57 protein-coding genes and 1 pseudogene (1 of these 58 running past the window's edge) are annotated in these 57,671 nt (G+C 40.9%); 3 read left to right on the plus strand and 55 right to left on the minus strand.

Features of this window, described 5'->3' with window-relative positions; genetic code table 11:
- Positions 1-138 precede the first annotated feature (138 nt).
- The 26 genes from WJP93_RS08920 to WJP93_RS09045 form a co-directional block, all read right to left on the minus strand.
- A complete protein-coding gene (locus WJP93_RS08920; protein WP_337547846.1) occupies positions 139-321 on the minus strand; it encodes a hypothetical protein in 183 nt (60 codons plus the stop codon).
- A gap of 66 nt (positions 322-387) precedes the next feature.
- Entirely contained in the window at positions 388-915 is a 528-nt protein-coding gene (locus tag WJP93_RS08925; protein WP_337547847.1) for a flavodoxin family protein, read from the minus strand.
- Positions 916-982: 67 nt separating this feature from the next.
- Complete coding sequence (locus tag WJP93_RS08930) at positions 983-1,399, minus strand: YjdF family protein (RefSeq protein WP_337547848.1); 417 nt, start codon at positions 1,397-1,399, stop codon at positions 983-985.
- A gap of 190 nt (positions 1,400-1,589) precedes the next feature.
- Positions 1,590-1,985 (minus strand): TIGR04076 family protein, encoded by a 396-nt coding sequence (locus WJP93_RS08935; RefSeq protein WP_337547849.1) that lies wholly within the window; start codon positions 1,983-1,985, stop codon positions 1,590-1,592.
- 195 nt (positions 1,986-2,180) lie between these two features.
- Positions 2,181-3,248 (minus strand): 5-methylcytosine-specific restriction endonuclease system specificity protein McrC, encoded by a 1,068-nt coding sequence (gene mcrC / locus WJP93_RS08940; protein WP_337547850.1) that lies wholly within the window; start codon positions 3,246-3,248, stop codon positions 2,181-2,183.
- A complete protein-coding gene (locus tag WJP93_RS08945) occupies positions 3,245-6,079 on the minus strand; it encodes an AAA family ATPase (RefSeq protein WP_337547851.1) in 2,835 nt (944 codons plus the stop codon). The genes mcrC and WJP93_RS08945 overlap by 4 nt, the downstream gene beginning before the upstream one ends.
- 14 nt (positions 6,080-6,093) lie before the next feature.
- Positions 6,094-9,162: a DEAD/DEAH box helicase family protein gene (locus WJP93_RS08950; protein ID WP_337547852.1), complete on the minus strand. Its 3,069-nt coding sequence runs from the start codon at positions 9,160-9,162 to the stop codon at positions 6,094-6,096.
- Between the two features lie 5 nt (positions 9,163-9,167).
- Positions 9,168-9,596 carry a hypothetical protein gene (locus WJP93_RS08955; RefSeq protein ID WP_066559009.1) on the minus strand — a complete coding sequence of 143 codons (429 nt, stop codon included), beginning with the start codon at positions 9,594-9,596 and terminating at the stop codon, positions 9,168-9,170.
- On the minus strand, positions 9,593-10,846 hold the full coding sequence (locus WJP93_RS08960) for a restriction endonuclease subunit S (protein WP_066559006.1): 1,254 nt from the start codon (positions 10,844-10,846) through the stop codon (positions 9,593-9,595). Before WJP93_RS08960 ends, WJP93_RS08955 begins: the two co-directional genes overlap by 4 nt.
- A gap of 12 nt (positions 10,847-10,858) precedes the next feature.
- The gene (locus WJP93_RS08965; RefSeq protein ID WP_337547855.1) at positions 10,859-12,949 is read right to left on the minus strand and encodes a class I SAM-dependent DNA methyltransferase; all 2,091 of its coding nucleotides are present in this window, start codon (positions 12,947-12,949) and stop codon (positions 10,859-10,861) included.
- Between the two features lie 298 nt (positions 12,950-13,247).
- Positions 13,248-14,552, minus strand: coding sequence for a reverse transcriptase domain-containing protein (locus WJP93_RS08970; protein ID WP_066559003.1), 1,305 nt, complete (start codon positions 14,550-14,552; stop codon positions 13,248-13,250).
- Between the two features lie 365 nt (positions 14,553-14,917).
- Positions 14,918-15,490: a SprT family zinc-dependent metalloprotease gene (locus WJP93_RS08975; RefSeq protein ID WP_066559001.1), complete on the minus strand. Its 573-nt coding sequence runs from the start codon at positions 15,488-15,490 to the stop codon at positions 14,918-14,920.
- A gap of 133 nt (positions 15,491-15,623) precedes the next feature.
- The gene (locus WJP93_RS08980) at positions 15,624-16,280 is read right to left on the minus strand and encodes a hypothetical protein (protein ID WP_337547857.1); all 657 of its coding nucleotides are present in this window, start codon (positions 16,278-16,280) and stop codon (positions 15,624-15,626) included.
- Positions 16,281-16,446: 166 nt separating this feature from the next.
- Positions 16,447-17,448 (minus strand): O-acetyl-ADP-ribose deacetylase, encoded by a 1,002-nt coding sequence (locus tag WJP93_RS08985; RefSeq protein WP_337547858.1) that lies wholly within the window; start codon positions 17,446-17,448, stop codon positions 16,447-16,449.
- A 47-nt stretch (positions 17,449-17,495) separates the two neighbouring features.
- Entirely contained in the window at positions 17,496-18,365 is an 870-nt protein-coding gene (locus WJP93_RS08990; RefSeq protein ID WP_337547860.1) for a hypothetical protein, read from the minus strand.
- 128 nt (positions 18,366-18,493) lie between these two features.
- Complete coding sequence (hisI, locus tag WJP93_RS08995; protein ID WP_337547861.1) at positions 18,494-18,871, minus strand: phosphoribosyl-AMP cyclohydrolase; 378 nt, start codon at positions 18,869-18,871, stop codon at positions 18,494-18,496.
- Positions 18,872-18,889: 18 nt separating this feature from the next.
- Positions 18,890-19,480, minus strand: a complete 591-nt coding sequence (gene hisB, locus WJP93_RS09000; protein ID WP_066558988.1) for an imidazoleglycerol-phosphate dehydratase HisB — start codon at positions 19,478-19,480, stop codon at positions 18,890-18,892.
- A 25-nt stretch (positions 19,481-19,505) separates the two neighbouring features.
- Positions 19,506-20,807, minus strand: coding sequence for a histidinol dehydrogenase (gene hisD, locus WJP93_RS09005; RefSeq protein ID WP_262535754.1), 1,302 nt, complete (start codon positions 20,805-20,807; stop codon positions 19,506-19,508).
- Between the two features lie 23 nt (positions 20,808-20,830).
- A complete protein-coding gene (gene hisG, locus WJP93_RS09010; RefSeq protein WP_227099817.1) occupies positions 20,831-21,478 on the minus strand; it encodes an ATP phosphoribosyltransferase in 648 nt (215 codons plus the stop codon).
- A 17-nt stretch (positions 21,479-21,495) separates the two neighbouring features.
- Positions 21,496-22,764 carry an ATP phosphoribosyltransferase regulatory subunit gene (hisZ, locus tag WJP93_RS09015; RefSeq protein WP_337547863.1) on the minus strand — a complete coding sequence of 423 codons (1,269 nt, stop codon included), beginning with the start codon at positions 22,762-22,764 and terminating at the stop codon, positions 21,496-21,498.
- Positions 22,765-22,866: 102 nt separating this feature from the next.
- The gene (locus tag WJP93_RS09020; RefSeq protein WP_118612942.1) at positions 22,867-23,424 is read right to left on the minus strand and encodes a Holliday junction resolvase RecU; all 558 of its coding nucleotides are present in this window, start codon (positions 23,422-23,424) and stop codon (positions 22,867-22,869) included.
- 5 nt (positions 23,425-23,429) lie between these two features.
- Entirely contained in the window at positions 23,430-24,464 is a 1,035-nt protein-coding gene (locus WJP93_RS09025) for an RluA family pseudouridine synthase (protein WP_227099820.1), read from the minus strand.
- On the minus strand, positions 24,461-25,030 hold the full coding sequence (locus WJP93_RS09030; protein WP_118612940.1) for a hypothetical protein: 570 nt from the start codon (positions 25,028-25,030) through the stop codon (positions 24,461-24,463). The genes WJP93_RS09025 and WJP93_RS09030 overlap by 4 nt, the downstream gene beginning before the upstream one ends.
- A gap of 19 nt (positions 25,031-25,049) precedes the next feature.
- A complete protein-coding gene (locus tag WJP93_RS09035) occupies positions 25,050-25,712 on the minus strand; it encodes an HAD family phosphatase (RefSeq protein ID WP_337547867.1) in 663 nt (220 codons plus the stop codon).
- Positions 25,694-26,392 carry a pseudouridine synthase gene (locus WJP93_RS09040; protein ID WP_118612939.1) on the minus strand — a complete coding sequence of 233 codons (699 nt, stop codon included), beginning with the start codon at positions 26,390-26,392 and terminating at the stop codon, positions 25,694-25,696. The genes WJP93_RS09035 and WJP93_RS09040 overlap by 19 nt, the downstream gene beginning before the upstream one ends.
- On the minus strand, positions 26,392-27,759 hold the full coding sequence (locus tag WJP93_RS09045) for an RsmB/NOP family class I SAM-dependent RNA methyltransferase (protein WP_337547869.1): 1,368 nt from the start codon (positions 27,757-27,759) through the stop codon (positions 26,392-26,394). Before WJP93_RS09045 ends, WJP93_RS09040 begins: the two co-directional genes overlap by 1 nt.
- 63 nt (positions 27,760-27,822) lie before the next feature.
- Here WJP93_RS09045 and WJP93_RS09050 point away from each other — a divergent pair, with 63 nt between their 5' ends.
- Positions 27,823-28,722: a hypothetical protein gene (locus WJP93_RS09050; RefSeq protein WP_337547871.1), complete on the plus strand. Its 900-nt coding sequence runs from the start codon at positions 27,823-27,825 to the stop codon at positions 28,720-28,722.
- Positions 28,723-28,784: 62 nt separating this feature from the next.
- Here the strand turns inward: WJP93_RS09050 and WJP93_RS09055 are convergent, their stop codons facing one another.
- The 7 genes from WJP93_RS09055 to WJP93_RS09085 all read right to left on the minus strand — a co-directional run bounded on the left by WJP93_RS09055 (position 28,785) and on the right by WJP93_RS09085 (position 35,166).
- The gene (locus WJP93_RS09055) at positions 28,785-29,384 is read right to left on the minus strand and encodes a vacuolar family H+-ATPase subunit H (protein ID WP_308731429.1); all 600 of its coding nucleotides are present in this window, start codon (positions 29,382-29,384) and stop codon (positions 28,785-28,787) included.
- Between the two features lie 53 nt (positions 29,385-29,437).
- Entirely contained in the window at positions 29,438-29,938 is a 501-nt protein-coding gene (gene coaD / locus WJP93_RS09060; protein ID WP_337547874.1) for a pantetheine-phosphate adenylyltransferase, read from the minus strand.
- A 6-nt stretch (positions 29,939-29,944) separates the two neighbouring features.
- Positions 29,945-30,598 (minus strand): 16S rRNA (guanine(966)-N(2))-methyltransferase RsmD, encoded by a 654-nt coding sequence (rsmD, locus tag WJP93_RS09065; protein ID WP_337547875.1) that lies wholly within the window; start codon positions 30,596-30,598, stop codon positions 29,945-29,947.
- A gap of 93 nt (positions 30,599-30,691) precedes the next feature.
- Positions 30,692-30,901, minus strand: coding sequence for an alpha/beta-type small acid-soluble spore protein (locus WJP93_RS09070; RefSeq protein WP_066558953.1), 210 nt, complete (start codon positions 30,899-30,901; stop codon positions 30,692-30,694).
- A gap of 167 nt (positions 30,902-31,068) precedes the next feature.
- Positions 31,069-33,066 carry an ATP-dependent DNA helicase RecG gene (recG, locus tag WJP93_RS09075; protein ID WP_337547877.1) on the minus strand — a complete coding sequence of 666 codons (1,998 nt, stop codon included), beginning with the start codon at positions 33,064-33,066 and terminating at the stop codon, positions 31,069-31,071.
- A 19-nt stretch (positions 33,067-33,085) separates the two neighbouring features.
- Positions 33,086-34,774, minus strand: a complete 1,689-nt coding sequence (locus WJP93_RS09080; protein WP_337547879.1) for a DAK2 domain-containing protein — start codon at positions 34,772-34,774, stop codon at positions 33,086-33,088.
- A 35-nt stretch (positions 34,775-34,809) separates the two neighbouring features.
- Positions 34,810-35,166 carry an Asp23/Gls24 family envelope stress response protein gene (locus WJP93_RS09085; protein WP_066558948.1) on the minus strand — a complete coding sequence of 119 codons (357 nt, stop codon included), beginning with the start codon at positions 35,164-35,166 and terminating at the stop codon, positions 34,810-34,812.
- Between the two features lie 314 nt (positions 35,167-35,480).
- Here WJP93_RS09085 and rpmB point away from each other — a divergent pair, with 314 nt between their 5' ends.
- A complete protein-coding gene (rpmB, locus tag WJP93_RS09090; protein WP_082868519.1) occupies positions 35,481-35,666 on the plus strand; it encodes a 50S ribosomal protein L28 in 186 nt (61 codons plus the stop codon).
- A gap of 282 nt (positions 35,667-35,948) precedes the next feature.
- Here rpmB and WJP93_RS09095 read toward each other — a convergent pair whose 3' ends face one another.
- The 10 genes from WJP93_RS09095 to WJP93_RS09140 form a co-directional block, all read right to left on the minus strand.
- Entirely contained in the window at positions 35,949-36,347 is a 399-nt protein-coding gene (locus WJP93_RS09095; RefSeq protein ID WP_066558946.1) for a GerW family sporulation protein, read from the minus strand.
- Positions 36,328-37,335 (minus strand): hypothetical protein, encoded by a 1,008-nt coding sequence (locus WJP93_RS09100; protein ID WP_337547881.1) that lies wholly within the window; start codon positions 37,333-37,335, stop codon positions 36,328-36,330. Before WJP93_RS09100 ends, WJP93_RS09095 begins: the two co-directional genes overlap by 20 nt.
- Positions 37,336-37,346: 11 nt before the next feature.
- Positions 37,347-37,652 (minus strand): hypothetical protein, encoded by a 306-nt coding sequence (locus tag WJP93_RS09105; RefSeq protein WP_066558941.1) that lies wholly within the window; start codon positions 37,650-37,652, stop codon positions 37,347-37,349.
- A 59-nt stretch (positions 37,653-37,711) separates the two neighbouring features.
- On the minus strand, positions 37,712-39,079 hold the full coding sequence (locus WJP93_RS09110; protein ID WP_337547883.1) for a hypothetical protein: 1,368 nt from the start codon (positions 39,077-39,079) through the stop codon (positions 37,712-37,714).
- 24 nt (positions 39,080-39,103) lie between these two features.
- Positions 39,104-39,634: a CDP-diacylglycerol--glycerol-3-phosphate 3-phosphatidyltransferase gene (gene pgsA / locus WJP93_RS09115; RefSeq protein ID WP_227099927.1), complete on the minus strand. Its 531-nt coding sequence runs from the start codon at positions 39,632-39,634 to the stop codon at positions 39,104-39,106.
- Positions 39,618-40,970, minus strand: coding sequence for a 30S ribosomal protein S12 methylthiotransferase RimO (gene rimO, locus WJP93_RS09120; RefSeq protein WP_227099831.1), 1,353 nt, complete (start codon positions 40,968-40,970; stop codon positions 39,618-39,620). Before rimO ends, pgsA begins: the two co-directional genes overlap by 17 nt.
- A complete protein-coding gene (rpoZ, locus tag WJP93_RS09125; RefSeq protein ID WP_066558932.1) occupies positions 40,960-41,274 on the minus strand; it encodes a DNA-directed RNA polymerase subunit omega in 315 nt (104 codons plus the stop codon). Before rpoZ ends, rimO begins: the two co-directional genes overlap by 11 nt.
- Before the next feature lie 61 nt (positions 41,275-41,335).
- Positions 41,336-41,953: a guanylate kinase gene (gmk, locus tag WJP93_RS09130; protein ID WP_066558925.1), complete on the minus strand. Its 618-nt coding sequence runs from the start codon at positions 41,951-41,953 to the stop codon at positions 41,336-41,338.
- Positions 41,946-42,218, minus strand: coding sequence for a DUF370 domain-containing protein (locus tag WJP93_RS09135; protein WP_118612930.1), 273 nt, complete (start codon positions 42,216-42,218; stop codon positions 41,946-41,948). Before WJP93_RS09135 ends, gmk begins: the two co-directional genes overlap by 8 nt.
- 22 nt (positions 42,219-42,240) lie before the next feature.
- The gene (locus WJP93_RS09140) at positions 42,241-43,119 is read right to left on the minus strand and encodes a YicC/YloC family endoribonuclease (RefSeq protein WP_227099833.1); all 879 of its coding nucleotides are present in this window, start codon (positions 43,117-43,119) and stop codon (positions 42,241-42,243) included.
- 177 nt (positions 43,120-43,296) lie between these two features.
- Here WJP93_RS09140 and WJP93_RS09145 point away from each other — a divergent pair, with 177 nt between their 5' ends.
- Positions 43,297-45,042: an NFACT RNA binding domain-containing protein gene (locus WJP93_RS09145; protein ID WP_227099834.1), complete on the plus strand. Its 1,746-nt coding sequence runs from the start codon at positions 43,297-43,299 to the stop codon at positions 45,040-45,042.
- Positions 45,043-45,406: 364 nt separating this feature from the next.
- On the opposite strand, the pseudogene glgA reads toward WJP93_RS09145, so the two are convergent.
- From glgA to nusB, 12 genes and pseudogenes are all read right to left on the minus strand, one after another.
- A pseudogene (gene glgA, locus WJP93_RS09150) lies at positions 45,407-46,843 on the minus strand (glycogen synthase GlgA); the annotation flags it as partial.
- 156 nt (positions 46,844-46,999) lie between these two features.
- Positions 47,000-47,815: a sporulation transcription factor Spo0A gene (spo0A, locus tag WJP93_RS09155; protein WP_308731422.1), complete on the minus strand. Its 816-nt coding sequence runs from the start codon at positions 47,813-47,815 to the stop codon at positions 47,000-47,002.
- A 201-nt stretch (positions 47,816-48,016) separates the two neighbouring features.
- Entirely contained in the window at positions 48,017-49,087 is a 1,071-nt protein-coding gene (gene spoIVB, locus WJP93_RS09160; RefSeq protein ID WP_337547884.1) for a SpoIVB peptidase, read from the minus strand.
- A gap of 48 nt (positions 49,088-49,135) precedes the next feature.
- A complete protein-coding gene (gene recN, locus WJP93_RS09165; protein WP_337547886.1) occupies positions 49,136-50,827 on the minus strand; it encodes a DNA repair protein RecN in 1,692 nt (563 codons plus the stop codon).
- 21 nt (positions 50,828-50,848) lie between these two features.
- Positions 50,849-51,301 carry an arginine repressor gene (locus WJP93_RS09170; RefSeq protein WP_118612922.1) on the minus strand — a complete coding sequence of 151 codons (453 nt, stop codon included), beginning with the start codon at positions 51,299-51,301 and terminating at the stop codon, positions 50,849-50,851.
- A 39-nt stretch (positions 51,302-51,340) separates the two neighbouring features.
- Entirely contained in the window at positions 51,341-52,201 is an 861-nt protein-coding gene (locus WJP93_RS09175; RefSeq protein ID WP_118612921.1) for an NAD(+)/NADH kinase, read from the minus strand.
- 18 nt (positions 52,202-52,219) lie between these two features.
- Positions 52,220-53,023, minus strand: a complete 804-nt coding sequence (locus tag WJP93_RS09180) for a TlyA family RNA methyltransferase (RefSeq protein WP_337547888.1) — start codon at positions 53,021-53,023, stop codon at positions 52,220-52,222.
- Positions 53,024-53,053: 30 nt separating this feature from the next.
- Entirely contained in the window at positions 53,054-54,910 is a 1,857-nt protein-coding gene (gene dxs, locus WJP93_RS09185) for a 1-deoxy-D-xylulose-5-phosphate synthase (RefSeq protein WP_337547889.1), read from the minus strand.
- A gap of 40 nt (positions 54,911-54,950) precedes the next feature.
- Positions 54,951-55,838: a polyprenyl synthetase family protein gene (locus WJP93_RS09190; protein WP_337547935.1), complete on the minus strand. Its 888-nt coding sequence runs from the start codon at positions 55,836-55,838 to the stop codon at positions 54,951-54,953.
- Positions 55,838-56,068: an exodeoxyribonuclease VII small subunit gene (gene xseB / locus WJP93_RS09195; RefSeq protein WP_337547890.1), complete on the minus strand. Its 231-nt coding sequence runs from the start codon at positions 56,066-56,068 to the stop codon at positions 55,838-55,840. Before xseB ends, WJP93_RS09190 begins: the two co-directional genes overlap by 1 nt.
- Before the next feature lie 18 nt (positions 56,069-56,086).
- Positions 56,087-57,298, minus strand: a complete 1,212-nt coding sequence (gene xseA, locus WJP93_RS09200; protein WP_262535736.1) for an exodeoxyribonuclease VII large subunit — start codon at positions 57,296-57,298, stop codon at positions 56,087-56,089.
- Positions 57,298-57,671 carry the 3' portion of a transcription antitermination factor NusB gene (nusB, locus tag WJP93_RS09205; RefSeq protein ID WP_066558897.1) on the minus strand. 64 nt of this gene lie beyond the right edge of the window, so the window shows 374 of its 438 coding nt (coding positions 65-438); the start codon falls outside the window, past its right edge; its stop codon occupies positions 57,298-57,300. The genes xseA and nusB overlap by 1 nt, the downstream gene beginning before the upstream one ends.

Raw genomic sequence — 57,671 nt, forward strand, 5'->3', positions numbered from 1 at the left:
GTCAGGATTCCTTGTTTTGGAGCAACAGCTATTTTACTACAATTGCAAACGAAAACAGTTTGCAGCTGATACAAGAGTACATTAACAACCAATAAGTTACAAAAAGGCATTCACCCACACCCATGCGGTGCGTAACTCCTATGGACGTGGTACTCTGCCTACTTTGATAGAAAACATACCGCCAATCTTATACTCTGGATCAAATATAAAATATAGATCATCGACTTTTTTGAATGTATTCTTCTCCGCTATCACAACGCCTATGGACATTACTTCATTGTTCCAGTTTGTCTCAGTATCAATTACAGCAAAATAATCCATTTAATCATCCTTTCTTAACCGTTTTAGAAAGTTCAATAATTGCCATGTGGAATTCAATACTGTTATTCAACACAGATTACTGCCCAGTTCTTTCAATTCAGCAATAGCATCTGTGTTATTACTCAAATCCGCTCTGTCACTTGCGGAGTATGATTTTATAAACAGCATATCCCAAAACAAATAATCTGCCATGCACTGAAACTGCTTATTGATCAGCTCATATTGGATGCTGCCGATCCGAGCAGCTCCGACAACAATGACACCGACCTTCTTGTTTTTTAGATGGAGTCCTTTGCAATAACATTTATCAATAATGAGCTTCAGCTGTGCTGACATACCCCACCAATAAACAGGTGTGGCAAAGACAATCACATCCGCTGCAACGATTTTATCTATTGTCGGATTCGTATCGTCCTGATCGACACAGCCCTTGCTGCATTGACAAACTCCGCAACCTTTGCACGGAGCAATGTTCAGCTTCTCCGGTGCGATGATTTCAATTTCATTTTCTTCTGCAACACCTTCAGCAAATGCCTGGATCGCTGTTAATGTGTTTCCTTTTCTCGCACTTCCGTTTACGATTACTATTTTCATGTGTATCCCCCAACTTCCGATTTTCTTAATTCTACAAACTTGAATTTGAGCAAAAGCTCAAGGGACTTTAATGCCCCTTATGCTTTTCTCTTTTCTTTTGCTGTTTCAACTCAAACATTCGCTGTTCTTCCGCCTCTTTTTTCTTGCGGCTTCTCTCTTTACGCACCTGTTTGTTCTGTTCCTGCTGTAATTTCAATGCCTGCTGTGATTTTGTGCCGATGCCTGTTTCCATCGTCTGCTTTTTCGCTTCTCGCTGCATCCGTTTCGGATTTCTTTTTATATCCTTTACAACAGTTTCAACAGCCGGACTGAATTTCAAACTGAAATAGTATTTTTGAATATATTCCTGCACTTCGTAATCTTTTGGTTCTGCACCAAATGTTACCTTTGCCACAGATAATTTACCATCTTCAATACGCTCAAATACACCTACCCAAAATGGTTCTTCAAAATACACCGTCAGTTTTCCACTTACTTTGTTCATAAAATTCCCTCCTAAAACTTATTGAACAAAGAACGGACAACCCAGAGGGGCAGGTTACTTACCCTATTATAAATAGGACGGCCGGGCTACCTACCGGCTCTAGTACATCAAAGATGCACGTTGCGTTTTTATCTTTGCGTTTATAATCAAGCCATATGGCACGATTAGCTTAATTCGTTAAATTTTTGATTTATCCCGTATAAGCATCCTCCGCAGTGTTCCTGAAATTCTGTTTTTCTAGCCACTGCTTTTCCTCTTCGCTTTCCGGGATGTCAATTCTTTCTATTTTTTTGAATATGACAGGTCTTATCCCATCATTACAGCAGGTGATCATCATGCGCTCATCATTTGTCCAGCCGTGCAAAGCGGTATAGACATATCGGCTCACTGCGTCCCATGCCTCACCGCAAAACTTGCCATTCATCAGATGATAGAAATCGTCCTGCTGCGGCGTTCTCTTTAGCAAAAATGTATCGCCTGCCTTGAAGCAGGGACACGGTCCCGACTTTGGATCAGCCAGATATTTTTCCTGCAGTTCCGGGAATACCTTTGTTTCCAGAACTGTTATTCTGCATTCATGCTGCATATTATAATGTTTCAGCGCAGAAAACCCCGGCCGTTCGCAAGAACGTACGCGGGATGAATGCGCCGATTGTATACAAACCAGACATAATTCCAACAGATTTTTCTTCTGGAATTTGGAACTTCTTTTGGCCTGATGTTCTTCTGAGCGCTGAGATTCAATGTACTGCTTTACTGTTTCAAGAGAAACACTGTAACTTTACGATACCTTCTTAACTCCAAAATGAGCCTCTGCAATATCATCTAACTGCTTGGCAATGTCAGCAAATGGAAGATTCAGATCTAATGTCCTGACTGTAATTTGATTGCCGTGCATCTGATATACATTATCTGGTTGAATTAATTCCTCCGTCTTTGCATAGAGAAGCATTCCAGATACCTTATGTTCCTGCTCTTTGAAAGCGTAATCGCGATTCTTTACATATGTAAATATCTGGTACATATTATTTGAATGCAGAGTATGATTGTCAAATTGTGACTGCGTTGTATGGCTGTAATATTTCGCATCAATAATAAGAACCGTGTTGTCTTTTTGCAAATGAATATCACTTTGCATGACCGGCAACATTGTCCTGAAACCATCCTCTACATCCCAAGGGATCTGTGATGCGTTAACCGACAGCATAGGATAATGTCGAATATAATACTCCAAGATGAATTTTTCATATAATCTGCACATACGCTGCTCATCAACAAATGACGCTAGCCTATATCCACCAGAATCTGTCGTTATAAGCATACCCTCGATTATTAACTGACAAATGCTGACCAGCATTCTATAGGTCTGATTGTTCCGTTGAAATCGAATCGCTGACCACCGAATGGAGGTTGGCTCTAGCATATCCACATTAGAAAAGAACAGCATTTTCTTTTTCAAATCATCTTTATACTCAGCTTTTACCTTTGCATTTTTCAACAGCAACATGACTGTTGTCTTGAGTATTTGGTTCAATAGATTATTCTCAGACAGCTCATCAAAATCACATGTCAGCAATAGCTCATGTGCCAGACGATTTTTAATCGTTCCTGACATGTTGATTTTCCCACGCATAACAGGCAATTCTTCCTGACGATTTATATATTCTCTATAGAAACCTTGCTTCAACTGAATTCCAATACCTTTTGCGAGAATTGCCGCCAACAGATCATACATCTCATCAAAAGATTCAACTGCTAAATCATCATAATTTCCCTGATTCAAAGTTTGGAAGGCATAGGACAGCATATGGTATATGTTGTTTATTAATATACTCTTATCCTTTGTCATTGAAATACACCGTGCAAGATGTTCTCCCACCGCTGCAATTTTGAACTATCGTCAAACCAATATTCACTGAGCATCGGCAAAATATCAAAATCAACAACGTCCTTCATCCATTCTTCTATGCTATCATCCGCATTACAGAAATAACTGTGGCCAATACAAAAACCTTTCCCCAGCGACTTGTCCGCTGCAATTTCCCTATTTAGTTCCTTAATGCGTTCAATAAGTGTATTGAATGTATCATTTGCAAAGCTATTCTGGTAATTGATAAATCCATCTGAATCAAAGCCCGGCTCCATATCAAAGAAACTAAATCTACGTCTCAAAGCGTAATCAATCATAGCCAGACTTCGGTCTGCAGTATTCATCATTCCTATGATATGTACTCTCTTTGGAACTGAAAAACTCAGCCCATTATACGCAAGTGTTACTTTCTTGTCCCGATAATCTGCTTCTATTAGCATCAGCAATTCTCCGAAAATCTTGCTCATATTGCCACGATTGATTTCGTCAATGATGAAAAAATAATCCTTGTCCGGATGGTTGGCTGCTTTCTGACAGAATCTATAAAAAATGCCATACTTTAGCTCGAAGCCTTCTCCCACAGGCTTGTATCCCATCATGAAATCTTCATAAGAATAGTTTTGATGAAACTGAACAAATTCAATTCTGTCGTCATCAACTTCTCCCATGACAGAATAAGCTAACCTTTTAGCCGCAAAGGTCTTTCCAACACCAGGTGCTCCCTGAAGAATGATATTCTTTTTCTTCTCCAATACAGCTTTCAACCGATCATATTTTGCTTCTGTCATATAAACATCTCTCAGGAAATCTGCTTTTGTATATTTCGCATTACCATTATCTGATGGAGTTAGATTTTCTTCTCGAATCATATCGATAATGAAGTCATACTCTCCGCGCGTAAGCTTAAACAAGCTGCCTTGTGTCATAGAGAAATATTCCATTTTCTCAAGTTCTGGGCATTCTTTCAACATTGAAAAATCAATCGGTGAAGACAATCCTTCCACCTTTTCAAAGTAGATTTTCTGTCCATCCTGTTCTGCACTGACACGAAGAATCGCTACAATCTGCTTTACCGGCGTTGATTCATAACCAATTACCATATCCCCAGCCTTTGCATCAAGAAAATTTTGGAATATCCTTCGCTTATTACCGTTATCGTTGTAAAGTGTATAATCCTGTACTTCGCCGATCGGCATGCTTGACATGCTCCAAATCTTAGGATTTGCATTCAAAAACCAATAATGCAATCCCGATGTATCATTTTTCAAAAGATCTTCTTTTGTAATATCAAAATATGGTTTCAAAATATAATCTTCAAATAGCTGTGTTTCACTTATCGGCACAATAATACAAGTAGAATTATCATTAGGAGTCCACCACTTCTTATCTCCAGTATAAGCACTTGTATCACGAGACTTAGCGATAACAGTATAACTTCTCTCACACCAACCATCTTGTTTCTCGGGATTTTCATTAACTTCATCTGAATCAATACGTCCCAAAAGTCTTATGCTATTGCCACGACACAAATAGAAGAAATCACCTTTCTTCATTGTCGCCATGAAATCTTCACCCTGCGACACTTTTGACTTACCCTTTGCAGCTGTATCCCTATGAACAACAATGACCTGTCTCTTCTCAAATGCTTCGGCTTCTGCTTCTGAAATACAATCATTACCATGACTTATCTTCCAAAAATTAGGCTTCAAATTTGCATACAAATTGACTTTTGACAAATCGACTCGTCCAAGAGCTTCTTCCAGCTCATTTCTAAGTTTCCAAACATAGATTCCTTCTTCATCCTTCTTAGCAGCTTTACCAACATAAAGAACTGGCCACCATTTGCTATTATCGTTGTCACGCAACAATATTGGACATCCTGTCTTATTAACAACTCTTCTTGCTAAAGCTGATGAACCTCCATTATAGAAGTTTTTGCTCTCACCATACTTTATGGCAAGCTGCGTACATGTGGCTTGCCCACCATAATCAAGCATACGCTTCATGATTTCAAGACTGCTATCAGTAAATATCTCTGCATCATTTAAAAGTGCCTCCCAGTCATCTGCCGATAATGCTGGTGTATAATCTGTCGGCCACCACTCGCCTGATGACGAATCTGTCTCATCCTTATTCAAATATCTGCTGATAAAAAATCCGACATCCATCGTAAGCGTCCTTAATTCTGGATCAGGGTAACACGTTCCGGTAATCTGCGAAGCCAACATGTTTTTTAGTTCATCATCTTGCTTCAGCTCGTCACAAATTTCATTATAAAAAGCAAGGAAATTACGGATGTTATCTGCATACGCTCCTTTTTTGAATGTATAACTGCTTTCCAATTCATTTGAAACTGCCTTTACTTCCATTAGCTTATAAATATAATATTTGTCTGGATAGCGCAGCCACAGATACGTGCTTATCGCATTCTCATATTGATAATGCTGCGCTGCACCATTGCCGTATCTTTCAAGGAGACTGTTTGATTTCTGCTTAAATGCATCAATACGCTCATATACATCCTTGTCTTCATCAAACAGCTCAATGAACATACCTCTTACTTCTTCCTGAGCAACCTCACCAAACTTGGTAATCATTTTTGCTGGAAAATTATTCACGGAAGCCAGAAGATTGCTTGTCTGCGACAGTGCCTTTGTAAGCATCGCCGCAAAGTCATCAGCATTTACATTCCAGTTCACTTGAAAGCATTTTACAGCTTCCCATTTATATTTTTCATCTGGCCATTGGATCTGTACAAACCGTTTCTTGTATTCAACGAGTGCTGCCTTAAGCCGCATTTTATTGAACATTGAAAATCCCCCCCTTATCTTTCTGAGTTGCGAAGGCTCTTATATATTTCATCTGAAAATATTCCAAGCACCTGTCGCTTCATTTCATCATTTGACAGAAGCATAGAGAAGAAGTCCTGATTCTGCGACAATCCTTCGATCAAAGCATCATCGATATCATCAAAATAGGTGAACTCGAAATCCTGCTGTGTATTGTTGCGAGCACTGGTCTTAAGCTTATCTGACTTCATCAAAATATCCCTGATCTGCAGCATAGCTTTGACCACCACATCGTTGTCATAATTCTTACCAGTGCGGCTGTTAATTTCATCGATGATCTCAGATAGTCTCTTTTCCTTGTCTTCTGTCAGTCCAAAGTGCTCTGCTGTCGGGAGTTTCATAACCGGATCGGCAACGAGATCAGCCGACTTATGTTCTTCGCCCTTCTTCTGTACGAAATTAGTAGCCTTAATCTTTCCATCAAGATTAAAACCACCGCCTGGATGTTTGATATTGATATAAGCCAGCAGATACGACACAAAGTTATATTTCTTATGTAAATCTGTATCTTCAAAACTGGACACCTGCAGCAGAAATTCATAGAAGCGGACAAAACTTCTCATATCAGCTACGCACTGGCGCTGCGTATTGTATTCATAATGTTCAATCAGCTTCTTGCTCTTCTGAAGGAAAAAGGTCAATCTCTGTTTCTGCTTACCATTCACCTTGTCGGCATACAGGATATCGTTAGCTGCTTCGATATCAGCCGGATCTAATATGCCGTAAGCATCAATCTTAGCTTCCAGATCATATACCGCACTCGGTGTTACAGAATTGGCCAGTAATGTCGTTGTATAATATGGTGCGAAAGCAGATTTGATATCTTCATAGCTATTCACAAAATCCAGCACGAACGTCTTTTTATCATAAGGTGCACAGATACGGTTTAACCGGGACAATGTCTGTACCGCATTAACACCTTTCAGCTTTTTCAGAACATACATAGCACAAAGCTTCGGCTGGTCAAATCCGGTCTGATATTTATTTGCTACCAGGAGAACCTGATATTTATCCGTATCAAATTCTTTTGTAAGGCGGTCTTCCGTGAATCCATTCATGAATGCTTCTGTATACTCCTGCTCATCATCTGGTAGCTTCACCTTTCCAGAGAAAGCTACCAATGCATGAATGCCCTCATATCCTTTTTTCGCAATGTAATCCTCAAATGCCTGACGGTACTTTACCGCACTTTGGCGAGAAGCCGTAATTACCATTGCCTTAGCCTGACCACCTAATTCCTGCATAACAGTGGTGCGAAAATGTTCTACAATCACCTCTACACGCTGTGCAATATTGGTATCATGCAATTCTATAAAACGAGCAATCTGACGTTTTGCTTCATTCGTCTTGCAACGCGGATCTTCTTCAATTTCCTTATTAATTTTGTAAAACGTCGAGTATTCCGTATAGTTCTGTAGCACATCCAGGATAAATCCCTCCTCGATAGCCTGCTTCATAGAATACACATGAAAAGCTTCTTTTTGTCCCTTAGTATTCAGTCTTCCAAAGAGTTGAAGTGTAGTTGGCTTCGGTGTTGCTGTAAAAGCAAACATTGATACATTAGCCTGCTTACCATTCCGCTTGATTTCACTAGAAATCATATCTTCCACATCCGCTTCCGTATCTTCTCCGGATCCAAGCGTCATCGTGATAGCAGCCATATCCTTACCGGCTGTCGAAGAATGTGCCTCGTCAATGATGACAGCAAATCGCTTATTCTTAAGATTCGCCACACTGTCCACAATATATGGAAACTTCTGAATCGTCGTAGCAATGATCTTTGTATTGCCATTCAGCGCAATCGCCAGGTCCGCGGACACACACTTGTCATCCATCACACGGATGAGTCCCGCCTTGTGTTCCATGCCCATGATGGCTTTCTGAAGCTGCCTATCTACAACAACTCGGTCTGTAACAATAACAACATTGTCAAAGATAATCTTGTTGTGGGCATCATGCAGTGAAGTTAACCGGTGTGCCAGCCATGCAATAGAGTTAGTCTTTCCGGATCCTGCACTATGCTGAATCAGATAATTCTGTGCTGTACCATTCTCACGCACATCTGCCAGTATCTTACGTATAACATCCAGCTGGTGATAACGTGGAAAAATCAGATTTTCCGAACGTTTTACTTTCCCGTTTTCCTCATCTACCTTTTCCTTCACTTCAACAAAAATAAACTTGCTGATTAAATCCAAAATGGTATCTTTTGTAAGAATATCCTCCCACATATAAGAAACGCTGTACTTATCTTCAAATACTGGATTGCCAGCCCCTGCTGTAACTCCATTACCATTACCCATGTTAAAAGGCAAGAAGAATGTTGCCTGACCATCAAGCTTAGTTGTCATGTATACTTCTTCTAAATCCATAGCAAAATTCACAAGAGTTCCAGCCTTGAATCGAAAAAGTCTTGTCTTCGGATTGCGGTCGGTGCGAAACTGATAAATCGCATCTTGATAAGACTGTCCAGCAGCATTACATTTCAGTTCAAATGCCATGATTGCCAGACCATTCAGGAAAATAACCACATCGATTCTTTCCTTGTCGCTGGCCCAAACTTCCTCCATAACAGAGAAAATATTCTGCCCATATTTCTTTGTCAACTCTGGATTAAAAGTAGTCGCAGGCTTGGTATACATAAGCTCAATCTTCTGATTAGATAGTTCGATACCATGCTTTAGCACTTCAATCAGACTGCCACGAGTCTTAGTGGTCTCTGCATTGATGAAGCTAACAATCGTCTCCTCCAGATCGTCTTTGTAAATTTTACGCAGATAATCCATTGTATCAGGCTGTGTATCGTTCAAGAATTTAAAGAGCATCTCACGATCCACGGCATAATAGCGGTCAAAATTTGTAGCCTTACGGACTACAAAATCGTTGTCTTTTTCCAAACGTTCTATCAAGAACTTCTGATATTCCTTCTCAGAAACAATGGATGTCTGATGGATCAGGCGCTTATGATATTCTGTGGCTCTTTTCGCAATACCGTCCGTATCCTGCTGTTCCATGTCAAGCTCACGTATATTATTATCATCCATTCGCTTTAAGCCTCCTCTCTGATCCATCTGCCAGTTTTTAAATCAATAAACTCATTCAGTTTGATCTTTCCTTCAAAATCAGCTCCATATTCACCGGCACGAGTCTGGTCATCAAACTTGAAACTGTTGTTATAGTATCTGCCTGTCTTGGTTTTCCGAATCAGATCATTGTCCATCATAAACTGAATCACACGCTTATGATTCTCAATATCATCACCATTCAAGTAAAAACAAATCACTCCCGTCAGAGCCAGCTGCACTTCCATGTCGGTACACTTGCACTCATAGCATACGTGCTCCGCAATGGCCTTCTCGCATATTTGCTGTGCAAATGACTGATCTTCAAAAAAATACATCCACTTGCCGCATTTGTGCCTTTCGAGCTTGGCCTCTTCGCCGGAAAGATACCAATACCACCCACCTTGTCTGATCATATAGCTGGCACCTCTTTCTTTCCTGTGACGTATTCGTAAATCAGAGATTTCTTATATTCATCCAGCGTTTCTATCTGAGATTTCTTTTCAGTAATTACAGCATCCGTTTTTTCTAAAGTTGCGTCTATGTACTCAACAATGACAGTCTGTTCTTCTATGTTTGGAACTGGATAGGGCAAATCAGCAAGCTTATTCCACCTGAGATCACATGAACGTACACGAATGCCTGTGGCCAATGCGACAAAAACATCGCTATAAGCCATGCTACGAAGGTAATACATGATATATCTCTTGTTTTGTTTCGTATCCATCACATTAAGAACTGGTGATGCCTTCCCTCTGGAATCTGATATACCGATAGCACCTGCAAAACCATCCATACCATGCACTACAAGATCACCTACATCAATACCCTGATAGCCAATTTCTTTATCAGACATCGTAAACCCATCCTCGCGACGATTACTTCTTAAAGTAACTTCGCCATCCCTAAAGCAGGTAATAACACCATCATCTTCTTTAACTGGTTTCTGCAAATATTTAAGAAGATATTTTCCTCTAATAATGTTCCATGTCGCTGGAATCTCGCCAATCCACTCAATTCCACTGTCCTTCATCTCCGCGTCTGGATTCAGCCCCTTGGTTACGGCTTCCGTAATGACGGAACGCTTATATTGTTCCAAAGTGTCAATCTGAGTTTGAATATACGCTGTGAGAGCATCAATCTCGGCACACTTAACATCAAGAAACGCCGCAATACTTTTCTGCTCCTTCATTGGCGGTATTATTACTGCCGTATTATCTAACGCAACTGACGGTAAATCCCATTGCCCAACACGAATTCCACCTGATAAACGCATAAACTCATCTTTATAGCAACTCCTAAGTAGGTAATGAAAGTATCTGCGATAAAAAGCATCATCCGTGAACTTGTATATAAAATATGCTGGACTGACTATTCCCTCATACTCTGAGACAGCAACAGATCCTTGCCAAGCTTTCATTTTATTAATAACAAAATCTCCAGGTTGTACGTATTTGTATTTCGATGTATCTTCCGAAGTAACATTATGGTTATCATCTCGGCTGTCTTTTGGAATTACCCCCAACTCTCTGTATAAGGACAGCACAACGGTATCTCCGGGATTTCTTGGCTCATTTCTTTTTAAATGAAACTTCAGTTTGTCAACTTCCCAATTCACTGGAATTTCTCCAATCCATTCAAATCCACTATCTTTCATCTCTCGCATATCATCACCGCCTTACTCGAACAACTTTGACACACATTCAGAAACTGAAAGCTCTAGATCCATAAACTTCACTTCCAGTTCTTCACTAGGTGTTGGCTGCTGATACTTGTAGAAATAGCGTGTAAACGGAATCTCTGCACCGGTCTTTATGACTGGTTTCTTCTTGCCTAGATCCTCTTCAAAGAACGCTTTTGCATCCGGGACATGCGGCAGTACTTCTCTCGTCATATAATCGTCGATGCTTTCTTCCCATTTCACCAGCTCTGTATCTTTGGTTTCCTTATCATAGAGAATATTGCCTTTTTTATCTTTCTGAATTTCAGCATCCTTATCCATGACAGACAAACCATCCGCAATCTTATCAAGCAGCTTCTTATCTGCTGTTGCATTTGCAAGGGCCTTTGTCAGCACCGGCATAAATGCTTTTGGTGAATTATAAACCGGCTCTGATACTGCTGCCTGCAGTGCCGAAATGATTGCTTCATAAACCGGCTGGTTGTTCTGGTAATTTTCCAGCTTCTTTAAATCCTTACCGGACAGCTCTTCCATATTCTCCAGTTCATCCACCTTAGCCTGATCGTAAAGAGAAGAAAGTGCCCCCTTTGACAGCATTGCTTCAATTCTCTCTCCTGTGATGGCATAGCTTCTCTGGAGTGGCTGCATCACGGTGTACTCACGATAGATAAACTCTTCATTTTTATAAATCTTGCAATACTCATTTTCAGCAAAGTCCGCATACAGCTTCGTAATCTCAGAACGATTCTCCGGTGAAATTTCATTTTTCTTATTACCGAGAGCTTTACGTAATTTGTTATAAAATCCTGACGCATCGATCAGCTGAATCTTGCCTTTTCTCTCACGTCTCTTGTTCTTAGAAAGTACCCAAATGTATGTAGCGATACCTGTGTTGTAGAAAAGATCCGTAGGCAGTGCAATGATTGCTTCAATCAGATCGTTCTCCAACATCCAACGACGAATCTGGCTTTCACCGGAAGCAGTTCCGCCAGAGAACAATGGGCTACCGTTTTCAATAATAGCGGCACGACCAAAATTGTCGTCCATCTTATCTATAGCAGACTGCAAAAACAACATCTGCATATCGCCAGAACCAGGAAGTCCCGCGCCCCAACGACCATCGAAGCCTTTTGTATATTCATCATTAACTGCCTGCTCCACACCTTCTGCTGCATCTTTACCACCCCACGGTGTACCGAATGGCGGATTTTCAATGACGAAACGCATCTTAGTTCCCTTGAATCGGTCAGCTTTCATCGTGTCCTGATAGCAAATGTTTTCTGCGTTCTGACCTTTAATCATCATCTCAGCCAAGCAGATAGCGTATGATTCCGGATTAATTTCCTGTCCAAACAGGCGCACATCCGCAGACGGATTATAGCGCTTGATGAAGTTGTAGCTGGTGGAAAGCATACCGCCGGTTCCACACGCCTGATCCAATACGGTGATGACCTTTCCATCGTCAAAGATATCATCACAGCCTTCTGCCAGCAGAATATTGACCATCAGCTTGATGATGTCTCTGCCAGTGTAGTGATCACCGGCCTCAGCATTTTCTGAAAATCTTCTGATTAAATCTTCAAAGATGTATCCCATCTTTACGTTATCGATTGTCACCGGATTCAGATCCAATTCCGAGAAAGCCTTCACCACACTGAGCAGACGATTGTTCTTGTCCATTTTGTCAATCTGCTTATCAAAATCCAGACTCTTAATAATGTCCTGAATGTTTACAGAAAAACCTTGAATGTAAGATTTAAAGTTTGCAGCCAAATGATCCGCATCATTTACCAGCTCTGCAAGATCAAACTCACTGGTGTTGTAGAACTGATATCCGGATACACGATACATCGCCTTTGCCGGATATGCCGGATTCGCCTTGAACTGGTCTACTACTTTCTGCTTTGTTGGTGCCAATGCGCACTCAAATCTGCGGATGATAACCATCGGAATGATTACATCTTTGTATTTATCGCTCTGGTATGTACCTCGCAGCTTGTTTGCGATAGACCAGATAAAATTTACCTCTGTAGAAACGTCAATTGGGGAGTCATCCCACATCGCATCCATCTTCTGTTTTTCTGCCATTGCTATATTCTCCATTCTTTGAGATCTGATATAATGTTCTATAATAATCATTAGACAAAATCCTATTAAACAATTTCAAATGACTCTCCAATGATTATTTATTTGTCATAACTGTTATTATGCCATAAAATTGTATTTCAAGCAATCTAATATCATAAATTTCAAATATTTCGTTTACTCCTTTTTAAAAGAAAAGTAAGAAGCGGCCCCTGCTTTCGCAGTTGCCGCTTCTTACTTTATCATGTTGTTCAACTAAAGATGATAATAGAAATATGTAAATTTAGTAATCTTTTTCATGTCATTCACGACTTTGATTATTAAGACTTCTTCTTATTTTACTCATATGATTCATTACATCATATCGAATTTTTTCATCTTTTCCAAATTCGCGTTCAGCATTATTAATATAAGTAAAAAAGTTCCCTCTTTTTCCAAACGCTCCTCGCTCTGAATATCTTTGATAAAGCTTATCTGCACCTTTTAATTCCCTATTTTTAGCAATTACTTTAGCTTTATGATTCATACGATAATAATATTTGCTAACTGTCTTAGCTCGTACAAATATATTCTTTCCATCAAACGAAATGCCAAGAAAATTAATTTTCTTTTGCGAATCATCTGCATCTATAGAGAAAGATTTTCCAATATTAATAACGGTTGGTGTATCTACCTGGAAAAACTGTGTTTTCCTATTTTCTAACTTCAAACCTGGAATTGCGTTTATAATATCAATAATACTTTTGAATGTATCAATCTGATTTTCCTCTGGTAATACAACAATAAAATCATCGCTATATCTCATATAAAATCCCTTGCATTTCATAACTGCCTGATAAATTAACGCATCTGCATCCAACATATAAATATTAGCTAATACAGCACTTATTGGAGATCCCTGTGGAATTCCATATGACACTGAATTTTTCTTAATATGTTTTCTATTTGCTTTATATTGTTCTTTCGTCAAAACTACTTTTTTCTCATTCAGCTTTCTAATTTTTCCTTTTACATCACTAAGATCATTTAATTCCAATAAATCATCTAACTCCCATGTACTATATCTTGTGATATTTTTATATACGGCGTAATGATCTGGTGGAAGTTGCACACTTTCTATTAAATCGCCCCATCGTTGTTTCAAATATTGATGATCAAGGCTATCGAAAAAATTTGTAAAGTCTCCAATCATTACACAGCATTGTGGATTTTCCTTTATAAAATCGAATGCTTTTTTTGCGGATTGTATATTGCTTTCACTTAAATCTGTTCTATAAGCTACTGGCACTTTTTCTATGCCTAGTTTTCTTATCCGTTTATTATAAAGCTCATTTAACCCCCACGCATAATATTGATAAATACAGCGATCTAAGTGAGCCGCATAGCAAATTTCTCTTTTTTTAAGTTTTTTCCCAGTTTTTGCATTATATTTATTCATTTTCATTGTATAATGAATAAACGGATAAAATCCGTAATGAGCAACATTTTCTGGGTTTTTAATGAATTCTGCTGCTTTTGTTATATCAATTCTATAATCAAAGTGAGCATATCCCTTTTTGCTTTTTTGTATTGTTTTTGGGTTATCCAACCACTCTTGTACATTCATTCTTTTTCCCCCATAATGCAATACCCACCGACATGGAGGATAGCATTCCTTAGCCGATGGGTATACGAAAAAACTTAGTAATCATATGAAAGGCATGCCTTTATTTTTGATTGCCAGCTATCCAATTAACTGCAATACTTAATTGCGGTATAATTACAACTAAGCAGGAGATTATCGTCATGTTCATTACAATCTTAATTCTGGTCACGGTGACCAGTATCAGACAGCCTCAAACCATTTCTTATAAATGTTTGTTAGAACTGTTGACAACAATACCATTCCTTTACAACATACTTGTAAAGCACTTTTATTATATTGTATCTTATTATGATTGTCAATACAATTTGTCTGTCCTATTTAATTTCTCATTTCATCCTCCCTATTATCTGTGCCCCATTCTCTTTCAGCCACTTGACCTGCTCTTTATAGTCAGGAAGTACCTTCTCTACCTCTGCCCAAAATGCCCCTGAATGATTCATTTCTTTTCGATGGCATAGCTCATGCACGACAACATAATCAATTACTTCTGGCGATGTCAGCATTAGTAAGCAATTAAAATTAAGATTTCCTTTGCTGCTGCAGCTTCCCCACCTTGTCTTCTGATTTCGAATTGTTATTCTTCCGTATGTAACTCCAATCTGCTTTGCATAATAGCTTACTCTTTTCGGAATGTGCTGCAAGGCTTTGTCTGCAAGTTTTTTAATCTCCTCATTTGTCAAATACTCACTTTCCACAGACTCGCCTTGTGTTTCCTTCTTCTTTTCTTCCTGCTCTCTGATTTTCTCGATATGCTTTTGTATCCAGCCTTCTTTCTCTCTTAAAATACGCTCAATATCGCTTTGAGGCGCATACATTGGTGCTCGCACTATCACTGATAAATCTGGATTGATCTGGATTGCTAGCGTCTTTCTGTTTGAGCGTATTATTTTAACATTCATGGCGAATCTCCTATTTTTATGCGGTAATTATTTATACCCATCACAAAACACAATTTTGCATGGCTCCGAATAGTTACCATTATACAAGAAAGGCGCTTCAATTTCCAGATCAAATCACTATTTTATCCGTGAACTATAACTTCTTTCTCCCCCTTTTCTTATAGTCCTCGTCTATTCGTTTCTTCCAATCTGGCTTTAACGGTGCACTGCATCTTACGGAACAAATTGCATCACTGACTACTTCGTAATTTAATGCTGTTCCCTCGCTGTCGCAGTTATAGTTGACTGCACGGTCTGCTCCTATGCCAAAATGACTTGCTGTTTCTACTGCATCAATATTTGCTCCCAGGAAAAGAAATTCCCAGCCATACTTTACCTTCTGGTGCTCGATCATTTTCTTGACCTTGTCACTGCTGTAATACCGGCTGGCATTTTCCATTCCGTCTGTCGTGATTACAAACATGGTGTGCTCTGGTACATCTTCTTGGCGTGCATACTTGTGGACATTTCCAATATGATGAATTGCTCCGCCAATTGCATCTAGTAACGCTGTTGTTCCTCGTACCGTATAGTCGTGTTCTGTCATTGGCTGAATATCCTTTACATTTACGCGATCATGCAGAACCTCGCTCACATTGTCAAATAAAACCGTTGAGATCAATGCTTCGCCCTCTGCCTGTTTCTGCTTTCTAATCATTGAATTAAATCCGCCAATGGTATCGCTCTCTAATCCACTCATGGAACCGCTGCGGTCGATAATAAAAACAAGTTCTGTCAAATCCTTTCTCATGTGCCTTTCCTCCCAATTATCTCGCCACTTAGGCGTATTTTAATTACCATCTAAAAATGGCTGCTTGGTTTTTCACCTCACAGCCACATGATAACATTTTCTTTTATTGGAATGGTCGCATGAGAAGCGACATTTTCAAATTTGATATTACTACTTAATGTATTTATTATCCTCCAATGAGGCTCTGATCAAAGGCAAACAATGCCTCATTAATCTCATAGACATTATAATTGCCCTGTTCAACAAAATACTCCACGATAATGTCAAATTTGCTTGAATGAGAAAGTGCAAAACCTGCTTTTTGAAGCATGTCCTGCATCTCTGCAAGCGGCAATTCCAGCGCTAATGCAAATGCTAGAACTGTTGTCTTGGATGGCTTATAAAACTTATCGGAGCGAATCTTAGAAAACAATTTTCGATCAATGTTTGCTTTCTTATAGCACTGAGCGTCTGTCATTCCACTCTCATCAATCTTTCGCAGAAGCATTTGCGAAAAGCTCTCATCAAGCTGTTTCAGCGCTTCCTCTAATGTTTTCTTTTTTCCAGGATATACTGCCTTTAGAAAAACGTCTTCCTCTCTAGTTATCTCTTCCTCAGTCGCAAGATACCTTGTCTCTTCCGCTGCCCAATCAACATGTTCTTCTACATAGCGATCATCTATGTAAGAAGCAATATCATCAAATAGTTTTTCGCTGATCTGATACGAATTGTGATCAAAAATGACAAGATATACTTTAAGCTCTTGTTCCATCAAAAAGGCTTGAATTGTATCTACAGCCACTTTTAATGCCTGATCTTTGGGGTAACCGTATATTCCAGACGAAATCAATGGAAACGCAATAGATTCGCACTCGTATTTTTTTGCAAGTTCCAGTGATGTGCGATAGCAGGATTCCAAAAGTTCCTTTTCATGATATTTTCCACCCTGCCAGCGCGGACCAACGGCATGGATCACATACTTACAAGGAAGCTTATACCCTCTTGTGATTTTTGCACTTCCTGTTTCGCACCCATGTAATGTTCTGCATTCTAAAAGAAGCTCTGGACCTGCTGCCCTATGAATGCAGCCATCTACACCACCTCCGCCAAGCAGAGAACTGTTTGCAGCATTAACGATTGCATCTACTTTTAATTTTGTGATATCGTTGCGAATAATTTGTAATGGCATACTGCTCCCCCTATCTACTACTTTTCCAATATTTCCAAATACAACCCTTACAGCCTAATCACCTTACTCCAGGCCTTTCTTCCCTGTTCGTCTGTTACCTCTGCACGTATAAATTTCTCCCATGGCTGTACATGGCATACTGCCTTTGTCAGTCCTGTTCCTCTATGACCACGCTCTGGCGCCCATACAGCATTGGAAAAGAAGGAAATGCGGCTGACTGGTGAGCATAGTACTGTTATCTCATCGCCATTTCTTCTAATATGAATCTCTGGTCCCTGCGTTGCGTAAAACTTTTCTTCTTTAATTGCCTGTAGTAGCGCCTCATCTGAATCTGTAATCTTGGCTTCAAGCATAATCCATGCCTTTGTCTCATCGCAGTTATACATATGCGTATCATCATCTGCAACCAACGGATAAAATAAGCCCTGGCATGCTGCTGTATCAACAAAATCACCAGAATATGGACGTGAGGACTCACCCTCATCAGATACAGAGTTGAAAATTTCAGTAGCGTCCACACCACTAAGTGCTGCTGCCTGCTGCGCCGTATTTAATGACCATGCCGGATGCGCCAATATGGCAATTCCGCTGCAGCGATGAACCTCATCAATAATCTTTTGTGGTCCTGCCTCCTGTGTCAGATTTGGCTTTTTGCTGCATCCTATGCCAAGAATATGGTATACACCAGTGCTGGCATCGCCTCCGCCAATATTATATTCAGCTCCTGATAAAATACGCAGACCGCCAATCTCTCCACTATCACGATGAATCCAATGATCTGTAATCGCAACTACATCATATCCTGCTTTTTTATAAATTTCTGCCGCTTCTTCTGGTGTTTTTGAGCCATCAGAAATTGTCGTGTGCATATGTAGATTTACTTTAAGGCGGCTTACGCCGAACATGTCTTTTTCCATAGTCATTTTCTCCAATCTTATTTTTCTTGTCCTATTTTACCACGTTTTTTGCGTTCTGTACAATCATATTGCAAAATTCCTGACAAAATAAAAAATAGCGCCAGGCTGCCCAGCGCTATTTTTATATTTTATTCTATAATTTTATTAAAGAAACATGAATACGATCCCGTATGACATGCTGCTCCTTTTTGTGCTACTTTTGCTAAAAGCGTATCCTTATCACAATCTGCATAAAGAGATTTCACATATTGAAAATGACCGCTTGTTTCGCCTTTTAGCCATCTGCTTTTGCGGCTGCGGCTATAATAGCACATGGTTCCTGTTGCGGCTGTCTCAAGATATGCTGCTTCATTCATGTAGGCTAACATTAGTACCTGACCTGTTTTATAATCCTGTACTATGCACGGGACAAGTCCAGATGCATCCTTTTTTAGCTCGTCCCATGAAATCTCTGCCTGAAATGGAACTGCCACAAATTCATTTTCGTTTGTAACTTCACCTGCCATTTGCTTTACCATCCTTTCTTACAGACTTCCCTTTGTTGAAAGTACATCTGTAATGCGCGGATCTGCAATTGTTGCCTTGTCAAGTGCCTTTGCAAAGGCTTTGAACATGCCTTCTATGATATGGTGGCTGTTCTCGCCTGCCAATTGACGAATATGCAGATTCATTGATGCTGAATATGAAATAGCATAGAAAAATTCTTTTGCCATCTCTGTATCAAATCCTCCCACGCGCTCTGATGAAATTGATGCTTCATAGCCCAGATATGGCCTGCCTGATAAATCAATTGCGCAGAGAATAAGTGCTTCATCCATAGGAAGAATGCAGTCTCCATAGCGGCAAATAGACTTTTTGTCGCCTACTGCCTGTGCTATCGCCTGACCAAGCACAATGCCGACATCCTCTATCGTATGATGGCAATCGACCTCAAGATCACCAGTTGCCTTTACTGTCAAATCAAACAGACCATGACGTGCAAAGCTGTTTAGCATATGATCAAAGAAGCCAATTCCTGTAGAAATATCTGCCTTTCCGCTGCCATCCAAATTTATGGTCAGAGTAATTTGTGTTTCCTTTGTATTTCTTGTAATAGTACCGATTCGCTGCTGCATAGTTTCCTCTCCTTTTGATACCCGATTACTCTTTGTCGTCTTCAAAACGAACACGGATGGAATTAGCATGCGCTGTCAGATATTCGCTTTCTGCAAACTGAATAATATCCCTGCTGACTGGCTTTAATGCCTTCTTGGAGTAATAAATAATACTTGATTTCTTTACATAAGCATCTACGCCAAGCGGTGAGAAAAACTTTGCCGTTCCGTTTGTCGGAAGAACATGGTTTGGTCCTGCAAAGTAGTCGCCAAGCGGCTCACTACTGTACTCTCCCATAAAAATCGCACCAGCATTTCGTACCTGTGTCATCGTCTCAAATGGATTTATTGTCTGAATTTCAAGATGCTCTGGTGCAATTTCATTTACTACATCTACTGCATCGTCCATAGAATCTGCTACAAGAATATAACCATAATTATCAATGGACTTTTGCAGAATCTCTTTTCTGGATAATCCTGCGATAAATTCTTCTGTCAGCTTTGATACTTCCTCGGCAAGCTTCATGCTGGTTGTAACAAGAATAGCGCAGGCAAGTTCGTCATGCTCTGCCTGTGACAAAAGATCTGCTGCAACGAACTTTGCATTTGCACTCTCATCTGCAAGAACCATGATCTCACTAGGTCCGGCAATGCTGTCGATGCTGACATGACCATATACAGCCTTCTTTGCAAGCGCAACATAAATATTTCCAGGACCTGCAATCTTATTTACCTTCGGAATAGATTCAGTACCAAATGCAAGTGCGGCAATTGCCTGCGCACCGCCAACCTTATAAACTTCTGTTGCACCCGCAATGTGAGCTGCTGCCAGAGTGACTGGATTAACCTTTCCGTCCTTGCCAGGAGGTGTCACCATAACAATACGATTTACGCCTGCTACCTCTGCCGGAATGATATTCATTAAAACAGAAGATGGATATGCAGCCTTTCCGCCTGGAACATAAAGACCCGCACTGTCTAGTGGTGTAACTCTCTGACCAAGAATCGTGCCGTCCGGTGTCGTGTCAAACCATGAGAGCTGCTTTTGCTTTTCATGGAATGCACGGATATTCTTCATAGATTTTACCATTACTTCCATCAGCTTTGGATCGACCTGTTTAAGTGCCTCATCAATCTCTTCTTTAGTCACTCTAATGGTGTCCTTTGTCACTTTAACCTTGTCAAACTTCTCGGTATATTCAAACAGCGCTTCATCACCGCGCGCCTTCACATCATCTACAATTGCCTGTACAGTATCGGCATATTGTCCGTAGTTGTTTGGATCTCTCTTTAACAGATCTGCTAACAAATTTTCCTTTGATTCCTTGCTAAGCTTAACGATTCTCATGTATGTTCCATCCTCTCTGTCTGCTATTTTCTTTTTTCAACCGCAGTCTTAAAACCGGCTAAGATCTTATTGATTCGCTCGTTTTCCATCTTCATGCTTACCTGATTTACAACCACACGGGCTGACAGTGGGCAAATCTCCTCTAATACCTCAAGTCCGTTTTCCTTAAGCGTCGTTCCTGTCTCAACTATATCTACAATAACCTCAGACAAGCCAACAATTGGTGCTAACTCGACTGAACCATTCAGCTTAATAATTTCAACTGTCTGATGCTTCTTATTATAGAAGTAATCCTTCGCGATGACCGGATATTTTGATGCCACACGAATCAGTTCATGATGCTTAAGGCGCTCTCTTGCCGATGCAGGGCCAGCCACGCACATACGGCATTTGCCAATGCCAAGATCCATCACCTCATATAAATTTCGTCCTTCTTCAAGGATGGTATCCTTTCCTACTACACCAATATCAGCTGCACCATATTCCACATATGTCGGAACATCAGATGCCTTTGCCAGAAAAAATTTTAATTTTAGCTCTTCATTTACAAAAATCAGCTTACGGCTTGTCTCGTCCTTCATCTCCTCGCATGTAATGCCGGCAAGCTCCAGCATCTCCATTGCCTTTTTTGCCAGACGACCCTTTGCAAGCGCAAATGTAATATATCTCATAAAGCGTATTCTCCTTCTTATGCTTCTTCTCCGATCAAATCAGAAAGCAAATGTCGTTTGCGGTCATCCGTGAGTACATTTATAACCTCAACATATTTTCCTTCCTCATCAATATAAAAGATACCACCAATACCGCTTCTCTTCGCATACGCAATGTAGTCATCAATTGTCTTTTCATAAAACTTTTTCATAAGCGTAACTGAGGAATCTGCTCTTAATACATTTGCAAGACGAATGGCAAGATTCTTCTGACTTCTCTCATAAAGAAGAATTGTTCCAAGATAATCAGTGTCAATATCAATCTGCTGTCTTGACATAGCCATCAACAACTCATCTACATAAATACCAAAGCCGATAGATGGTGCGTCCTTTCCGAACTGGGAAAGCAGCTTGTCATAACGGCCGCCCGTTGCAATAGGTGTTCCGCTTCCATATGTATATGCCTTGAAAATGATTCCTGTATAATACTGAAATTTGCCAAGCATACCAAGATCAAACGTAATATATTTTTCCAGTCCGTAGGAAGCAAGAATCTTATACAGCTTTTCAAGACGATATATTGCGCTGAGCGCCTTATCATTATCTGTAAGAGACGCTGCCTCATGGATCTGACTGATGCCTCCAAACAGCTTTGGCATAGAAAGAAGTGCCTGCTTTAACTGTTCAGGAAGCTCTTTTGCCGAAAGCATTTCCTCTACACCAAAATAGTTTTTCTGCTCAATCAGTGTTCTAAGCTCGTCTGTCTCCTGCTCATTAAAGCCTGCTTCTTCTACTAGTCCATTAAAGAAATCAACCTGTCCGATCTCAACCTGAAACTCTGTCAGACCGCTGACCTGAAGAGACTGAATCAGCATAGCAACCATCTCTGCATCTGCATCTGTTGTCGTATCGTTAATCATCTCTGCACCCATTACGGTAGACTCTTTTAAACTTCCGCGCAAGCTCATGTTGTTGATGAAAATGTTTCCATTATAACAAAGACGCACTGGCATGTCCTCATCCATGAAATATTTTGCCGCACATCTTGCAATTGACGGTGTAATATCAGGCCGAAGCACTAGTGTATTTCCATCGCGGTCAAAAAATTTAAACATCTGATTTGATGCAACTGAACCTCTGTCTTTATTAAATATATCAAAAAACTCATATGATGGTGTCTGGATGCTGCGATAACCAAAACGGTGGAAAACCGCTCCGATTTTTGCGCTGACAGTTTCCTTCTTCGCGCATTCTTCATTATACAGATCTCTTACACCCTCCGGTGTGTGCAGTAAACTGATTGCCATATTTTCCTCATTTCCTGCAGCTTGTTTACTTTAGTAAGTTAACGTGCTACCATGGTAATTTATGAATGTTAAATACGATTATAGCGAAGCAGCTTGCATTTGTCAAGTCCCATTTCCATTTGACTCATCAGCATGACGCAAAAGATCAAGCTGAAGCTGCTCCAAAAAGTGTAAAAACACGCCATTTTTTATTGGAATCTGCAGTGTCTTATCGATCTCGTCATATGTAAAACTCTTTCTTCCGCCATTTTTGCCGCGGTTCCAGAAATAGACGATATCAGAAAGCGGCACATAATACGCTTCATGACGGTGCGTATAATACAACAGAATAAAAGCAATTCCGTTTTGTTCTTCCATTGCCTGCATAAATTTTACCTGATGCTCATGAATATTCTGCAGCGGAAAGGTATCAACTGCAGATTCCTTCGCATCAAAGCAGATTGGAATGCCCTGAACTGCACCAATATAATCGACTGTACTTTTTTGATCAAAATATGCAAGCGTTATATGACGCGTCTCCTGATCAATATTGATTGGTTTTATTGGAGTCGGAATCTTCTGAATTAGCGCAAGCTTTTTTGTGCTGTACTGCTCAATCGTATAGTTGATCATATCCTCTAATGCCGATCCTCTAAGTCCTCTTGATTTCCATGTTGGCATACGTATTACTCCTTCCAGTCATGGATTTTTGCATACTCCATTGCCTTTAAAAAATCATTTGGAAGCGGTGCCTGAAAGCTTTTTTGGGACAGATATGAAAAATGTCCCTCGCAGACAGGAAATACCATCTCATATGCATGAAGAAGCTGTCTCTTTGTGCCTGCCTTTTTTCTAAACTGCTCATTTATGCTGCTGTCACCATATTTTGAATCTCCAATGATTGGATGATTTATGCTTGACAGATGTGCACGAATCTGATGAGAACGTCCTGTCACTAAAAGCACCTTTAAAAGCGTTGCCTGCTTTGTCGATGCCACTGGCTCATATACAGTCTCAATCGCAAGTGCATCTTTTTTAAGATTCTCTGGAAATTCTTCAAGTGTCTCGTGGACCTCTACTTTATTTGTTTTTTCATCCTTATACAGATATCCTTTAAGCTTTTGCTGTCTTGTTACGCAGCCTGCCACTAGCGCCATATAATATTTGTGCAGATCTCTTGTTCTAAACTGTTCTGATAAAAACTGAAGACCTCGTATGGAAAAACCAGCTGCAATTAATCCTGATGTATTTCTGTCTAAACGGTTGCAGACAGAAGGACGGCAGACTAACAGCTGCTCATTTGTTACTTTTTGTGTGGAAAGTGCATAGCCAATGACCTTTTCTACCATGGAAACATCTTTTGGCGATGCTTTCTGCGAAAGTTCTCCCGCTGCTTTATTTATCAGCAATATATCATCATCCTCATATATAATGCTCTTTGGTGAGAGCGATACGTTTTGAGTCTGTGTCTGAATACTGGAAGCTTTTTTTTCATCTGTATTTCCACGGAATTTTTCAATCGTGTCCTCTGCCAAAAACAGCTCAATGCAGTCTCCCGCGCAAAGTTTTTCGCTTCCATCACACTTTTTTTTGTTGCAGGTAATGTTCTTTTTTCTAAGCATCTTATAAAAGAAGCTCTTTGGCGCCTCTGGCATATATCGGCTTAAATATTTGTCTAAGCGCTGACCTTCTTCTGCCGCCTGAATTTGCAATTGTCTCATATGGCAATTCCTCTCAGCACACCTTCGATTTTAAGAAGCTTTTCATCACAGCTGGCGCGATCCCACTTCTCAAGCTCGCGAATGCGGTTTAAATAATTTTTCCAGTCACGGATAACAAATATATCCGTCTTTAAGTCATTAGCCTTCATAAAGCTCTTTATATACTCAGCTGTCTTTTTTTCTGATACATTCTTATCAGAGCAATAGCAGAAGACACCTTTCTCATGAATACACGCATAGTCAAGCAAAAATGACTTATCTGTTTTTGATGTAATGACAAGCTCAGTGTCTAAAATTCCTTTACCTACAATAGATGCCACCTGCTCATACTCCTTATCTGGGCACGGCTGATATTTCCAAAGTGCAATCAAAATGACAAGCTGATTTACCATTGGAATTACTGAAACCATAGCTACAACTGTAAGCAAATTTTTGCGGCTTCCTGTTGTCACAACGCCAATCACCACAAGACCTATAATGCCGATTAAAAGACCAAGTACCTCTCCTAACAGCAGGCGCTTCTTGCGTTTGATATAGCCATGATGACCTTTTTTTATTCGAAACATAACTACTGTGTCCTCCGTTTTATATGAAATCTGTGTAATCTCTCACCCATCCATCGGCAAGCGCAAGTTTTTTCTCGCGAAGCGGCTCTGAAAATTCATCTTCTACTGCAAATACAGTCATACCTGCCGCCTTTCCTGCCATGATTCCCGCTGGAATATCTTCAAACACAACACAGTCACACGGATTCAAATCAAGAAGCTTCGCTGCTTCTAAATAAACATCTGGTGCTGGTTTTCCGGCCTTTACATCACAGCTAGTCACTATAGCTTCAAAATATGATGCTATACCTTGCGATTCTAATACAGCCTGAATCAATTTGCGTGAATTGCTGCTTGCAATGGCAATCTTGCATCCATTTTTATGAAGATAAGAAAGAAATGGTGCTGCACCTGGTTTTAATGCGACCTCATGACAATACTTTTCATATGCCATCTGATTCCAGCAGTCTTTAATTTCGTCAACCGTCTCTTTCAGGCAGAAACGCTTTTTAAAATAGGCAGCTGTCTCTGTAAAGCTCATTCCTTCAATTTCGTCATGAAGATCATCTGGCACATCATATCCATGCTTTCCCAGATAACTGACGTCAATCTCTTTCCATACATTCATTGAATCTACAAGTGTACCGTCTAAATCAAATATCACACCCTTTGCATTTTTCACAATCAGCTTTCCTTCAGACATTCAAGCTCCTCCTGTGTCAGTGCGCGGCTCTCACCAGGTGCAAGTGTTTCGTCTAGCTTAAGGCTTCCCATTGAAAGGCGCTTTAAATAAACAACTGTTACTCCAACTGCCTCGAACATTCTCTTTACCTGATGAAATTTTCCTTCCTGAACAATTACCTTTGCCTCACAATCTCCAATAATTTCCAGCTTTGCAGGCATTGATGTGAAATCGCCAAGATCTATGCCTTCTTCAAATTTTTTTACAGCATCTGCCGGAATTGGAAGATCTGTTTTTGCAAAATAACATTTGTCAACGTGATGCTTAGGAGAAAGAAGTCTGTGACAAAGCTCCCCATCGTTTGTAATTAAAAGAAGTCCTTCTGTATCAATATCGAGGCGTCCAACTGGAAATAAATCCTTTCGCTTATCGTCTAATAAATCAAGAACAGTCTCTTTTTTCTTATCCATGGTTGCTGTAATTACGCCAGCCGGCTTGTTTAACATATAGTATGCATACTGAGAATAAAAAAGCTTCTTTCCATCAAGCGTAATGCTGTCGTTCTCTGGATCTACCTTTAATTCTGGTTTTGATGCATGCACACCATTTACGCAAACGCGTCCTTTTTTGATCATATCCTTGACCTGACTGCGCGTTCCCACTGGAATCTGTGTCAAAAACTTATCAAGACGCCACTCCATTACATCCACCTCCAGCCTGCAAGATACTTATTTTTCACTGATCCGCCTGCTGCCTTTCCAAAGCCGAGCGGATAATTGTCTACGCAAATCAAAACCCAGCCCTTTTCTACAGATTCTTCATCTCTTAAATCAATCGTTTCACCCTTTAAATAACGAATTACACGATCATCCTCTCTTGACAGATAAAGTACATTTGGATATTCATCTGCACGAAGCGCCATTGCTAATGCCTGACTTGGTTCAAAACGATTTTTCAGGCACTCACCAAGAAGCAGGCCAGAGCGCATTATACGAAGACCTTTTAAATCACGTCTGCAGTCTGGATGAACAAATACTTTTTCCTGACGAATCTCCAGACGATCAAGCGCAAGCGGCTTCTTTACGGTCTGCAAAAAGTCGAAAAGCTCCTGTGGCATTTTGGCTTTTTCTGTCTGTCTTTCTTTTAGACGGCTGCTCTCTCCCTTCTTTTTAAGAAGCGCAAGGAAATGACCTTCTCCCTTCATTCGATGCGGCCAAATACGCACACATTTTGTGAGTTCTTGATTGTTATCTGACCATTCTGGGTGTCCATGGTCAAAACCTTCATACCACTCTGGCTCTACAAGCTCTAAATCTTGATCTTCTTTAAGCATGCGTGACACAATCTGTTCATCTTCAAGCGGTGAAAATGTACATGTTGAGTAAAGCAGCATTCCGCCTGGACGAAGCATCTTTAATGCATATGAAGTAATCTCCTGCTGCAGCTTGACAAAATAGTCATTTCCATGCTCCACCCAGCTTTTCATAACTGAAGGTTCCTTTCTAAACATTCCTTCACCTGAACATGGCGCATCAATAAGAATCTTATCAAAATAGCCTTCAAAATGCTCTGCAAGCTTGTATGGTGCCTCGCTGATTACATAAGCATTTGAAATGCCAAACAGCTCAAGGTTCTTTAATAATGCCTTTGCTCGTGAATTACTGATATCGTTGCTTACTAGAACTCCTTTTCCCTTAAGCTTTGCTGCCAGCTCAGTACTCTTTCCTCCTGGAGCTGCACAGATATCAAGCACGCGATCACCTGGTTCAATAGGAAGTACGTGTGCCGGTGTCATTGCTGATGGCTCCTGCAGATAATACAGACCGGCATAATAATAAGGATCCTTTGCCGGCTTATCTTTTCCACTATAATAATAACCATTATCAATCCACGGTATCTTTTTAATCTCGAATGGACATATTTTTTCAAATTCTTCTGGCGTGAGCTTATTTGTATTGACGCGAAGGCCGTAAACACGCTCCTCACTGTAGCTGTCAAGGTATGCATTAAACTCCTCCGGTGACAGCAGTTTTTTCATGTTCTCTAAAAAAGAAACTGGTAATTCCATATACACCTCATGTTTTTCTTATCATTGGCATAAAATAAAGCAAGATAAATGCCTGGTGGCTGTATGCTTCTTACTCTTTTCTCTGCCGTATTTCTAATATTTTTAATTTATAATCCTGCACTGTGTACGCTCGGCGCCACGAAAGGTCTTTCGCTGTGGTACAAGCAGGTTTTGCCAGCTCTGTTTCCTGCAATGGCTGCCGCATCCTTTTTGATTAGCCGAAAATCCGTACAAGCCGCATTAAAACATCTTCCTTTTCCATCTGGCGCAGCTTTTCTAAGTGGACTTTTATGTGGAAGTCCGATGGGTGCTCTGACATGCAGCGGTCTGTACGCCAGCAAACTTCTCTCCAAACGGGCAGCTCGGTGGATTGTTTGCTTTGTTCAGCTGCCAAGCCCACTATTTTTGTCTGGCTTTGTCGCATCTGTTTTGCTTGCGCTGCCTACAAAAATGCGTTTTGTTTTTCTTTTATGTGCATATCTGCCTTTTTTCGCATCTTTTTTGCTGTGCACGCTTCTTTTTCTCTTAAAATCCGTAGCAAAACGCAGTATTTCAACTAAAAAAAATGTACAAGAAACATCTTCGCCAGAGCCTTCGCTAAATGATATCTGCGATACTTGTCTGCTTCTTTTAGTTAGAATCGGTGTACTTTTAATGTTTTTCTCGATTCTTTCTGAATTTTTAACTATTGCAACACCACAATCAACCGCCCAAACGATCTTAATCGGAATGCTTGAAATGACAACTGGGATCAGCAAGATTAGTTCCCTCAATACACTTTCTTTGCGTTACAAATCAGCCATCTGTCTTTTTTTACTTGGCTTTGGCGGAATCTGTGTTCATATTCAGGTGCGCCAAGCCTGGCAGCAATCTGATTTTCCGATATTTCGTTACATACTTGTGCGTTTTTTATTTGGGCTGTGCAGCAGTCTATGTTTTCTTTTTCTGAATAGTTACATTTAGATTTATTTAAACTTAGAAAAGGAAAGACCGCTGCATCAGGCAGCGGCCTATAAGCCTGAATTTTATTCTTCTTCAGACTGCTCTTCTTCTGCCGTATCTGCAGGTGCGGCACTGATGATTACATCTTCTGCCTTTGGCAGCTCCTTACGATTTGCACTGATTGTCTCAACGGTAGTATTCATAGTGGATAACATCTCCTCATACTTTTCCTTTAATCCGTCTAAGCCCTGTGCAAGAGTCTGCTCCATACTTCCCATCATATCATCAGTATAAGCAATTGCACCTGTACGAAGTGCATTTGCATCCTCGATTGCCTTATTAACAATTTCGTTTGCCTGCTGTGTTGCCTGTGTGATGATTTCGTTTGCTCTTGCATAAGCACGCTTTGTGATCTCACTCTGGTTAACCATCTCGCTTGTCTGAACGTTTGCAGCACTGATAATAGCCTCTGCCTGCTGCTTTGCATCGTTGATGATCGCATCCTTGTTGTTTAAAATCTTCTGATATTTTTTGATCTCATCAGGTGTGCGGTGACGAAGCTCTACTAAAAGATCTTCTAACTGTGCCTTATCTACAACAATCTTTGTGCTAGAAAACGGCTGAAGCTTGCAGCCATCAATAAACTCTTCAATTTCTCCAATTAACTGTTCAATTTTGCTCATTTTAATTTTCTCCTTTATATCAGACGTCATATCAAACGTCTGCTTTTTTACTTTTATTTATTTTTATTTCCTTGTGCAAACTTTTGCTTGATAGCCTTTTCAACTGGTTCTGCGACAAATGCACTTATATCGCCTCCGTACTGGGCAACTTCTTTTACAATGCTGGAGCTAAGGTATGCATATTCCAGGCTGGTTGTAAAGAAAATCGTATCAACCTCTGGTGCAACCTTTCGATTTGTCTGTGACATCTGAAGTTCATACTCAAAATCAGTGACTGCTCTTAATCCTCTGATTAAAATATGTGCACCACTCGCACGCGCAAAATCAACAAGCAGTCCTTCAAAGGAACGAATCTCTACATTGGGATATTGCGCTGTCACCTGCTTTAGCAAAGCAACCCTTTCCTCCACTGTAAACAGCGGTGATTTTGCACTGTTTACAAGCACACCAACAATCAAATGATCAACTGTTTTACTGGCACGCTCGATAATATCCATATGTCCGCGTGTCACTGGGTCAAAGCTTCCCGGATAAATTGCTATTGTCTTTCCCATACTGACTTATGCCTCCCGACTGCTTTTTTGCAAAAAAATATGTTTGTTTGTCTTGTATTCCTTTACGCGAACAACATCAAAGCAAGCAAGTTCATCCTCGCTAAACTCTCTGTCAAGTGTTGCTTCGATTATAATCTGCGTATCCTCATCAGCTATTTTGCTGTCAGCAATTGCAGTGAGCACTTCCTTTTCTGCATTCAGCTGATAGGGCGGATCCATAAAGATAATATCAAAATGCATTTTTTTTGCATCCAATGCATGTATAGCACCTGCACAATCCTGACCAATAACTATTGCCCTGTCTGCCAGATGCGTCTTTTCCAGATTCTGACGAATACACGAAAGTGCTTCTTTGCTGTTATCTACAAAAACAGCCTTTGCAGCACCGCGGCTTAATGCCTCAATGCCTATAGCACCGCTTCCTGCAAACAAATCAAGAAAATGGCAGCTTGGCAAGTCATTCTGAAGAATATTAAATAACGTTTCTTTTATACGGTCCGTAGTTGGACGCGTTTCCATTCCTTTTGGTGTAACAAGTGGCAACCTTCTGGCTGTACCTGCAATTACTCTCATATGTCTTCCACCTTGTTCTATGTTTGTTTTTCTAAATTTTGTAGTTTTGTATACTCTAACTACTCTATTATAGTATGCAAAAAACAATCTGACAAGTGCTTTTTCGCGGTTTTATTTATTCACGCAAAAAAGGAAGCAGAGTATTTGTCCCTGCTTCCTTCTTGTTACTGGCTTAGATGATTACTTGTTGGACATTTCCTTTTCCTGCTTTTCAATCATCTTCTTCACCATATAGCCTCCGACACTTCCGTTCTGGTAAGAGGTCAGATTTCCGTTATAACCGTTTGTTAACGGTACACCCAGCTCATCAGCGACCTCCATCTTAAACTGGTCGAGCGCCTGCTTTGCTTCTGGTACTTCAATTCGATTACTGTTCTTATTTGTAGACATCAGTAGTCCTCCTTTTTTTCTGTGCGTATTGCTCTGTTTCACAGTTTTCTTGTAAGTGTGTTGTTTGTAACTTTACATCAAAGCTTTGTTGTTTGTTACATTCCTAGTATATGCACAGATAAAAAGATTACGCTGGTAAGTTATGAGAAATTTTTATATCAGAAACTCTAAATGCTGTGCGTCTCCACCGCTGCCATAACCTGCGCACTGTCGGCAGCCTCTTTCGCCCACTTTAAAAGCTGCGCATCCTGATAGATATCAGCGACTGCAAAGGCGATTTCACCGCTCTGACGTATTCCAAAAAAATCACCAGGTCCGCGAAGCTTTAAATCTTCGTTTGCAATTGCAAAGCCATCGTTTGAATGATTGAGTACTTCAAGACGCTTTGCTGATTCTTCTTTTCCTGAGGTGTCTATCATTATGCAATATGACTGCGCATCACCGCGCCCAACACGGCCGCGAAGCTGATGCAGCTGTGCCAGACCAAAGCGCTGTGCATCCTCAATCAAAATGACAGTTGCATTTGGTACATTAATTCCAACCTCGATTACTGTTGTCGAAACAAGTACCTGCGTCTCATTCTTTGCAAAATGTGCCATAATATCATCTTTTTCTTTGGCTTTCATTTTTCCATGAAGATACTCAATTGAAATATAGGAAGGCAAAGCTTCTCTCAGCTGTTCTGTATAACTGACAACATCTGCCCCCTGCGATGTCTCGCTCTCTTCTACCATGGGACAGATCACATACGCTTGGTGTCCTGCCTGCACCTGCTTTATTATAAAATCCCATGCCTTTGGACGGTATGAAATATTGACCACACAATTTTTTATTGGCAGCCTTTTTGCCGGAAGCTCATCCATAATAGAAATATCAAGATCTCCATAAAGAATCATCGCCAGACTTCTTGGAATTGGTGTCGCGCTCATTACAAGCACGTGCGGAGTATGACCTTTCTTGCTTAAAGCATCACGCTGTGCGACTCCGAAGCGGTGCTGCTCATCTGTAATTACAAGTGCCAGATCATCGAACTCAACTTTTTCCTGAATAACGGCATGTGTTCCAATTACAATATCTGCCTCATGCTCTCTAATCTGACGAAGTGCCTCTTTTTTTTGTCCTGCACGCATGGAGCCTGTCAATAAAACAATTGAAAGATTCAGATGATAACGCTCTGATAATTCAATAAAGCCCTGATAATGCTGTGACGCTAATACCTCAGTTGGTGCCATAAGAGCGCTTTGATAATGACATAATGCAGCCTGATACATTGAAAGAAAGGCAACGATAGTTTTTCCTGAACCTACATCTCCCTGTAGCAAACGGCTCATCATATGATCACCTGTCATATTCTGTGTAATTTCTTCAATTGTGCGAAGCTGCGCGCCTGTCAAATCATATGGAAGCTGTTTAATCAGATTTGTGACTTCCTCACGCCGTGTCAGTGCGAAATGGTTTTTCTCCTGCAAAAGCCGCTTTTTCATCTGATTTACGCCAAGCAAGAAATGATAAAATTCGCCAAACGCTATTGTTTTTCGTGCATGTGTCAGCTGCACTTCATCTTTTGGAAAATGCATAAGATATCCAGCCTCATCCTCTGGCAGCAAATTATACTGTGAAAGCACCTTTTCTGGAATCGTGGCCTTCTGTTTTACACCTGCATCATATGCCGCTGCAACTGCCTTTGAAATGCTTTTTGATGTGATTTTTGCTGTCAGCGCATAAACAGGCTGCAGTGATTTTTGAAGCTGCTCATATGCATCAAGTGCGTAAACCTGAGGCTGATCAAGTGTTCGCGATTTTCCGTTTCCTGAAAGCTTTCCGCGAAGCACATACCAGCCGCCCGGACGAAGCACGCTCGCCAGATAGGTTGTCTGAAACCAGGTAACACGAAGCTCACTTCCTTCCTCATCGCGCACCTTTGTATTTATAATAGAGAGATTACGCACACGCTTTATTGTCGGATAAGAACAAATCACGACCCGGACCGCTGCGAAATCCATTACAGCTGCGGCCCGGATCGTGACTGGTGGTTCAAATCGTTCATAGCTTCGGGGGTAATAACGCATAAGTTCTCCAATGGTTACAATCCCCAATTTTTCGTAAAGCGCTGCCGTCTTCTCTCCGATTCCCTTTAAACATGTAATGGGATCGTCGTAATTCACGGCTGCCTCCTTATAAAGATTACTCTACTGATAAGAAATAATAGTATACTGGCTGATTTCCGGCATTAACCTCAACATCAACAGATGGGAACTCTTCGCTCAAACGATCACAAAGCTCCTTAGCTCTTGCCTCATCAATTTCCTGACCATAATAAATACCGATCAGTTCAGAATCCTCAGACATCATCTTACATACAGTCTCAAATGCAACATCGTTGATATCTGTTCCATCTGCCAGCATTCCCTTATCACCAAGACCAATAATGTCATCCTTATGAATCTCGATATTGTCGATCATCGTATCACGAACAGCATAAGTAATCTGTCCTGTCTTGACACTCTTGATGCTCTCTGTCATGTTCTCTGCATTTTCTTCCATCGAACTATCCGGTACGAAATTAATGATAGCAGTAATACCCTGCGGGATAGTTTTTGTCGGAATTACAAAAATTTCCTTATCCTTTGTCAGCTGCTTTGCCTGCTTTGCTGCCATTATGATATTAGAATTGTTCGGCAGAATGAAAATGTTTCTTGCCGGGACCTGACGAATTGCATTAAGCATATCCTCTGTACTTGGATTCATGGTCTGTCCGCCCTCGATTAAATAATCGACACCAAGACCCTTAAAAATTTCTCCAATTCCTGCACCTGCAGATACGCTTATAAAGCCATATTCCTTCCACTTGGACTTGTCTTCCTGCTCACGCTCCCTGCGATCAGCTTCTGCCTGCTTGATAGCTTCTCTCTCTGCATTCTTGATAACGCGCTCCTGATGCTCTTCACGCATGTTATCAATCTTCATGCTTGTCAGCTGACCATAGGTAAGTGCCTTTTGAATTGCAAGACCTGGATCATTTGTATGCACATGTACTTTAACAAGCTCATCATCTGCTACGCACACGATAGAGTCACCTATAGAAGACAGGAATGCTTTAAACTCCTTCTCATCCTCGTGTGTAAAGGCACGGCTTGTCATAATAATAAATTCGGTGCAATAGCCAAACTTGATATCTGCAGTATCAATTTCATCGTTTGCTGCACCTGTTACAGCGCGTGATGCAGCTGGCTTTTCAGCGGTGAATGTGATCTCTTTTCCAAGATAACCATCATATGCACCCTTTAATACCTGCATCAGACCCTGTCCGCCAGAATCAACAACGCCTGCCTGCTTTAAAACAGGAAGCATCTCTGGTGTCTGGCTTAATACATAATCGCCTTCCTTTAACAGTTCCTGAATAAAAACATCCATATCGCAGCCGCTTTGTGCAAGTTCTTTCGCTTTATCAGAAATTCCCTTTGCAACAGTAAGGATTGTACCTTCCTTCGGCTTCATAACAGCCTTGTAAGCTGTCTCTGTTGCACGCTGCAAAGCTTCTGCAAGCAGCTCCATATCAATCTCTGTACTGTACTTAATGGCCTTTGTAAAGCCACGGAACAGCTGAGACAAAATAACACCTGAGTTACCTCTAGCACCGCGCAGTGAACCAGATGAAATCGCTTTTGCTAACGTCTCCATAGTTGGTTCCTCAACAGAATTTACTTCCCTTGCTGCGGAGAGAATTGTAAGTGTCATGTTTGTTCCTGTATCACCATCCGGCACTGGGAATACATTTAATTCGTTAATCCATTCTTTCTTTGATTCCAGATTTGCCACGCCTGCAAGAAACATGCGCTTTAATAAACCTGCGTCTATCACATTACTACCCAAAATATAGCTCCTCCTTAGGCGGTATCTATCACTGATCAGTCAATGACTCTGACACCCTCTACATACATATTAATTTTTTTAACACGGATTCCTGTAAACTCCTCAACATGGTACTTTACACTATCCGTTAAATTGTTGTATACAGCCAGAATGCTTACTCCATATGAAACAATTACATGGAAATCAATTGTAAGCTCATTATCTTCTAATGATACATTAATGCCTCTTGTTATGCTGTCCTTTTTTAGCAGATGAACAAGTCCGTCCTTCATGCTGACACTGGCCATACCAACAATACCGAAGCATTCCACCGCCATAGAACCTGCATACTTTGCGATGACATCTGTTCTGATCATAACATCACCCTGAGGATTCGATATACGTCCCTTCATTCGGTTACCTCCAACTAACAAATTCAGAAAATACATTTTTACTGATTCTGACTTAGACTAAGATCCTGCTCCTAGTATTCCATCAGAGAATTTATTAATTCTGGACGGATTCTAAGCAGAATACTCTATGTTTAGAATATCTCATTACCACGTATAAGTCAAGCAAAATCCTTTTGATCTGGAATGACTACAGTTCACTGTAATAATCCTTTTTAAATCTTTTTAAAAAAAGTCCTTGATTTTTTTCTGAATATCTGTTATGATATCCATGTTGTGAGCCTATACGGCTACATTTGCGTAAGGAGGTGCGATTTATGGCAAAGTGTGAGATCTGTCAGAAGGGTGCTCATTTCGGAAACAATGTTAGCCATTCCCATAGAAGAAGTAATGCGGTTTGGAAGTCCAATGTTAAGTCCGTTAGAGTAAGTGTCAACGGAACCAACAAGAAGATGTACGTTTGTACTTCCTGTTTACGCTCTGGCTATGTTGAGAGAGCTTAATTTCGTTACGGGTATGATTTAAAGCGGTCGCTTGTCGACTGCTTTTTTTCTATCTAAAATTAGCATCCGCAGCAAAATAGAACATACCCTAAAATAAGGCAAAATAAAATCACTATTACTGAGCAAAGACAAACTGGGACAAAAAGCATCACTGCCATTCCCAGTCCAAAGAAAAATAAAAGAAGTCCGCATAAACGTTTCATAAAGACCTTTTTCGGTTCCTTATTCATTATAGTTTATGCGGACTTTTTATGTCTATTCTTTTTGCTACTGAATCAGCTATTATTTTTTATCGTCGTTTAAGATATCATCTACTGCCTCATCAACAGCTGGATCGTCTGCCTTCTTGCTTGTGAAGCGGTTAATCAAATCAGGAACCATATCCACAATCTTAGTAGTAAGATCCTGGTTCTTGATATTAACAACCTTTGCCATACCCTTTTGAATGATTAACACGGCACATGGACTAATATTAGCTCCAATTCCTCCTGCCGTCTTATTGTCACTATTTTTTTTGAATGCGCCTGCTCCCATGCCGAACTTCATATCAACCAGTGGAATGATGGTGGCATCGTTTACCTGAATCGGTTCACCGACAACAGTTTTTGAGCTGACAAATCCTTCCAGCCCTTTTAACAGCTCATCTACTGATGAGCCAAAGTTAATTTCTTCCTTCTCCATCTTTATTTCCTCCTTGTCTCAGCCGCTTATATTGACGGCGAATGTTTTTATTTAGTACGACACTGAGCGCCACATACACCAGATATCCTAATCGTATTCTTCCACGAAATGCAATATCTCCTTCGAGTATAAGTTTTTCTGTTTCAAACTCAGGCTCTATTACGAGATTCTCTTTCGTAAATGGATACAGCATTGAAAAATAAGCTAACGTTTTTCCCGTCTTAGACGGATCCTCAAAACCAAAGTGAATGCGTCCTGTCATTCTTCTTGGAAGAATATGATGAAGCAATCCCTTTGTTTTTTTCCAAAGAAATCCCATAGCTTCCTTCACAGGATCAGATGTCAGCAAATTTTTCCAGTAATCAATTTTATTTTTGATTTTTTGAATGCCTGCCTTACTGTCAATAAACTTCTCTTTGACTGCAAGAAGCTTTTGTTTTATAGCCTCAAATTTAGACTTCACATCTGGTCTGGCAGATTTTTCTTTTTGTGATTGCTGCTTTTTCTCTGACTCTGGCCCATCCATTTTCTTTGCTTCTGGCGCCTCATCAGCGATCTTTTTTTCTTTCTTTGGCAATTCTGGAATTGGCTTTTGCGGCTCGTAGATTGTTGCAACTTCTTTAGATACAGTGTCAGACTGCTGTTTTGGCTTTTCTGATTTCTCTGACTTTTTTGGTGCCTCTTGTTTAGGCATTTTCTTTGCTTTGCTTTTCTTAGGCGGCTTTTTTGTTTTAGGATAAATCGTCTTTCCAAACAAGCAAACCCTAATTTTCGTCCCTTCTTCTGAAAGTGAAGCACTTGCCGATATCATATGAAGAAGCCACGTTAGTTTTACATTTCCAGAGAGTATCTTTTCCTCTCGTGCACCCTCGCCATGATATCGTATTGGCACTAAAAGAATGACTGCCGCTGCCAAAAGAATCAATCCAATCAGCACAAGAAGGATTATGCCAATTATTTTCAATATTGTAAGTAAAATACCTAACATTGTCCTCCTTTTTAAAGCTTCATGAATGATTTCACATCAAAGCCACCAGTCTTCTGATACATTTCTTCAATCAAAGCTCGAACTACTTCAATCGCCTCGCTCTTATTCGCTGCTGCCGCAATCACTGTGCGCCCATACTGCTTTTTTCTGCGAAGTTCTTCGTATGCACAGATTTCCATCAGATTTTCTGGAACCACTTCAGGAAGAACAACAACATAAATGCTGCCAGACGGACGATTGTGCTTAAGCTTCCATGTAAGCTCAAAACGCTTTCCCGAAACTTTTTCGCCAAGGCGGATATCCTTACACAGTTTCAATTGATCCCTCTCCTTTACTATTGCCAGACAAGATCACTTCACCTTAGAACCTTTTTTTGTTACAGGTTTCTGATGATTTCGATACATGCTAATTTTTCCGCAACATCTGAACATGAGGACAGACTGTTTTGAATATATTCCTCAAGCTGATTATAATCACGGATAAACAGCGGAACCATCGTGACAAGCTTTGCCATAACAGCACGGGCTAACGGTTTTGATGATGACTTTAAAAATGTCTCCAGCTCTGAAATAAGCGCTGCTGTCTGTTCTTCGATATAAGAAGCTTCCACAGTCTCGCTCTCTTGCTTTTGCTCAATATCTGCAAAGCGGCTGCTTGAAAGAAGCTTTGAAAGTACCTCTAACTTGCTGAAGGTTTCAAGCATTCCCTGCTCACTAAGCTGTTCTTTGCTGCTTTGCATCAGCTCATCTACCAATGTTGATTTTTCCTGAAAGGTCATGCTGTACTGTTCCTGAATGCCCTCAAGCGCTGTAAGCATTGCATTTAATGCCGCCTCATCTGTTCCCGGTGTCAGCGTAAAGGAAATAATGCTGCTGCAGGTCTTATGCTGCTCTGTCCATGTACAGCCGTCTGTCATTGTTACAACACACAGATCATTGATAAGCTCCTGCAAAAGAAGCATACGATCCATCTGGCTGTTTAGCTCCTCCATAGCGTCAGCAAGCATATCGTGAAGTTTATTCCACTCGGCCTCACTTACGGTAGACAGCGGTGCCTGTTTAAAAGTCTCTACAACTTCATAAAATGCTGGAAAGCTCTGTTTAAATTCTGCTGGCTCCTCTAACATTGCAGCTGTACGAAGCATAAACAGCTGTCCATCTACTGCTTCTTTGTCTGAACCCTTATAGGCATCCATTCCTTCTGCGAGGACCTGGAAGAAACGCTTTCTTGTCATTCGCATCGGAAGCTGCTCTATAATAGATACAAGCATTGACTGACGAACTGTCTGATCAGTCTCTGATGACAGCTTCTGCAAAATTTCCTGCGTCATATCTTCATCGCTGTAGCCCGCCTCAAGTGAAGCACCGCTAAAACGATACTCAAGTCTGTTTAACACATATTCATATACCGTGAAGCGATCTGTATATGCGCTAAGCAGCTCCATAATTTGTGTGCTCTCTTTGCGAAGTGACAGCGCTTCCTCCTCACGCTTTTCATCCAGACCTGAGACAAGCTCTTTATTGACACGGCCAAGCAGACCGCAATACGCTGCGGACAACTTGGAGATTCGTGTATATTCATCAGACGGCTCCTCTCCCATATCCAGATAAACTGGCAGATTCATGGCAATTCTTGCCAACGAGAGTGTTCTGGCATCAGATGTCATCATAGATGCAAATCCTGTCAGATTGTCTTTTGTCATATGTCCGTGAGCAATCCCGCGGATGGTTGAATTGGTTTTCATAATAAATAAGTCCCCTTATTTTTCTTACTTCTGGTCTGATAATACATCCAGATTGTGTACAATATAGTCAACCAGTGAGATAATCGTAAGAATCAAAGCGGCATAAATTGCGATTGTTGTAACAACAGATAATGCAGAAACATCCATAATCAAAAGGATGCACATAATCATCTGAACAACCGTCTTTGCCTTTCCCCAGATTCCTGCGGCAATCACACGGCCGTTTTCAGCAGCTATAAGGCGAAAGCCGCTGATAATAAATTCTCTGGCTACAATAATAATAACAATCCATGGTTCCAACGTTCTAAGTCCGACAAAACAAATCATGGCAGAGCAGACTAACAGCTTGTCCGCGAGTGGATCCATGAATTTTCCAAAGTTTGTAATCAGGTTATACTTTCTCGCAATCGTACCATCGAGTTTATCGGTAATAGACGCTGCCACAAAAATTACCAGTGCAGCCCACTTTCCCCAGCTGTATGGAATCAGCTCACATACAACAAAAAACGGGATCAGTATTACACGCAGCATAGTCAGTTTATTCGGCAGATTCATGTTCTTCATACAATTCTCCAATCAAATCATATTCATCTGAGCCGGTAACAACTGCCTCGGCAAAATCACCGGACATCAGTGCTTCTCCTGATTTTATAAAAATGTAACCATCAATGCCTGGCGCATCCATGTAGGTTCGTCCGACATAGGCATGTTCATCTGGAAGATATCCTTCAATCATAACAAGCAGCTTTTCGCCAACACAGTCTGCCTCAAAATCAAAAGAAATCTCCTGCTGCAGCTCCATGATAGCATCACGTCTTTGCTTTTTGACTTCTTCATCAATCTGATCTTCCATCTCGGCAGCCGGTGTTCCTTCCTCTGGTGAATATGGAAAAACACCAAGGCGCTCAAAGCCAACCATGTCTACAAACGAGAGCATCTCTTCAAAATCTTCTTGTGTCTCGCCTGGGAAACCTGTAATTAACGTTGTTCTAAGAACAATATCCGGAATCTCTGTACGAAGCATCTCAATTTTGTCTAACAGCTCTTTGCGGTTTGTACGTCTACCCATCTTCTTTAAAATGCGGTCAGAGGAATGCTGTATTGGCATATCCAAATAATGACAGATCTTTTTTTCTTCTTTCATTACCTGAACAAGCTCTGGCGTAATTTCCTCTGGATAACAATATAAAAGACGGATCCAGACAATGCCCTGGATTGCACACAGACGATGAAGGAGTTCTGGAAGCATTTTCTTTTTGTAGAGATCAATTCCATATACGGTAGTCTCCTGTGCAACAAGAATCAATTCCTTTACACCTTCTGCTGCAAGTTCTCTTGCCTCTTTTTCAAGTTCCTCCATCGGTACGCTGACATAAGCACCGCGCACAGATGGAATTACGCAGTACGTACAGCGCTTATTGCATCCTTCTGCAATCTTTAAATAGGCATAATGACCGCCTGTTGTCAGCAGTCTCTTTGTTGTATGACTGTTTAACACACCTGTGGGCATCAGATTTCTTGGTCGTTTGCCTTCAAGTGCCTCACGCACAACATCCGCAATTGTATGCCATGCGCTTATTCCAAGGATTCCATCAAGCTCTGGCAACTCTTCTAACATTTCATCCTGATAACGCTGTGAAAGACATCCCGTTGCGATAAGTGCTTCAAGCTTCCCTTCTGTCTTAAAACGTGCCAGATCTAAAATATTTTGGATGCTTTCTTCCTTTGCATCTCCAATGAAGCAACAGGTATTTACAATAATTACCTGTGCCTGTGCTTCATCATCCGTAAATGTACATCCCTCATCTGCAAGAATGCCAAGCATTTTCTCAGTATCCACCAGATTCTTATCGCAGCCAAGGGATACGATCATTACCTTCTTATTCAGCATCTTCTGTCTCCGAAGTTTCTGTATCTGTGAAAGAAAGTGGGCTTTCCATAGTGGCTACTGGTGTGAAATCATCCTCACCTTCCTTTGTAATATGAACCTTGCCCTCACGAATCTCCTCTACTGCGATGGAAAGAGGCTTATAGGTAGAAACATGATCAGCAAGCGGCTCCTGTCCGTTTACAATCTGGCGTGCACGCTTTGCAGATGCAATTACAAGTGAATAGCGGCTGTCGATTTCTGGCTCATTCTCGTCACGAACCTCATTAAGTGTCTTTAATAACTCATTATAAGATGGATGGATCATTTTTTCATTCTCCTTATCATTTTTTATTTGTTTATTGATCATTACAGCAGTCAAATTATCTTTAAAGTGTCTTTAAATCATCTTTGATTGCTGCAACAAACTCTTTGTTAAATTTTACTGCGTGATGTGTGCTCTGCATCAGTGCATCAAGCTCCTTGACGCATACATCTAAGTCATCGTTTACAATAATGTAATCATATTGATCCATGTAAACGCCTTCTTCAACGGCACGCTTTAAACGCTTTTCAATCAGCTCTTTCGTCTCAGTTCCTCTGGCTGTCAGACGTCTTCTTAATTCAGCTGCAGACGGCGGTGTAATAAAGATAAGAATGGTATCTGGGTATGTTTTCTTTACCTGCAAAGCGCCTTGCATCTCAATTTCAAGGATAACATCCTTTCCGGCTGCCAAATTCTCCTCAACAAAGCCAAGCGGTGTTCCATAGCCTTTATTTACATAGATTGCACTCTCTAAAAAGTAACCCTCTGCCTGTCTTTTTACAAACTCCTCATGAGAAATGAAATAATACTCTTTTCCGTTTGTTTCGCCATCTCTCGGTGCTCGGCTTGTGCAGGATATTGAAAGTGCATACTGCTCATTTTTGCAAAGCTGTTTCATTACAGTTCCCTTTCCTGAACCTGAGAAACCGGAAACAACAAATAAATTACCTCGTTTACTCATCTTCTTCCTCCTCTTGTAGCTGTGTCTTTTCCACTGTCAGATTACATCTGGCGGTAAGCGTCTCTGGTGTGAGCGCTGAGAGAACCAAATGACCGCTTCCAGTAAGAATGACTGATTTTGTTTTTCTTCCCTGTGTCGCATCAACTGCACTTCCTTTGCTTCTAGCCTCGCTGACCATACGCTTCATCGGTGCAGAATCTGCTCTGCAGATAGATACAATCTGACTGGAATTTATAAAATTGCCAAATCCGATATTTACAAACATACAAAACTCCTGTAGTAAAACTTTATTCGATGTTTTGAACCTGTTCACGTATTTTCTCAATCTCAGTTTTCATGTCGATTGCCACATCTGCAAGTGTTACATCGTTGATCTTTGAAAGTGTGGTATTCGCCTCACGATTCATCTCCTGTGCAAGAAAATCAAGTTTTCGTCCAACGCTTCCGCCTGTGCACAACGCTTCCTTCATGTGGCTGATATGAGTGCGAAGACGAACCATCTCCTCATCCACACAAATCTTATCCGCATACAGAGTTACTTCCGCTGCAATTCGATTTTCATCAATCACAGAAGCTTCAATAAACTCTTTTACCTTTTCTGTCAGACGAATGCGGTATTCCTGTACCATCACAGGTGCTCTATCTGTCACCATATCCACTAACATATCCATGTGATCTAACTTTAACAGCAGATCCTTTTTTAGCTGCTCACCCTCTGTCTGACGCGCCTGTACCATTGCAACACAAGCCTGCCTTACTGCCTGCTCTACATCTGGCCACAGCTCCTTTGCATCAGTATCCCGCTGCTCCATAGTAAAAACCTCTGGCATACGTGCAAGCTCTGTCAATGTCAGATTATTTTCAAGATTAAATGTATCAGCCATCTGCGCCATATGTGCCATATAGTCTCTTGCAATATCCTCATGATAGCACAGCACTGTCTGATCATCAGACTCTGTTTCATAGCTGATATACATATCCACTTTTCCACGCTGCAGCTGTTCTTTTACAAGACTGCGGATCGCAGTCTCAAAGCAGTTAAAGATCTTTGGCATCTTAATTGAGAGATCAAGATACCTGTGATTTACTGATTTCATCTCTACGATGATCTTATGCGATTCGCCCGCAAATTCAAAGCGCCCGAATCCTGTCATACTTCGTATCATAAATGTATTCGCCTTTCCGGCAGCTGCTTTTATCGTGCAGACTACGACTTATTATTATACGCTAATTTAATTCTATCGTCAACTTGCAATCGAAGAAAGATTGCGTTTTTTTTTACATTCTGTTATACTGTCAGATATCAAGGTCCAAGACTGTTTTAGAAAGGTTGATTACGTACTATGGCTTTTGATGGAATTGTAATTTCAAATATTGTATCTGAATTAAAGCAAAAATTAACTGGTGGGCGCATCTCCAAAATTGCTCAGCCTGAGCCAGAAGAACTTGTTTTAACAATCAAAAACAAAAAAGACACCTACCGTCTGTTTCTATCAGCAAATGCAAGTCTTCCGCTGATTTATCTGACGCAGGAGGCAGGGCTTAGCCCGATGACTGCACCTAATTTCTGTATGCTTCTTAGAAAGCATATAGGAAATGCCCGCATCACAGATGTCACACAGCCAGGACTAGAGCGAATTGTGCGCTTAGAACTGGAGCATCTTGACGAACTGGGTGATCTTCGTCAGAAATCTCTTGTAATTGAGATAATGGGCAAACACAGCAATATAATTTTCTGTGATGGCACAAAGATCGTTGACAGTATCAAGCATGTAAGTGCCGCTGTAAGTTCTGTGCGCGAGGTTCTTCCTGGCCGCGACTATTTTATTCCAAACACAACAGGCAAAACAAATCCGCTTGCTGCCGACAAGACATTTTTTTCTTCTCTGTTTTCTTCTGGAAAAAATATTGCTGCCATACTTTCAGGAAATTTTACCGGAATCAGTAATGTCAGTGCAGAGGAAATTGTCTATCGCAGCGGCCTAGACAGCTCTCTTGCCGCAGAGGCCTGCACATTAGAAGAACAGACTCGCCTATGGAACGCTTTTTCTGGTGTCATGGATTTGATCCGCACACAGCAATTTTCTCCATGTATCGCTTATGACAACAATGAGCCAAAGGAATTTTCTGCATTTTTGCTGACAGGACTAACTGAGTATCGTCTTCAGACTTTTGACTCAATCAGCGAAGTTTTATATACTTACTATAATTCCCGCAGTGCCATTGCACGCATGCGCCAAAAATCGGCAGATCTTCGCCATCTTGTTCAAAATTTGATTGAACGCACTGCCAAAAAGGCTGATCTTCAAAGACGACAGCTTTCTGACACCGATAAGCGTGAAAAATACCGCATCTATGGCGAGCTTTTAAATGCATATGGCTATGATTGTCCGCCCGATGCAAAATCGTATGAGGTATTTAATTATTATACTGATCAAATGATGACGATCCCACTTGATCCGACAATGACAGCAAAAGAAAATGCACAGAAATATTTTGAGCGCTATAATAAATTAAAACGAACTTTTGAAGCGCTGTCTACTCTGACTGTTGAGACAGAAAATGAGCTTGCTCATCTCGAATCTATCATGACATCAATTGATATCGCTGCAAGCGATGTAGATCTTGATGAAATTCGCAGAGAGCTTGGAGAAAGCGGTTATATTAAATCGCATGGTCCAAAAGGGAGAAAGGACAATCGAAGAAAATGTGTTCCTTATCACTATCTTTCTTCTGATGGCTTTGATATCTATGTTGGAAAAAACAACTACCAGAATGAAGAACTGACCTTTAAGTTCGCACAAGGAAATGATATCTGGATGCATGCCAAAAAAACGCCAGGATCTCACGTCATTATTCAGACAAATGGCAGAGAAGTGCCAGACCGCACCTATGAAGAGGCTGGAAGTCTTGCTGTTTACTATTCCAAGGCAAAGACTGCACCAAAGGCTGAAGTTGACTACATTGAACGCAAGTTTGTAAAAAAGCCAGCTGGAGCAAAGCCAGGTTTTGTAATTTACCATACTAATTATTCACTTGTAGCAAGTCCTGATATCAGCAGCCTTAAGCTAATCTCCGGAGGCGAGTAAAAAGTATATATCAAAAAAGAATGGCAATCATCCTATTTTTAGAATGATTGCCATTTTCATTGGATTATTCTTTTTCTTCTGGTTTTGCTTTTGTCACTACTTCTTTAGCTTCCTCTGGAGTTTCCAAAACTTCTGTAACTTCCTCTGGCTCTGGTGCTGCTTCTGGAGTTTTATCTGCTTCTACTTCGGCAGTCTCTGTTCTTTCATCTTCTGTCTCGTCTTCAATACCACTAAACTTACGAATTGCTTTTTCTTCAGCACGCTTTGCAAGCTCTAAGGCTTTCTCAGCTTCTTTTAATGCAGCCTCAGCAGCCTCTCTCGCCTGCTGTAAACGAATTGCTTCTTTTCTACGTGCTTCTTCTTCGATAAGTCCATCATAAAGCTTTTCATACTCTCTTGCAGATGCATCCCATGAGAAATCCTGCTTCATTGCACGAAGAACCATTTCATTCCATGCCCTGCGATCATTGAAATAAGTTTTCTTTGCATAACGAATGATAGCAAGCATCTCATGCGCATTATAATTAGTAAATGAAAATCCTGTTCCTGTTCCATCCACTTCATTATATGGTGTAACGGTATCGCGAAGTCCGCCTGTCTCACGTACAATCGGAAGAGTACCATAGCGAAGACTCATCAGCTGGCTAAGACCACATGGCTCAAACAGAGATGGCATTAAGAATGCATCACAGCTTGCGTAGATACGATGTGACAGCGCCTCCGAGTAGAAAATATTTGCAGATACACGCTCTGGATATTTTCTGGAGTAATAGGTAAACATATCCTGATATTTGCCCTCTCCTGTTCCAAGAACGACAAGCTGAACATCTTCTGCACAAATCTGATCAAGAACGCACTCAACAAGGTCAAGTCCCTTCTGATCAGTCAGACGTGAAACAATTCCAAGCATGAATGCATCTGGATTTTCCTCAAGGCCAAGTTCCTTTTGCAGTGCTGTCTTATTTGCTGCCTTTGCATTAATTACATCTTCTACTGAATAATTAACTGCAATGTCCTTATCTGTCTTCGGATTGTAAACATTATAATCAATACCATTTACAATACCGCTAAGCTGCTTAGAACGTGCACGCAGCAGTCCATCTAAGCCTTCTCCATAGAACGGCATTCTAATCTCGCTTGCGTAGCTGCGACTTACTGTAGTGATGCGGTCTGCATAGACAAGTCCGCCCTTTAACATGTTTCCGTTTCCATATGCCTCAAGCTTGTCACTCGTAAAGTAATAATCAGACAGACCAGAGAAGCCCTTAATAGTATCCACACTCCATGTACCCTGGAACTTCAGGTTATGAATAGTAAAGATTGTCTTGATGCCCCAGAAGAACGGATCAGACTGGAAGCTGTCATGCAAATATACTGGAATCAAACCTGTCTGCCAATCATGACAATGGATGATATCCGGCTTAAACCCAATTAATGGAAGGATGGAAAGAACTGCCTTTGAGAAGAAGCAGAATTTCTCTATATCCTCGTACATATTTCCATATGGCCATGGTCCGCCAAAATAAAACTCACTGTCTACAAAATAGAAATGAACACCTTCATACTCCATTTCCAGAACGCCGACATACTGTGTACGCCAATAAAAATCGGTGTAGAAATGCGTTACATACTTCATCTGGGAGCGCAAAGATTCCTTGATGCATAAGTACTTCGGCATAATTACTCTGACATCATACTCTTCTTTATTAAAATACTTTGGAAGGGAACCGACAACATCAGCAAGACCTCCCGTCTTGATAAAAGGTACGCACTCAGACGCAGCGAAAAGAATTTTCTTCATAAACCTCAAACCTCCACTATTTGGTACCAGGACAAACAACCTTTGTCAGCTATTTCATCCATCGTTTTTTCTTAATTATACACGAAAATGCCTAATAATGGAAGCTCTTTTTATACAAAATGCAATACAAATTTTCGTTGATTGTGTCAATTGGCTTTAACTTTTAAAAAGATTCAGCTCCAATCGGATCTTATCAGCAATGAGCGCCACAAATTCTGAATTAGTGGGCTTACCTTTTCCGCTATTTATCGTATACCCAAATAACGAATATATCGTATCCATCTTGCCGCGGCTCCACGCAACCTCAATAGCATGACGCAGGGCACGCTCTACACGGCTTGGTGTTGTTACATATTTCTTAGCGATTGATGGATACAATGCCTTTGTGATCGAATTTAATAGATCCATATCGTTGACACACATAATAATTGCATCACGTAAATACTGATATCCCTTAATATGGGCTGGAACACCAATCTCATGAATCACACTCGTGACATACTGTTCCAAACTCTTTCCCTGTCCTCCATATATAAACGCAGGTTCTTTTAGTGCTGTACTCTGTGTTAACAGCTGTGGGCGCATATCATAGCCTCGTCTTCCTAACTGCTTCACACGGTTTAACAATGTAAAATTGTCAAACGGCTTCATAATATAATACGTAGCTCCGGCAGACATGGCATTTTCTGCCACTGATTCATTCTGAATACCGGAAATTATGATAAAGGATGGCATCGACTCCGCATTTTTCTCAGCATGAACCTTATCCATTACGCCAAGACCATCAATTCCCGGCATGACTAAATCAAGCAAAACCACATCTGGCTTCTTATCCAGAATCATCTCGTATGCCTGCTCTCCATTTCTAGCTGTCCCCACTACTGTAATATCATCATCTGCTGTTAATACCTCATCCAACATTGTGAGTATTCTTTCATTATCATCTGCAATTGCTACATTTAATTTTGCCATTTTCCTCATCCTTTCTCTTGCTTTCTGCTAATTGTTCATTCATTTTTACGTTTGTCTTTTCAATCGACATACTCACTATAGCAGTTTTTTCTATTTTCTACAAGAGTAGCCAAGCGCGCATTTCGCGCTATATAAGACAAAGAACTGTCTTTTCATGTAGATTTATGCTTTTGTAATATTCAGGCAATTCGACACTTCATATTAATGATTCAACATATCTTCTGCATATATTGCATAGCCCTTCGTTGGATCATTGACAAACACATGTGTTACTGCACCGATCATTTTGCCATTTTGAATGAGCGGTGAACCACTCATACCCTGAATAATGCCGCCTGTTTTTTCAAGAAGTAGCTTATCTGTAACGCAAATCTGAAATCCTCCAGTACTTCCTGGCTGCGTTTTTATAATTTCTACTTCATAATCCTGCGGCTCGCCATTTACTGCACAGCGAAGAAAAGCTTTTCCGCAGACAACCTCTTCTTTGTGTGCCGTCTGCATTAATGCTGATCTTACTAATTTTTCTTTCATCAAAGCAGATACATTTCCATAAATTCCACAGCTTGTATTTTCATAGATGTTTCCTAAAAAAGTAGATGTATCATAACAGATTATACCGCAGAACGATCCTGGTGTACCGTTTTTGCCACGGATTATCATCTGAATCTGCGATTCATATAAACCACCTTTTCGCACACTAACTCGTTTTCCTGTATCGCTGTCGTTAATTGGATGACCAAGCGCACCGAAATGACCATCCTCACTTATATAAGTCAGCGTACCAATTCCCTGCACATCATCTTTGACCCATACACCAAGACGATACGTTCCGCTTGTATCCTGAATAGGAAGTACAGAAATGTCAAACGATTCCTGTTCGCGAACAATATGAAGAGTGAGCGGCTGTCCCGCGCATGCTTCTACACTAGAAACCAGTTCTTCTTTCGAGTTGACTGGATTTCCATTGATCGACGTAATATAATCTCCCTGCTGCAGGCTGCCCTCACATGGAGAAGAAAGTGTTTCCATATTTGTTGGAATCTGCGCCGTTGTCACCACCATAACACCTTCTGTTTCCATATAAATTCCAACTGGAAATCCACATGGATATACTTGCGGCATTTGGACGGTGTTTTGAACAGCCGTATTTTTCATCGCAGTCGCTGCAACACTTTGAAATGAACTGTGATGTGCACAGCAAACTGCTATGGCTATGGCAAATATAATTGCCACAGCCTTTCGTATTTTAAAGTACTTTATTTTCATTTGCATACCAACAGCCTTCCTTTCATTTTTCTGCTGTTAGTATGCGTTTGTTTATCATTTTGTAATCTGGGATTCTTTTGTTCTATTTGCCATATCTTTCATCTCTTTTGCTGTATCAAGAACGTTCTTTGTAATTTCTGCTCCGCCAAGAAGTCTTGCAACTTCACGGATGCTTTCCTCTTCTGATAGTTTTGTGATATGTGTTGTCGTTCTTTCATTTTCTGCATTTTTCTCAATTAAAAAATGCGTATCTGCCATTGAAACGATCTGAGCCAGATGACTGATACAAATAACCTGACTTCCTTTTGCCGTTTCTGACAGACGTTTTGCGACTTTTTGTGCTGTTCGGCCACTGATTCCCGTGTCTATTTCGTCGAAAATAAGTGTTTCTATTTCTTCCTTCTGCGCCATAACAGACTTCACCGCTAACATAATTCTTGATAATTCACCACCTGATGCGACAGCAGCAAGCGGCTTTAGTGCTTCTCCTGGGTTTGTCGCTATGTAAAATGTAACGACATCCTTTCCTCCTGGACCAATCTGCTCTGTCTGATCCATATGAATCTCAAAACGCACATCTAAAAAATTCAAATCTACAAGTGCCTTAATCAATTGGCTGCAAAGTAAATCTGCGCATTTTCTTCTTTTGCTGCTAAGATCGTTTGCGGCCTGTTCTAACTTAACAAATGCATTTTGACATAATTTTTGTGCCCGCGCCTTCTCTTCCTCGAAATGACGGTATTTTTCAAGCTCCTGCTCTTTTTTCTCTGTCAGCTCCAGCAGCCCTTCCTCATCACAGCGATATTTCTGCATAAGATGACGAATTTGATCAAGACGTTCTTCAATCTTTGCGGTATCAAGCTCCTCATCCTGCATTGCATCAAGACGTTCTGAAGCTTCACGACAGATATCATGAATAATTGACTCGGCATCCGTAAGCTGATCATATAAAGACTGCGCTTCTTCGTCTGCATCTGAAATACCTTTTAATGCATGCTCTGCTCTTCCACAAAGATCACAGGCACCATTTGACTCATAGCCTAAAAGTGATGTCAATTCCTGATACGCTGTTATGATATGTTCACGCTCCGATAAGCGTTTCCATTCTTTTGAAAGACGTGCCTCTTCACCAGGTGTAATTGATGCCTCTTTAAGCTCATCAAGCTCATAACATAAAATATCCATGCGCCTAAGCCGCTCGTCCTCGCCTACGCTGTAACTGTCAAGCTCATCCTTATACTGTTTCCATATGCGGTAATACTGTGCTGTCTGTTCTTTTGCTTCTTTTAATTTTTTTCCGCCACTTCTGTCTACGATCTCAAGCTGCTTATGCTGATGAATAAGTGCCTGATGATCATGCTGACCATGCACATCAAGAAGAAGTGACGCAACCTCGCGTACTTTCGAGGCTGGATATGCCTCTTTATTGATTTTGCTCACGCTCTTTGAAGCAGTGATCTTTTTCGAAATAATCAGCTGGCCATCTTCTGGTTCAATATCATATTCTCGAAGCTTTTCGAGAACTGCCGGATGTGTCGGTGAAAAAATCAGCTCAATATAAGCCTCCTTTTCATTTGCGCGAATCATCTCTTTGTGTACCTTTGCCCCAAGTGCAATCAAAACAGAACCAATCAAAATGGATTTTCCTGCTCCCGTCTCTCCGCTTAGGACATTTAATCCTTCTGTAAAAGTCACCTCTTCTTCATCGATCAGAGCGAGGTTTTTGACGTACAGACTGTCCAGCATTTTTCTCCTGCCTTTCTATATTCAATCATTGAGAATACTCTCAATTTTTTTCATCAGATGAATGGTATCGGGCACGGTACGAACCGCGCACATAATCGTATCATCACCTGCAATACATCCGACAATCTCACTAAAATGACACGCATCAAGTGCTGCTGCCGCTGCCATTGCCATACCAGAAACTGTTTTTATGACAAGTATATTCATTGCCATATCCATACTGACGTAAGATTCCTTTAAAATACGAAGATATTTTGGTTCGGCCTGTTGGTGCTTTGATTCTGCTGCCTTATAGACAAGTTTTCCATTTTTTCCAGAAACTTTTTTTAACCGAAGCTGGCTTATGTCTCTTGAAACAGTTGCCTGCGTCACATCAAAACCATCCTCACAAAGCATCTGCACCAGTTCTTCTTGTTTTTCTATATCATGCATCTGAATCAGCTCTAATATGCGCTGCTGTCGTACCGTTTTCATAGCCATCTCCTTTTCAAAACTTTTTTCGCGGCTTTTTATTTATCGGCTCAGTTTTTTTCCAAGCGTATCTAAAAAGCTTCTTTGATCCAAACGGATTAATCTAACCTTATCTGATGCACTTTTTATCACAATCTCATCTCCTGGATGCACTGATACCACATTGTCTGAGTCAAAGCTTACTGCCTGATGAAGCATGCGAATGCCATCCTTTGCCTCAACAATCAGTCGAATATACGCATTATCCGGAAGAACAATGCTTCTTGCCGTTGTCAGTGTCTGAGCACAAATTGGCGTAAGCACAAATAAATTTGAGGTCGGAAGTACGATTGGCCCTCCTGCTGAAAGACTATATGCCGTAGAGCCTGTCGGTGTTGCAACAATAATGCCATCTGCATTATATCTTGTGATAAACTGATCATTCACATAGAGAGAAAAGCGAAGCATCTTCATGCTTTCAAGTCTCGTCAGAACAATGTCGTTTAATGCCGTATCACTGCAGACAATCTGTCCATCACGCACAATCTCGCCAAGCAGCGTCATACGTTCCTCGATAAAAAAATCATCCATCAAAAGTCTGTCGAGACTTGGAAACAGATTTTCCTGATCTACTTCTGACAGATAGCCAAGATTTCCCAAATTAATGCCGATCAGCGGATAGCTTGTACCTTTTAAGTCGTGTGCTGCCTGAATCAATGTTCCATCACCGCCTAAAACAATAACGCATTGTGTGTCGCCGGGAATCCGGCCAGTATCTGTATAGTGATACCGGCCATTATCCGAAGCTGCCGGTCCGGCAATGACACACTCTGCGCCTTTCGCTGTCAGGTATTCTTTTATTTCCTGCACACAAAAAAGTGTGTGCGGCTTTGCATAATTTGCAATTACATAAAAATGCCTCATAGCTTCCTCCCAGTCAGCTTACAGCAGTTCATGTGACTGCTCAACAAGTGCATTTACATCTGGCAGCGGCCGATTTAGCTCTTCCTCTGTCGGTGTTTTCTGAAGATAAAGAAGATATTCAATGTTTCCTTCTGGTCCCTTAATTGGTGAGAAGGCAAGGCCAAGCACGCCAAAACCAATGGATAGTGCAAAGTCCATCACCATGCGCACAACCTCCATATGAGTTTCCTTCTCGCGTACAACACCCTTTTTGCCAACCTTTTCTCTTCCAGCCTCAAACTGCGGCTTAATAAGGCAGACTATCTGTCCACGCTCTGCCATCAATTCCTTTACCGGAACAAGTACCTTTGTAAGCGAGATAAATGAAACGTCAATTGACACAAAATCAATGGCGCATCCAATATCCTCTGGCACAACATAGCGGATATTCGTCTTCTCCATACAAATGACACGCGGATCATTTCGAAGACTCCATGCAAGCTGACCATGACCGACATCAACCGCAAAGACCTTAACAGCACCATTTTGAAGCATACAGTCGGTAAAACCGCCAGTGGAGGCTCCTACATCCATGCATGTCTTCTGGTCAAGTGCGATGGCAAATTCTTCCATTGCCTTTTCCAGCTTCAATCCGCCTCTGCTGACATATTTTAACGAATTGCCGCGCACCTCAATCGCTGCATACGTATCAAACATCGTGCCAGCCTTGTCCTCCTTTTGTCCATTCACATAGACACAGCCAGACATAATAACAGCCTTTGCCTTCTCTCTTGAAGGCGCGTATCCCAAATTTACTAATAGTACATCTAAACGTTCTTTCACTTTATTTTGTCCTTTAACTCACTTTTTTAATTACAGCATGGTACTTATTTTCTGATAAATACTTTGTGCATCCAGCCCAGTCTCCTCTAAAAGTTCCTTAATAGAACCCTGATGAATAAACTTATCTGGAATGCCACATGCAATAACACGCACACCAGTAGAATGCAGCTCGACATAACGACAAATATGCTCACCTACACCGCCTGAAAGCACATTTTCCTCCATTGTAACAATCAAGCTGTGATAATCTAATACTTCATCAAGCATCTCGTAATCAAGCGGCTTTGCAAAACGAAGATTTACAACTGTTGCATCGATTCCATCCTTTGCCAACAATTCCTCAACCTCCATGGCTGTCTCTACCATAGTGCCAATTGCAAGAAGCGCTACACGGCTGCCTCTTCTAATCCACTCGCTCTTTCCAAGCTTTATTGGTTCACGGTATTCCTTTAATACACGCACTGCATCTGTTTTCGGATAGCGAATTGCCATCGGTGCTTCAAAATCAGCAGCAAATGCAATAGCATCCTGAAACTCATAGCGGTTTTTCGGTGCAAATACTGTCATATTTGGAATCATTGTCAAATACGATAAATCAAACACACCCTGATGCGTCTCTCCATCATTTCCGACAAGTCCTGCACGATCAAGCATTAACGTAACAGGAAGATTCTGCATACACATATCATGCAGTATCTGATCGTAGCCTCGCTGTAAAAAAGAGGAATATACTGCAAAAAACGGATGAAAACCACCTGCTGCTAAACCGCATGCAAATGTCACTGCATGCTCTTCAGCAATGCCAACGTCAAAAAAGCGATCTGGAAAACGCTTTGCAAAGCCTTTTAAGCCACAGCCGTCCATCATAGCTGCTGTAATAGTTATAAGCTTTTCGTGCGTCTGTGCAAGTTCACAAATTGTTTTTGCAAAGATATCAGTATATGTTGCCTCTTCCTTTGGCTTTTTCGCCATTCCATTTTTCTTTATAAATGGTCCAACTCCATGGTAGGATTCCGGATGAAGCTGTGCCGGCTCATATCCCTTTCCCTTTTCTGTGATCACATGAATGAGCACCGCACCTTCTACCTGTTTGGCATCCTCAATGACCTCTGTAAGTGCCTCAATATTATGACCATCAATAGGTCCAAGATATGTGATGCCCATATCTTCGAAAAACATTCCCGGAATAAAAACTTGCTTCAGCATACTCTTCGCTCGGCGAATGTTGCGCTCAAGCTCCTCTCCAATTGCATTCATCTTGCTTAATGATGCTTTCACATTTTTCTTGAAATTAGTGTAGCCCTTTGCAGTACGCACACCTGCCAGATAATGCGAAAGCCCTCCAACATTTTCAGAGATAGACATATGGTTGTCGTTTAAGATCATGATATAATTACTCTTAAGCGATGCTGCGTTATTAAGTGCTTCAAAAGCAAGGCCGCCTGTAAGAGAACCATCACCAATCACAGAAACAACTTTATATTTTTCTTTCTTGAGTTCTCGTGCACAAACCATACCAAGTCCTGCTGATAAGGACGTAGAGCTATGACCCGTATCAAATGCATCACAATTACTTTCATCACGCTTTGGGAAACCACTCATGCCGTGATATTTGCGAAGTGAGTCAAAGCCATTCTTTCGTCCTGTCAAGATTTTATGTGTGTATGATTGATGTCCTACATCCCAAATCAATTTATCCTGTGGGAAATTCAAGCACCGATGAAGTGCAATTGTCAGCTCCACCACTCCGAGGTTCGAGGCAAGATGACCACCATTGTCGCTGACTTTATCAATTATAAACTGCCGAATCTCATCTGCCAGAATAGGAAGTTCTTGCTCTTTTAATTCTTTGACGTCATTCGGCCTCTGTATTTTATCAAGTACCATAAACGGCCCCCTTTAGCATCATTTGGTTTGAAAATAATGCCTATTTTTTTCTTACAATTAGATACTCGAAGAGTCGCTTTAAAAATGATGCATTCGGACATACCTGATCAAGAAGTGTCATTGCTGTATGAGAATATTCCTCTACCAGCTTAGAAGCACCATCTATTCCATAAATTGTCACATAGGTAGTCTTATTATTCTTCTCATCGCTCTTTACAGGCTTTCCAAGCTCCTCAGTCGTAGAAATTACATCGAGAATATCATCACGAATCTGAAATGCCATGCCTACATGATGGGCGATCTGCTCTGCTGCTTTTACCTGATTATCATCTGCTCCTGCAAGCACAGCACCAATCATCATTGCTGCTTCTAAAAGCGCTGCTGTCTTTAATTCATATATAAATTCAAGTTGGCTCTTTGTTACAGGACGGTCTGTGTACTCAACATCTACACTCTGTCCTCCGATCATTCCATAAATTCCAGCCTTATTTGCCAAAATCGAAATAGCTTTTCCAACAAGATCAGCACGATCTGTCAGCGCAAATGCCTTTGCTGCTGTCTCAAATGCATAGATAAAAAGCTTGTCTCCTGCAAGCACGGCCATATCATAGCCATATTTTTTCCATGTAGTCAGATTTCCTCTTCTATACTCATCATTATCCATACATGGAAGATCATCATGTACAAGTGATCCTGAATGAATCATCTCAAGTGCTGCCATAAACGGCTCCACAACATTTCCTGTTCCGCCAAAAGCTTTAAAGCTTTCTAACATAATCATCGGACGAAGACGCTTTCCACCAACTAAAACACTATAATTAGATGCTTCGATAAGAAGTTTTTGATGACCAGTCTCCTCAGGAAGATAACCTTGTACAACCTTCTCTGCCTCTTTTGTATGCTGCTGTAACTCTTCTTTCCATTCCATCATAACTCATCCTCTGTTTCTGTCTCTATGATTGTAATGCGTTTTTGCACTCGGTCGATTTGACCTGCACACCCGCGAACAAGACGTACACCTTCTTCATATTTTGCAAGCGCCTCCTCGAGTCCAAGACTGCCGTTTTCAAGTTCAGCTGCAATCTCCTGAATCTTTAGAAGCTGCTCTTCTATTGTCATATCCATTAGCATGTTTTTTGTCTGTTTTTTCTTATTCATCAAAAGCTGCCTCTTTTATCATTCCATCTTGTCTTTTGGCATGCACTTTGTCACATCTGCCTGCACGATACCATCACTTAGATAAGCAAAAAATGTTGTTTGTGGTGTCATCTGATTCACACTGCAAACTGGTTTTTTATTCTCATCTGTCAAAAATGCATATCCGCCTCCTACCTTTTTAAGCGGCGACTGCGCTTCTAACTTTGCTGCTGCAATAGAAAGCTGTGCTTTTTTTTGATCGATCAGATGCATTATCTGCCTTTTTATCTGTGCTTCGTACTGCTTAAGCGTTTCACTTTGCGCTTTTAATCGTACGCTTGGATGAGAAACTTTTAGTGAAAGCTTTGCATGTTCAAGTTCCTTTTTTCTGCTCTCTATAAGTGCCTGCATACTCTGCGAAAGCTGTGCTGCAAAAAGATTTAGTGTATTTTCAAATGTATCATACTCAAATACAGCAAGTTCAGCTGCCGCGGATGGTGTTGGTGCACGCAAATCTGCAACAAAATCGGCAATGGTAAAATCTGTCTCGTGGCCGACTGCTGAAATCACAGGTGTCTCACAGCGAAAAATGGCCATTGCTACGCATTCCTCATTAAATGCCCACAAATCTTCAATTGAACCGCCTCCGCGTCCAACAATGATCACATCAAGTCCTAGTGTGTCAAGATAGTCAATTCCTGCAGCTATATTGACTGCTGCTGATTCACCCTGAACAAGCGTTGGATATAAAATCAGCTGAACATATGGATTTCTTCTGTGTGTAATATTTATAATATCCTGAATGGCAGCTCCTGTCTTTGCAGTGACAACACCTACTTTTTTAGCAAAGCGGGGAATCGGCTTTTTATATTCCTCGGAAAACATACCCATTTCCTCAAATTGAGCTTTTCGCTCTTCAAAAAGGCGAAACCATTCTCCTACACCTGCTGGCTCTAGCTGCGTCACATACAGCTGATAGACACCATCACGCTCGTAAATACGAACACTGCCTCTTGCAATCACACGCATACCTTCTGATGGAATAAATGTAAGCTTTGCCCGATTAGACGCAAACATCACACATGACAGTGTGCTCGTTTCATCTTTTAAGGTAAAATACAGATGACCGCCTGAATGTTTTTTGCAATTAGAAATCTCGCCCTGAATGGAAATCCTCTTCAGGGCGAAATCTTCTTCAAACAGATGACTTATATACGATGTGACCTGTGCTACTGTATAGACAGATGCCATTAAGCCAGCTCCGGATGCTTATGAACAAGCTTTGCCAGCACACCATTTACAAACTGAGGTGACTCATCTCCTCCATAGCTTTTTGCAAGCTCAACAGCCTCATTGATGGCTACTTTTCCTGGAACATCCTCGTCAAATATCAGCTCATATGCTGCAAGACGAATGATTGACAAATCAACCTTATTCATACGGCTAAGCTTCCAGCCCTCTGCCGCCTGTGTAATTTCTTCGTCAATTTCAGGAAGCTTTTCTACGATCATGGAAAAGCGCTTCTCAAGCTGCTCCTTTTCCTTCTCGATTAAAAGCAGCTGACCTTCTTCTGGATACATACATTCCTCTAAATAATTGTCAGCCTGCTCATTCAGCTCTTCCT

The sequence above is a fragment of the Anthropogastromicrobium sp. genome, from assembly GCF_037349415.1.
Taxonomy (GTDB): Bacteria; Bacillota; Clostridia; order Lachnospirales; family Lachnospiraceae; genus Anthropogastromicrobium; species Anthropogastromicrobium aceti.

Excerpts from the sequence above, each read along its gene's own strand:
- WJP93_RS08935 (WP_337547849.1), bottom strand. The coding sequence starts at position 1,985 with ATGCAGCATGAATGCAGAATAACAGTTCTGGAAACAAAGGTATTCCCG.
- WJP93_RS08960 (WP_066559006.1), bottom strand. The coding sequence starts at position 10,846 with ATGCGAGAGATGAAAGATAGTGGATTTGAATGGATTGGAGAAATTCCA.
- WJP93_RS09035 (WP_337547867.1), bottom strand. The coding sequence starts at position 25,712 with ATGTCTGAAGGAAAGCTGATTGTGAAAAATGCAAAGGGTGTGATATTT.
- hisG (WP_227099817.1), bottom strand. The coding sequence starts at position 21,478 with ATGAGATATATTACATTTGCGCTTGCAAAGGGTCGTCTGGCAAAAAAG.
- hisD (WP_262535754.1), bottom strand. The coding sequence starts at position 20,807 with ATGAGAATCGTTAAGCTTAGCAAGGAATCAAAGGAAAATTTGTTAGCA.
- WJP93_RS08980 (WP_337547857.1), bottom strand. The coding sequence starts at position 16,280 with ATGAGAAAGGATTTGACAGAACTTGTTTTTATTATCGACCGCAGCGGT.
- gmk (WP_066558925.1), bottom strand. The coding sequence starts at position 41,953 with ATGAGTAAACGAGGTAATTTATTTGTTGTTTCCGGTTTCTCAGGTTCA.
- coaD (WP_337547874.1), bottom strand. The coding sequence starts at position 29,938 with ATGGGAAAGACAATAGCAATTTATCCGGGAAGCTTTGACCCAGTGACA.
- recN (WP_337547886.1), bottom strand. The coding sequence starts at position 50,827 with ATGCTGGACAGTCTGTACGTCAAAAACCTCGCTCTGATCGATGAAGAA.
- WJP93_RS08970 (WP_066559003.1), bottom strand. The coding sequence starts at position 14,552 with ATGAATGTACAAGAGTGGTTGGATAACCCAAAAACAATACAAAAAAGC.
- hisZ (WP_337547863.1), bottom strand. The coding sequence starts at position 22,764 with ATGGCAATCAGTTTACTGCACACACCGGAGGGTGTAAGAGATCTGTAT.
- WJP93_RS09175 (WP_118612921.1), bottom strand. The coding sequence starts at position 52,201 with ATGAGGCATTTTTATGTAATTGCAAATTATGCAAAGCCGCACACACTT.
- WJP93_RS09025 (WP_227099820.1), bottom strand. The coding sequence starts at position 24,464 with ATGAGACAATTGCAAATTCAGGCGGCAGAAGAAGGTCAGCGCTTAGAC.
- WJP93_RS08955 (WP_066559009.1), bottom strand. The coding sequence starts at position 9,596 with ATGATCAGACAAGGTGGGTGGTATTGGTATCTTTCCGGCGAAGAGGCC.
- WJP93_RS09095 (WP_066558946.1), bottom strand. The coding sequence starts at position 36,347 with ATGGAGAAGGAAGAAATTAACTTTGGCTCATCAGTAGATGAGCTGTTA.
- WJP93_RS09190 (WP_337547935.1), bottom strand. The coding sequence starts at position 55,838 with ATGGAATGGAAAGAAGAGTTACAGCAGCATACAAAAGAGGCAGAGAAG.
- WJP93_RS08930 (WP_337547848.1), bottom strand. The coding sequence starts at position 1,399 with ATGAACAAAGTAAGTGGAAAACTGACGGTGTATTTTGAAGAACCATTT.
- WJP93_RS09020 (WP_118612942.1), bottom strand. The coding sequence starts at position 23,424 with ATGCCAACATGGAAATCAAGAGGACTTAGAGGATCGGCATTAGAGGAT.
- hisB (WP_066558988.1), bottom strand. The coding sequence starts at position 19,480 with ATGCAGCAGCGAATCGGTACTATTACAAGAAATACAAAGGAAACACAA.
- WJP93_RS08990 (WP_337547860.1), bottom strand. The coding sequence starts at position 18,365 with ATGGAAAAAGACATGTTCGGCGTAAGCCGCCTTAAAGTAAATCTACAT.
- WJP93_RS09030 (WP_118612940.1), bottom strand. The coding sequence starts at position 25,030 with ATGTTTCGAATAAAAAAAGGTCATCATGGCTATATCAAACGCAAGAAG.
- WJP93_RS09050 (WP_337547871.1), top strand. The coding sequence starts at position 27,823 with ATGCTTCTTACTCTTTTCTCTGCCGTATTTCTAATATTTTTAATTTAT.
- WJP93_RS09100 (WP_337547881.1), bottom strand. The coding sequence starts at position 37,335 with ATGTTAGGTATTTTACTTACAATATTGAAAATAATTGGCATAATCCTT.
- hisI (WP_337547861.1), bottom strand. The coding sequence starts at position 18,871 with ATGGCAGGTGAAGTTACAAACGAAAATGAATTTGTGGCAGTTCCATTT.
- WJP93_RS08920 (WP_337547846.1), bottom strand. The coding sequence starts at position 321 with ATGGATTATTTTGCTGTAATTGATACTGAGACAAACTGGAACAATGAA.
- WJP93_RS09040 (WP_118612939.1), bottom strand. The coding sequence starts at position 26,392 with ATGGAGTGGCGTCTTGATAAGTTTTTGACACAGATTCCAGTGGGAACG.
- WJP93_RS08975 (WP_066559001.1), bottom strand. The coding sequence starts at position 15,490 with ATGAATGTTAAAATAATACGCTCAAACAGAAAGACGCTAGCAATCCAG.
- WJP93_RS08985 (WP_337547858.1), bottom strand. The coding sequence starts at position 17,448 with ATGCCATTACAAATTATTCGCAACGATATCACAAAATTAAAAGTAGAT.
- WJP93_RS09135 (WP_118612930.1), bottom strand. The coding sequence starts at position 42,218 with ATGTTTGTAAATATCGGATTTGGCAATTTTATAAATTCCAGTCAGATT.
- WJP93_RS09170 (WP_118612922.1), bottom strand. The coding sequence starts at position 51,301 with ATGAAAACGGTACGACAGCAGCGCATATTAGAGCTGATTCAGATGCAT.
- WJP93_RS09045 (WP_337547869.1), bottom strand. The coding sequence starts at position 27,759 with ATGGAATTACCAGTTTCTTTTTTAGAGAACATGAAAAAACTGCTGTCA.
- mcrC (WP_337547850.1), bottom strand. The coding sequence starts at position 3,248 with ATGACAAAGGATAAGAGTATATTAATAAACAACATATACCATATGCTG.
- rpoZ (WP_066558932.1), bottom strand. The coding sequence starts at position 41,274 with ATGATCCATCCATCTTATAATGAGTTATTAAAGACACTTAATGAGGTT.
- WJP93_RS09110 (WP_337547883.1), bottom strand. The coding sequence starts at position 39,079 with ATGAAAACCAATTCAACCATCCGCGGGATTGCTCACGGACATATGACA.
- WJP93_RS08965 (WP_337547855.1), bottom strand. The coding sequence starts at position 12,949 with ATGGCAGAAAAACAGAAGATGGATGCGATGTGGGATGACTCCCCAATT.
- WJP93_RS09085 (WP_066558948.1), bottom strand. The coding sequence starts at position 35,166 with ATGAAGGGACGTATATCGAATCCTCAGGGTGATGTTATGATCAGAACA.
- WJP93_RS09070 (WP_066558953.1), bottom strand. The coding sequence starts at position 30,901 with ATGTCTACAAATAAGAACAGTAATCGAATTGAAGTACCAGAAGCAAAG.
- rimO (WP_227099831.1), bottom strand. The coding sequence starts at position 40,970 with ATGCTGAATAAGAAGGTAATGATCGTATCCCTTGGCTGCGATAAGAAT.
- rpmB (WP_082868519.1), top strand. The coding sequence starts at position 35,481 with ATGGCAAAGTGTGAGATCTGTCAGAAGGGTGCTCATTTCGGAAACAAT.
- WJP93_RS09140 (WP_227099833.1), bottom strand. The coding sequence starts at position 43,119 with ATGATACGAAGTATGACAGGATTCGGGCGCTTTGAATTTGCGGGCGAA.
- WJP93_RS09145 (WP_227099834.1), top strand. The coding sequence starts at position 43,297 with ATGGCTTTTGATGGAATTGTAATTTCAAATATTGTATCTGAATTAAAG.
- dxs (WP_337547889.1), bottom strand. The coding sequence starts at position 54,910 with ATGGTACTTGATAAAATACAGAGGCCGAATGACGTCAAAGAATTAAAA.
- pgsA (WP_227099927.1), bottom strand. The coding sequence starts at position 39,634 with ATGAATCTGCCGAATAAACTGACTATGCTGCGTGTAATACTGATCCCG.
- WJP93_RS08925 (WP_337547847.1), bottom strand. The coding sequence starts at position 915 with ATGAAAATAGTAATCGTAAACGGAAGTGCGAGAAAAGGAAACACATTA.
- xseB (WP_337547890.1), bottom strand. The coding sequence starts at position 56,068 with ATGAATAAGAAAAAACAGACAAAAAACATGCTAATGGATATGACAATA.
- xseA (WP_262535736.1), bottom strand. The coding sequence starts at position 57,298 with ATGGCATCTGTCTATACAGTAGCACAGGTCACATCGTATATAAGTCAT.
- spoIVB (WP_337547884.1), bottom strand. The coding sequence starts at position 49,087 with ATGCAAATGAAAATAAAGTACTTTAAAATACGAAAGGCTGTGGCAATT.
- spo0A (WP_308731422.1), bottom strand. The coding sequence starts at position 47,815 with ATGGCAAAATTAAATGTAGCAATTGCAGATGATAATGAAAGAATACTC.
- WJP93_RS08945 (WP_337547851.1), bottom strand. The coding sequence starts at position 6,079 with ATGTTCAATAAAATGCGGCTTAAGGCAGCACTCGTTGAATACAAGAAA.
- WJP93_RS09055 (WP_308731429.1), bottom strand. The coding sequence starts at position 29,384 with ATGAGCAAAATTGAACAGTTAATTGGAGAAATTGAAGAGTTTATTGAT.
- WJP93_RS08950 (WP_337547852.1), bottom strand. The coding sequence starts at position 9,162 with ATGGATGATAATAATATACGTGAGCTTGACATGGAACAGCAGGATACG.